Raw genomic sequence first — 56,203 nt, forward strand, 5'->3', positions numbered from 1 at the left:
GCACCTACACGGTCACGCAGACGCAGCCGGCCGCCTATCTGCCTGGCCGCACGACCGCTGGCGCCGGCAGCAACGGCTCCAGCGGCGGCACGGTCAGCGGTGGCCCCGCAGGCAATGTCGTGCAGGCGATCGGCCTGACGCTGAACGGCAGCGTGTCCAACGTCAACTTCGGCGAAGTCCGCGCAGCCAGGATCGACGGCGCCGCCTATATCGACAGCAATGGCGACGCGATTCGCCAGCCTGGCGAGACCTTCGGCCTGCCCAACGTGCGCGTCGCACTGAGCGGGACCGACGACCTGGGTGCCGCGGTCAACCTGACGGCGACCACCAACGCGACCGGTGGCTACAGCTTCACCGACCTGCGCCCGGGCACCTATACCGTGACCGAAACGCGGCCCGCCGAAATTGGCGCGACCGGCACGCAGGTCGGCACGGGTGCCGCGACGGCGGGCACCGGCAGCACCAATGCGACAACCCAGGTCATCAGCGGCATCGGGCTGGTGTCCGAGAGCCATGCGGTGAACTACAACTTCGGCCACCAGGGCGATACGCAGCTGACCGGGTCGGTCTACGTCGACCTGAACAACAACGGCCAGCGCGACGCCGGCGAGCCGGGCATCGGCGGCATCGCCGTTTCGCTCGCCGGCAACACGGCGGCCGGCGTGGCGGTCTGCTCGGTGTATCCCTGCGCGACCGTCACCGACGCCAACGGCAACTACACCTTCGGCAATCTTCCCGCCAGCGACGGCAGCGGCTATGCGGTGCGCGAGCGCGATGCCGCCGGCAATCCCTCGCCGCTGCTGGCCGCCTACGGCGATGGCACCGACCGTGCCGGCCGCGTTGCCGGAGTGGCCGTGGGCAATGCCGGCAATGACGTCATCAATGGCGTGGTCATCCGCCAGAACCAGCTCGGCGCCGGCTACGACTTCGGCGAGATCGCGGCGAGCCTGTCCGGCTCGGTCCACCTGGACGATGACAACGACGGCGTCAGGGATGGCGGCGAGCAAGGCGTGGCGGGCGTCACCGTGCGGCTGAGCGGCAATACCTCGACCGGGGTGGACGTCTGCACCATGGTCAGCTGCACCAGGACCACCGGCGCGGACGGCAATTTCCGCTTCGAGGGCTTGCCAGCCGGCACCTACAACCTGGTGGAGACCCATCCGCCGCAGTACGGCGACGGCAAGGAGGGCGCGGGAACCCCGCCCGGAACGGTCGACAACAACACCTTCGACGACACGCCGGCCGCCAATACGATCGGCAATATCACGCTGACTCCGGGGCAGGCCGGCAGCAACTACACGTTCGGCGAGCGGCTGGGCAGGCTGGGCGGCTCGGTCTTCATCGACCTGAACAACAACGGCGTGCGCGACAGCGGCGAGGGCGGCATCGCCGGCGTGCAGATCCGCCTGAGCGGCACCGATGCGACTGGCGTGGCCGTGGCCCGCACGGCCACCACCGATGCCGACGGCAACTATCTGTTCGCTGGGCTGGCGCGTTCCGGCTCGGCAGGCTACCAACTGGAGGAAGCGCAGCCGGCCTCCTATCTGGACGGCCGTACCACCGCTGGCCGGCTTGGCGGCGCGGCGTGCGGCGCCTGCTGGACCACGGTGCCGAACCAGGTCAAGGACGTCAGCCGGATCGGCAATATCGTGTTCGATCCGCTGCAGGTTGGCACCGACTTCAACTTCGGTGAAATCGGCGGTGCCAGCATCGCCGGCAAGAGCTGGTTCGATGACAACGGCAACCGGGTGCAGGACGAGGGCGAAGGCCCGATCGCCGGCATCGCGGTCACGCTCGCCGGTACCGACGACCTCGGTCAACCGGTCAGCCGCAGCACGGAAACCGCCGCGGACGGCAGCTATCGCTTCGACGGGCTGCGGCCCAGCGATGCCGCTGGCTATACGCTGACCCAGACGCAGCCCGCCAGCTATATCGACGGCGGCAGCGTGGTGGGCAGCCACGGCGGTACGGCGGGTACCAACCAGATTGCCGCAATCCGCCTGGGCAGCGGCGTGTCGGCGACCGGCTACGACTTCCCGGAGCGGGCCGGCGGCCTGGCCGGTTCCGTCTATGTCGATGTCAATGCAAACGGGCGCCGCGACAGTGGCGAGCCGGGCATTGCCGGTGTCACCGTCGCGCTCTCCGGTCCGGTGAACCGGACCGCGGTGACCGACGGGGAAGGCCGCTACCGCTTCAACGACTTGCCGGCGGGTACCTACACCCTTGCCGAGCAGCCCGGCCCGGCTCTGGCCATTTACAAGGATGGTCTGGAGACGGTTGGCAGCGCAGGGGGCACCGCGGGCAACGACATGATCTCCGGCATCGTGCTGAACGCCGGCGTGCCCGCCACCGGCTATGACTTCGGCGAGCTGGCAGGCGACAAGGGCAAGATCACCGGCCAGGTGTGGCTGAACAACCCGGGCGGATCGCGCGAGGTGCGCGACGGCGACGAGCCGCCGCTGGGCGGCTGGCGCGCGGTCCTGTACAAGGCTGGCGTGCCGGTGGACTCGGTCGCGCCTGCCTTTACCGACGCCGCCGGCCGTTACACGATCGACAACGTGCCGGCGGGCGAGGGTTACGAGCTGCGCTTCTACAACCCCGGCGGTGCGCTGTACGGCTATCCGGTACCGAATGCGTCCAATGGCCTGGTGTGCCCGCCGCAGAACGGCGACCCGCGCTGCGGCACGGGCGGACGGCGCGATGTCGCCGCCATCTACGACATCACGGTCGGCTCCGGCGCGACGGTGGTCGAGGAGAACCTGCCGGTGGATCCGACCGGCGTGGTCTACGACTCGGTCAGCCGCAACCCGGTGCGCGGCGCCGTGGTGACGCTGCTCGGCCCGGACGGCTCGCCCGTGCGCCCCGAGTGGGTCGTGGGCGGTGCGCCGAACGTCGAGCAGACCACTGGCGAGGACGGCTTCTACCAGTTCCTGCTGACCTCGCAGGCACCGGCCGGTACCTACAGCCTGCGGGTGGTGCAGCCCGCGGCCTACCTGCCGCCGCCTTCGGGCATGTTGCCCCCGGCTGCCGGCGTGCTGCCGGCCAGTGGCGGCGGGCTGCTGCACGTGGTGCCGGCGCCCGGCGTGCCGCGCGGCAACGACAGCGTGCTGTGGTACAGCGCCTTCGCCTTCGGCGCGGTGCCGGCGCAGATCGCGCATAACCATATCCCGCTCGATCCGGTGCTCGGCGGCGCGCTGCGCGTGGTCAAGACCACGCCGATGCTCAACGTCATGCGCGGCTCGCTGGTGCCGTACACCATCACAGTGACCAACACGCTGAACGCGCCGTTGACGGGCATCGCGGTGCGCGATGTGCTGCCCCCCGGCTTCAAGTACCGCCAGGGCTCCGGCTCGATCAACGGGACGGGATCGGAGCCGCGCGCCAACGGCCGCGAGATGACCTGGCCGGTCCAGACCTTCGCCGCGGGCGAAACCAAGACGTACCGGCTGGTGCTGGTGATCGGCACCGGCGTGAGCGAGGGCGAATACACCAACCAGGCCTATGCGCTGAACGCGGTGGCCAACCTGCAGGCCTCCAACACCGGCTCGGCGACCGTGCGCATCGTGCCGGACTCGGTGTTCGACTGCACCGACATCATCGGCAAGGTGTTCGACGACCGCAATGCCAATGGCTACCAGGACGACGGCGAGCCGGGGCTGCCCAATGCGCGCGTGGTCACGGTGCGCGGCCTGCTGGTGACCAGCGATGCGCAGGGACGCTTCCACGTGCCGTGCGCGGACATCCCGCAGGCGGACCGCGGCTCCAACTTCGTGATGAAGCTCGATGAGCGGACGCTGCCCTCGGGCTATCGCGTGACGACCGAGAACCCGCGCGTGGTGCGGGCCACGCGAGGAAAGATGGTCAAGCTCGATTTCGGCGCGGCGATCCATCGCGTGGTGCGCGTGGAAGTCGATGCCCAGGCGTTCGTCGAGCAGGGGTCGGAACTGCGGCCCGAATGGCAGCGCGAACTCGCGCGGCTGCTGCCGGTGCTCGACGCCGGCGTCTCGGTGGTCCACCTGTCGTACCGCGGCAAATCCGGGGAAACGGGATGGGCGGACAGACGATTGTCCTACCTGACCGATGCCTTGCGGCGACTGTGGGCGGAGTCCTCCAACCGCTACCCCCTGCAAATCGAAACCGAGTACGTCGAGGTCCGATAATGAAAACAATTCGTCGACGTCGCACGGCCGTGCTGGTCGGGGCCCTGTTCGCGGGTACGCAAGGCAATCTGTGGGCGCAGGGCGCCGCGGGAGCACAGGCAACGGCGCCCCAGTCCGGCGCCGCGGCCGGCGGCGCGGTGCTGTCCGCGCGCACATTGCCGCCCTCCGCGCCGCTTGCGCGCGGCCTGAGCGAAACCGGCCGCCGGGATGACGATAGCCGGATGTTCGAGCGCGGCACGCCCGCATCGGCCGAACGGCTGTTGCCGCTCGCGGCCTCCGGGGGCGCATTCCAGGGCTTCACCCCTTCGGAAGTCGTGCGGATCCGCGCCGCCGGGGCGCAGCCGCCGCAGGGCGAGACGCTGCTGCGCGAGCAGGTGTCCGATGCCGGCGGGGCGCTGTTCGAGTCCGGCGAAGCCGAGCTGACGCCGGCCGCGATGCGCTCGCTCGACGCCATCGTGGCGGCATACAAGGGACGGGACGGCATCGCCCTGCGGGTGACCGGCCATACCGACAATCAGCGGCTGTCGCGCCGCACCGCCGCCCGTTTCAGCGACAACCAGGGGCTGTCGGAGGCCCGGGCCCTGGCGGTCGTTCGCTATCTGTCGCAGTCGCTGGCGATTCCGGTGGATCGGCTCGCCGTGTCGGGCCGAGGCGACGCCGAACCGGTCGCCGATAACGGCAGCGAGGCCGGGCGGGCGGCCAACCGCCGGGTCGTCGTCGAAATCTCGGCCACGGTGACCAGGGCGGCGGCCGTGCCGGAGAACGCCGACGCGAGCTGCCGTCCGGACGATGCCGGGAAAGGGCGGGGCACGCTGCCGCCGTTTCGCGTGACCGTCGACGGACAACCGATCGACGGTGCGCCTGCCAGCGAGGCCGACGCGCAGCGTTGCGTGGACGTCGCCCTCGCGGCGACCGACATCCAGATCCGCTACGATCCGATGCAGGTCACGCCTGCGCTGAATACCTGGGTGTCGCCTGAGAATCTCGCGCGCGGCGATGCCGTGCACTTCCGCACCTGGACCAACTACAAGGCATGGATCCGGCGCGCCGAGATTCGCGTCTTCGGCACGCAGCAATCGCTCGACGAGTCGCCCTACGCCGTGGTGCCGGTGACGAATCCGGACGATACGGCGTGGCAGCCGCCCGCCGATGCGCCGGAGGACATGCGCTTCGTGCTGCGGGTCTACGACGAACGCGGACGGTTCGACGAGACCGCCGCCAAGCCGCTGCGCCTGCTGGCGCGGGTGCGCGGGTTTGCCGACGCCGATAGCGCCGAGCGCGAGCGCCTGGCGGGCTACGGCGAAAACAGCCGGCTGGTGCGCAATATCCCGGTCTCGGGCGGCACCGTCACGGTCAATGGCAAGTCCGTACCGGCCGGCTATCGGGTCGAGGCGCTGGGTGAACAGGTGCCGGTGGACCGCAACGGCGCGTTCGTGACGCGGCAGATCGTTGCGGCCGGATCGCAGCAGGTGCGGGTGACGGTCGCCGATCCGGCCGGCGCCGGCACGACCTTCGTGCGCAACCTGGTGGTGGCGGACCAGGACTGGTTCTATGTCGCGCTCGGAGACCTGACGGTCAGCCGCAACTCGACGTCCGGACCGGCCAGCATCGTCGCGGTGGACGCGGACGATACCTACGACAAGCGAACCTCGGTGCAGGGCCGGGGCGCGTTCTACCTGAAGGGAAAGATCAAGGGCGAGTATCTGCTGACCGCCTCGGCCGATACCCGGGAACAGCCGTTCTCCGACCTGTTCTCCAACTTCGCCAGCAAGGACCCGCGCTACCTGCTGCGGCGCATCGACCCGGACCAGTACTACCCCGTCTACGGCGACGATTCGACCATCGTTGACGACGCCCCGACGCGCGGCAAGTTCTTCGTGAAGCTGGAACGGGGCGACTCGCACGTAATGTGGGGGAATTTCCAGACCACCTGGACCGGCACCGAGCTGACCCAGTACTCGCGTGGCCTGTATGGCGCGAACCTGCTGTGGCGCTCGGAGGACAGCACGTCGGTGGGCGAGCGCCGCTCCAGCGCCAATGTGTTCGCGGCGGAGCCCGGCACGCTGCAGTCGCGCGAAGAGTTCCGCGGCACCGGCGGCTCGCTGTTCTATCTGCGCCGGCAGGACGTGACGGTCGGCTCGGAACGGCTGTGGATCGAAGTACGGGACCGCGACTCCGGGCTGGTGCTGGAGCGCACGCCGCTGCAGCCCGGTGGGGACTACGACATCAACTATCTGCAGGGCCGCGTGACGCTGCGCGCGCCGCTGTCTTCGGTGGCGGACGGCTCCGGCATGCTGGTGCGTACCGGCGCGCTGCCAGGCAACCCGGTCTACCTGGTGGCCACCTACGAGTATGTGCCGGGCATGACGGAGATCGACGGGCTTGCCTACGGTCTGCGTGGCTCGCACTGGTTCAACGACTATCTTCAGATCGGCGTGTCGGGTTACCGGCAGGGCGGCGGACAGGGGCGGCAGAGCCTGTTCGGCGTGGATGCCACGCTGCGCTATCGCCCGGGTACCTACCTGAAGATCGAGAATGCGCGCTCGACCGGCACCGGCGCGGGCACGCAGTCGTCGCTGGACGGCGGCTTCGCCTTCGCGGGCTACGCGTCGAACGGCCAGCCGGCGGATGCGCAGCGGGTGGAGGGCGCGATCGATATCGGCGATCTGGTCGAGGACGGCAAGGGCCGCGTCAGTGGCTACTGGCAGAACCGTGGACAGGGCTTCTCGGGACCGGGCCAGATCGGCTTCGGCGGCGAGGCGGTGCGTCAGCAGGGCGCGCGGGTGGACCTGCCGGTGGGCGAGGACACCCGGGTGATCGCCCGTGCCGACAAGCGCGAGGCCTACAGCCAGGACACCTCCTCGGCCGAAGCGAGCGTGCGGCATCAGATCGACGAACAGTGGGCCGCCAGCATCGGCGCGCGTTCGGACGAACGCGGCACCGCCTCGCCGCTGGTGCAGAGCAGCTACCTCGCGCAGCAGGGCCGGCGCACCGATGTGGTGGCGCGGGTCGACTACAAGCCCGAGGCGGAACCGGTGGCACCGCCGCCTGGCGCCGATGGCGGCGCTGCCGCCGCAGCGACGCCGCCCTGGGACGCGTACGGCTACGTGCAGCAGACCGCGCAGCGCACCGGTTCGCGCAGCGACAACGACCGCGCCGGCATGGGCGGGACATGGCAGGTCACGGACCGCTTCCGCGTTGGAGCCGAGGCGTCGCAAGGCGACGGCGGCTTCGGCGGCAAGCTCTCGGGCGACTGGCGCGTCAACGATCGCAGCAATCTCTATCTGCAATATGCGATGGAGACCGAGCAGCCCGACCTTGGCTATCGCGGCCGCTTCGGCTCGCTGACCGGTGGTGGACGTACCCGGATGTCCGACACGGTGTCGCTGTTCACGGAATCGCGCTACGCCTACGGCAGCGGTCCGCAGAGCCTGACGCAGGCCTTCGGCGTCGAATACGCGCCGACCGACCGCTGGACCTACGGCCTGCGGGCGGAAGCGGGGCGTGTGTCGGACCTCTATGCGGGCGACATCAAGCGCTGGACCACGGGGGCGTCGGTAGCGTACAAGGACGACCGGCTCAAGGCCACCTCGATGCTGGAATTCCGCCGCGAGCAGAGCAATCTGTCGGGCGATCGCGACAGCTGGCTGTTCCGCAATACCATGGGCTACCAGGCCACGCAGGCATGGCGACTGCTCGGCAAGTTCAACCTGGCGGCAAGCTCGTCCAGCCGTGGCGTGTTCTTCGATGGCGACTTTACCGAGCTGGTGCTGGGGGCCGCCTATCGTCCGGTGGACAACAACCGCTGGAACGCGCTCTTCAAGTACACGTACTTCTACAACATGCCCTCGCCGGGGCAGTACACGCCGGGCAGCGGCACCTTCAACCCGTCCGTGGCCGACTACTCGCAGAAGAGCCAGGTGGTCTCGGTCGATGCAATCTGGGACGTGATGCCGGTGTTGTCCCTTGGCGCCAAATATGGCCTGCGCTGGGGCAGTCTGAAGCCGACCAAGGCGGAAGGCGAGTGGTTCTCCAGCACCGCGCAATTGGTGGTGCTGCGTACCGACTGGCACGTGGTGCACCAGTGGGACGCGGTGCTGGAGTTCCGCCGGCTGTGGGCACGCGAGGCGCAGGACGCGCGCGCGGGCATGCTGGCCGCGGTCTACCGCCATATCGGCAAGAACACCAAGGTCGGCGTGGGGTTCAACTTCACCGACTACTCGGACGATCTGACCGATATGTCGTACCGCCACCGCGGCTGGTTCCTGAACGTCGTCAGCGCATGGTAGCGGCGTCGCCGTGGCCGCCGTGCCGGTGGGCAGGGGTGCCGGACGGACCCTTGTCCGCCGCAGGTTCGCCGCGGTCCGGCGCATCGTCACCGGTGTACGCGAACGCCACGGTGCCGGCCGGATGCCGGTACCAGCCCGGATCGCGGTAGTCGTCGCGGGCAAGGCCCGGCCGCACCTTGACCGTGGTGAACATGCCGCCCATCTCGATTGGCCCGAACGGCCCCTGCCCCGACATCATCGGCAGGGTGTTCTCGGGCAGCGGCATCCGCATCGAGCCCATGTCGGCCATGCCCGCCTCGCCCATCGCCATGTAGTCTGGAATCAGCGCGTTCATGCGCCTGGCCAGGTCGCGCTGCGGCACGCCGATCATGGTCGGCACGTCGTGACCCATCGCGTTCATGGTGTGGTGCGTCTTGTGGCAGTGGAAGGCCCAGTCGCCGGGGTTGTCCGCGAGGAACTCGATCACCCGCATCTGCCCCACCGCGACATCGGTGGTGACCTCGGGCCAGCGCGCCGATGGCGGTACCCAGCCGCCATCGGTGCCGGTCACCTCGAAGCGGTGCCCGTGCAGATGGATCGGGTGGTTGGTCATGGTCAGGTTGCCGAAGCGGATGCGGACGCGGTCGCCCAGCCGGACCGGCAGGCTGTCGATGCCGGGGAACACGCGGCTGTTCCAGGTCCACAGGTTGAAGTCCGTCATTTCCGCCACCCGCGGCGTGTACGAGCCCGGGTCGATGTCGTAGGCGGACATCAGGAAGACGAAGTCGCGGTCCACTCGCCTGGTATTGGCATTGCGCGGATGCACGACCAGGAAGCCCATCATCCCCATTGCCATCTGCACCATCTCGTCCGCATGCGGGTGATACATGAAGGTGCCGGCGTGGCGCATCTCGAATTCGTAGACGAAGGTCTTGCCGGGCGGGATATGCGGCTGCGTCAGGCCGCCGACACCATCCATGCCGTTGGGCAGGATGACGCCGTGCCAGTGGACGGTCGTGTGTTCGGGCAGCCGGTTGGTGACGAAGATGCGCACCTTGTCCCCCTCCACGCATTCGATGGTCGGGCCTGGGCTCTGTCCGTTGTAGCCCCACAGATGCGCGGTCATGCCGGGGGCAAGCTCGCGTTCCACCGGTTCCGCGACCAGATGAAATTCCTTCCAGCCATCGCGCATGCGCCATGGCAGGCTCCAGCCGTTCAGCGTGACGACCGGGTGATAGGGGCGGCCGGAGGTCGGCGCGCGCGGCGCCATGGTGGCGGCACCGATCTGCTGCGGCGCCTCCGGCAGTTGCGCGGCGCCCGCGCGCGAGACCAGCGCCGAGCCGAGCATGGCCGCGCCGGCGCCTTGCAGGAAATGTCTGCGGGAAACCATGTCAGTGTCCTTGGTGCGAGTGGGGAGCAGCAGCGGGAGCAGCAGCGGGAGCATCGGCCGGAGCCGTCGTCGTGGCATTGGCCGGAACGTCAGCGGGCCCGGATGCGGGGAGCGACGGCTGTGGCGGGGCCGCCTGTTGCGCGGGAAGCGCGCCGCCCAGGGCCGCCTGCAGGTCGGCCTGCGCCTGCCAGTAGTCGCGCAGCGCATCCAGATAGCCGTTGACCGCGCCGATCTGGCCACGCGCTTCCACCAGCAGCTCGAACACGCTGGCCAGCATGCCGTTGTAGCGCAGCAGGGTTTCGTCGAGGATGCGCTTGCGCAGCGGCACCACCTCGTCGCGATAGTGGCGGGCCACGTCGTGACGGATCTGGATGCTGGCATAGCGCTCGCGCACGGACGAGCGCGCGGCGATGGCCTGATCGGCCAGCGCACTGGCAGCCTGCATGTAGATTGCCTCGGCCCGCGCGACCCGGGCGCCGCCCCAGTCGAACAGCGGAATTTCCAGCCCGATCTCGTAGCCGGTCTCGCGTGGCTGCCCGGTCTCGGAGGTGTGCTCGTAGCCCAGTTCCAGCACGCTGACAAAGCGTGTCGCCCGGGTCAGCCCCAGCGACCGTGCCGTGCCGTCCAGGCGCAGGCGCCCGGCCTGCAGGTCCAGACGGCCCGCGATGGCGTGCGGTTCCAGCTGTTCGAACTGCGGCCGCTGTGCCGGCAGGTCCGGCAACCGCTCGGGCAGCTGGTACTGGGCAGCGGCGCCCCACAGTCCCATCAGCCGGGTCAGCCGCTCGCGCGCGGCGATGGCCTGCTCACGGGCGCGTGCGGCCGTGGCCGCCGCGTCGGCGTAGAACGCCTGCTCGCGCGCATGGTCCAGTGCGCTCAGGTTGCCGGCGCGGGCCAGCTCGCGCGAGAACAGCGCGCCGGTCTGCGCGGCGTCGCGGACCTGTTCGGCGTAGCGGGCCGACTGCTGCGCCGCGACGGCGGCGATCCACGCCTTGCGGGTATCGAGTGCGTGACGCAGCATGCGGTCGGCCACCAGCAGCCGCGTCTGGGCGAAGCGGCGCGCTTCGATGGGGCCGGCCAGCGGCAGGGTGATCAGGCGCATCAGTCCGATCGAGACGGTGCGTTCGATCTTCAGATCCTCGCCGGCGGTCGTGCGCGCGAAGGTGAACCCGGGGTTCGGCAGCCGCGTGGCCTGGACGTAGTCCGCCTCGGCGATGCCGAGCGCGGCAAAGTCGGCCTGAAGCGCGGGGCTGTTCAGCAGTGCGACCTGCACCGCGGCGTCGGCGTCCAGCGGTACGGCAAGCAGCTCATCCACACGTTGCGCAACCATGGCGCGGTCTTGCTCGCTTCTGGCCCAGACTGCATCCTTGCCCAGCCGCTCGCGCGCGGCGTCGGCGGTGGGGCCGAAGCCGCCATCCGCCGAGAAACTCGCGCAGCCGGAGAGCAGCAGGGCGGCCAGCAAGGGCGACATCCATTGCAGGGTGCGCGTCATGGCTGGCTCCCGCCCGGCGCAGGATGGTGATGATGATGCTCGTGCGCGCCTGCACTGTCCTGCGACGGAAGCGGCCCCGCGCCTGGGCGCCCCTGCTGCTGCGCTTCACGGGGGGCCGGCTGCGGCGGGGAAGCGTGGTCCTGGTGGGCGCCGGCACCGTGCCCCGCATGCCCGTGCTGGCCCTGGTGTCCTTGGTGCCCCTCGTGCCCGCTCGCTTGCGGCCGCTGCGTCGGCGGCCGGTGGCTTTCGTGCCGATGCGAATCGTGCTGCTCCGTTCCCTGCTGCTGCGCCGCATCCTGCTGTGTCCCGTGTCCGTGATGGTCGTGTCGATTGCCAGTGTGGTCGTGCACGGGAACTGGGGGTGGCGCCTGTACCGGAGCAGGCGCTTCGGCGTGATGATGCGGGTGACCCGGCGACGAGGAGGACGCGACCGCGGCATTGCTGTCTCGCCAGCGCGCGACGGGCGCCTGGGTGAATGGCTGGTAGCCCGCGAACGGGGACGGAATCGCGGCGGCCGGAACGCTGGCGTTGGGGTCGAGTGGATCGGCCGTCTGCCCGCTTGCGGGCGACGTGAGCGGAAGCGCCATCAGGATGACGGCGGAAAGACGCGCGCACGACGGCACTGGCCGGCGCGCGGGCGTGGATTGGCGTGGCATGGCGAACTCGTGAAGGCAGGCCGCGCGCATGGATGCGCACCGGCCCGCGGGAATTGCGGACAGGCGGCAGGCGTCAGGGAGTCGTCACGCCACGGTTGGCGGCGTCATGGCCCTGTCGTTGCCGGAGAGATCGACGCGCATTGGGCGCACGTCGGCTGTCAGCAACGCGCGGAGGGCGGGCGAAGCAGCGAGTCGGGAATGGTGTCGGCGAGGGTGCCGAGCGGGGTTTGCGGCAGCATGTGTCGGAACTGGGACAGCGGCAGCGGCGTCGCCGGCGACAGGGCGGCGCTCACGGCGCACGTATCGCACGCCGCGCAGCCCGAGCCGGCTGCATGGTGATGGGTGGCCGCGGAACCGTCGTCGTGGGTCGGGCCTTGCTCCTTCAACGGCACCGCCTTGCCGCCATGCGCGTCATGGCAGGCGCTGCCGGCCTGATGCGCCAGTGCGGCCTCCGCCTCGCTCTTGATGGCGGCGTGCCGGCTCATCATGGGAGCGAGGGGGGCAGGCATCGTTTCCACCGTGCATACCTTGCCGAGCGCCGCCATGGCCCCGGCCGCTGCCTGGCCAGGCAGCGCCAGGATCAGCAAGCTCAGCAGGATCAGGCGGAAGGTGCGGTTCATTGAAGGGAAATCGGTCGCAAGGCAGTGCCGGCGGCGCAACGGCGTGCGGCAAGCCGGCATTGTAACCGGGGAAAAGGCTGCGCGGCGCTGACGCCAGCATGACAATTCTGCAATGTTGGCGCCAACCGCGCGCAAAAGGCGTCGAAACCGCCGGAAAACCCGCAGAATATCGGCTGTGACGGCGCGCGGCATGCAACGCCGCGCCCACCAACCCAACGTTGCCATGCGCATACTGATCGTCGAAGACGAGCCCAAGGCGGGCGCCTACCTGTTGAAAGGCCTGAGCGAGTCGGGTTTCGTGGTGGACCTGGCCACCAACGGCCCGGACGGGCTGGCACACGCGCGCGCGCAGTCCTGGGACCTGATCGTGCTGGACGTGATGCTGCCGGGCCTGGATGGCTGGCAGGTGTTGCGTGAGCTGCGCCGCGAGTCCGATACGCCCGTGCTGTTCCTGACCGCGCGCGACGAGCTCGCGGACCGCCTCAAGGGCCTGGAGCTGGGCGCGGACGACTACCTGGCCAAGCCGTTCGCCTTCGCCGAGCTGGTTGCCCGCATCCGCACCATCCTGCGGCGCGGACCGATGCGCGAAAGCGAGGTGATCGAGGTGGCGGACCTGCAGATCGATACCGTCCGCCGCCGGGCCACGCGCGCGGGCCAGAAGCTGGAACTGACATCGAAGGAGTTCTCGCTGCTGCAACTGCTGGCGCGCCGTCGCGGCGAGGTGCTGTCGCGCTCGCTGATCGCCTCGCAGGTCTGGGACATGAACTTCGACAGCAATACCAACGTGGTCGACGTGTCGATCCGGCGCTTGCGCGCCAAGGTCGACGACCCGTTCGAGCACAAGCTGATCCACACGCGCCGGGGCATGGGCTACGTGCTGGACGAGGCGGCGCCATGAGCGTCGCGGCGGAGGACACACTGGCAGCGGCGGGGCGGCCCGTCGCGACGCAGGCGGCCGGCCGGGCCGTGCGCTGGTTCCAGCGGCTCCTGCCGGCATCGCTGACGGCGCGGATGGCATTGGCCTTCGGCGGCGTCGCCGCGGCCGTGCTGGTCGCGGTGGGCACCTATCTGGCCTGCGCGCTCGCTGCCCAGCTCGAGGAGCGCGACGAGAACGAACTGGTCAGCGAGGTACTGCTGGTACGCCATCTGCTGGCCGAGGTGTCGTCCGAAGCCGAGGTGCGCGCCGGCATGCACCGCTTCACCGATATCGCGATGGGGCACGAAGGGCTGATCCTGCTGGTGCGCTCCCGCGAGGGCGAGCCGCTCGTCACGCTGAATCCGCGCCAGGAACAGGTGCCGCCGCTGCGCGTGCTGCCGGTCGATACCGCGCCGGAGCGGTCGCTGCTTCAGCAATGGCATCCCCGCAATGGCGTGCCGTCCGCCGGCATCGCGGCGCTGGGGCGGCTGGGCGAGACCGATCGTGCGGTCGAGATCGTCGTGCTGCGCGATGCCGGTTATCGCTCGGTGCTGATGAAGGACTACCAGCTGCACATCCTGTGGGCCACGCTCAGCGGCGCGCTGGCTGCCGCCGCGCTCGGCTATCTGCTGGCCCGCCGCGGCCTGCGCAGCCTGCGGCGGATGGCGGGCGAGGCCTCGGCAATCACCACCAGCCGCCTCGCCACCCGGCTCGATGCCGGCCGCGCGCCCACCGAGCTGCGCGACCTGGCCGGGGCCTTCAACGACATGCTGGCGCGGCTGCAGGACAGCTTCTCGCGCCTGTCGTCGTTCTCGGCGGACCTGGCGCACGACTTCCGCACGCCGATCAGCAACCTGATCGGGCAGACCCAGGTGACGCTGGCGCACGCCCGTACCGTGGAGGAATACGAAGCGCTGCTCGAGTCGAATCTGGAGGAGTATGAGCGGCTCTCGCGGATGATCGAGAACATGCTGTTCCTCGCGCGCGCCGATCATGCGCAGGTGGCGATGCAGCTGCGTACGCTCGATGCGCGGGCCGAGCTGGACAAGGTCGCGGAGTACTTCGATGCGGTGGCGGCCGAGCGCGATGTCGGCATCCGGGTCGAGGGGGCGGCGCTGGTGCGGGCCGATCAGACCCTGCTGCGCCGCGCGGTCACCAACCTGCTGGACAATGCGCTGCGTTATGCGCCGCAGGGCAGCACCGTCACGCTGTCGGCCGAGACCCTCGCAGGGGACGCCGTGCTGCGGGTCACCAACGGCGGCGCGGGCATTCCCGCCGAGGCGCTGCCGCATGTGTTCGGGCGCTTCTACCGGGCCGATCCGGCCCGCAGCAATTCCGCTGCCTCGACGGGGCTGGGACTGGCGATCGTGGACAGCATCATGCGGCTGCACGGCGGCAGCGCGTGCGCCGGCAGCGCGGCGGGGCGGACCGTGCTGGAGCTGCGGTTCCCGTCCCGCAGCCGCAGCGGCGGACCACGCGGGCGCCAGCGGCAGGATCAGCCTTCGTAGCGGCGTCCCTGCTCCAGCAATCCGGGGGTGCCGATCACGCCGTTGAGCTGATCGAAGTCCAGCATGTCGCCGCGCATCGGCGCCGTGGTGCCGTGCTCGTGCAGGCTGTCGTAGTAGCGCTTGACCTGTGCGCCGATGAAGCGCACCACGCCGCCCGGGAAGATCACGATGCGAAAGCCCAGCGCCCCCAGCGCGGCGGCATCGCGCACCGGCGTTTGCCCGCCTTCCACCATATTGGCCAGCAGCGGTACCCGGCGGCCAAAGCGTGCGCAGGCGTGCGTCATCTCGGCCTCGCTGCGCAGCGCCTCGATGAAGAGCGCATCCACCCCGCAATCGAGGTACGCCTGTGCGCGCTCCATCGCCGCCTCGAGCCCCTCGACGGCCACCGCGTCGGTACGCGCGAGGATCAGCGTGTCCGCGCTCGCGCGGGCGTCCAGCGCCGCCTTCAGCTTGCCGCACATCTCCCTGGCAGACACCAGCGTCTTGTCACGCAGATGGCCGCAGCGCTTGGGGAAGGTCTGGTCCTCGAGCTGGATCATGGAGGCGCCGGCCCGTTCCAGGCCCCGCACGGTACGGATCACGTTCAGCGCATTGCCGTAACCGGTATCCGCATCGACGATGATCGGTGTATCGACCCGATCCGCGATGCGGGCGACCGTATCCACCGTTTCGGAAGCGGTGGTCAGGCCCACGTCGGAGCGGCCGAGCTGGGTGTAGGCGACCGCGGCGCCCGACAGGTAGACGGCCTCGAAGCCCGCCTGGGTGGCGAGCAGGGCCGTGAAGGCGTCGTAGACGCCCGGGGCCAGCAGCGGGCGCGCTTCGCGCAGTCGTTCGCGCAGGGAGGCCGTCATGGCAGGTCGCAGAAAGGGAAATGCGGGCATTGTAGACCGCGGCATCGCGAGGGAGAGCTCAAAGCCCGCCCAGCAGCCCTTGTTCATCGAGAATCGCATAGGCGATCTCAGGGTGCCGGTCCATGCATCGTCGAATCGCCGCCGGAATGGCCTGCTTCGTCTTCCGGCAAAGCCCGGGCTGATCCTCGACCTCGATGTCGAATCCCCGCACGGTCCGCACTTCGTTCGGACCGGGCTCGATCCGGACGCGGATGCCAAGCTGGGCGCGCATCCGTTCCTGCATGTGACGCAAGTCGGCAAGACTGGCCGTATTCTCCAGCCGCTCGATCAAGCGCTTCTCTTCCTCCCGCGTCAACCGCAGCACGCGAATATCGGCCTGCGGGTCGGCCAGCAGCGCGTCACGGTCGCACACGCAGGCACCGGGCGGGCATTCCTTGCGGATGGGGAAAGGAAGCTGCATGGGTCGGACGACGGATGGCGTTCGGTGGGGGCCGGCGGGCGGTGGAAACACCGGGAATGGCCGATGGACGGCCGGTGCGGCAGAGCCACGATTATAGCGATGGCCGGCGCGGCGGGTAGTCCGAGCGAAGGCGACAGAGGCGGGGCTTGACCTTGTAGCTACTTCAACCTGTGCAATTCCAACATGGATTGATAGACGTTCGGACTCCCCTCTCATGGCAAGACAACTTCCTGACGATCATCGTGGCGCCACCGCAGCCACGCCCGGGACCGCCCGCACAAGCGACGCTTGCTGCTCTGGCTCTGCCTGCGGCGGTGTGTCGGCGCCGATACCGGAACCGCTTCCCCCCAGCCCGGCGCAAGGGTGCTGCAACGGCACGAGCGGGTGCAGCACCGACTCCGCATCTGCGGCGAAGCCCGCGCGTGCCACCGAGCCGCCCGCGGGCAGCCGCAGCGCCCGCTTTCGCATCGCCGCGATGGACTGCCCGACGGAGGAGGCGCTGATCCGCGGCAAGCTGCAAGGCGCGGCGGGCGTGACGGGACTGCAGTTCGACCTGATGCAGCGCGTGCTGACGATCCACCACACGCTGGACGACACGGCCGGGTTCGTCGCCGCCATTGCCGCCGTCGGCATGCGCGCCGAACCGCTGGACGATTCGGCTGAGGGCGATCCCGCCAGCACGAACTGGCTGCCCCAGCCGAGCGCGCCATGGTGGCCGCTTGCAGCCGGCGGTGCGGCCGCGCTGGCGGCGGAAGTGTGCGAGTGGTCGGGCGTGTTGTCGCCATGGTTGCCGGCTGGGCTGGCATTGATGGCGATCGCCATCGCCGGCCTGGGTACCTACCGCAAGGGCTGGATCGCGCTGCGCAACGGCAACCTGAATATCAACGCCCTGATGAGCATTGCCGTCACGGGCGCGGCGCTGATCGGCCACTGGCCGGAGGCGGCGATGGTAATGGTGCTGTTCGCGCTGGCGGAGCGCATCGAGGCGGCATCGCTGGATCGGGCTCGCCATGCGATCCGGGAGCTGATGTCGATGGCGCCCGAGCAGGCGACCATCCTGCAGGACGACGGCAGCTGGCAACCGCAGGCGGCGGCGAGCGTCACCGTCGGTGCGATTGCCCGGCTGCGGCCTGGCGAGCGGGTCGCCCTCGACGGGGAGGTACTGCGCGGCCAGTCCACGCTGGACCAGGCGCCGATCACCGGCGAGAGCGTGCCCGTCGACAAGCAGCCCGGCGACCTGCTCTTCGCCGGTTCCATCAACCATACCGGCGAGCTCGAATACCGGGTGACGGCGCCCGCCTCCGGTTCCACCCTCGCGCGGATCATCGAGGCGGTCCAGTCCGCACAGGCGAGCCGCGCCCCATCGCAGCGCTTCGTCGATCGCTTCGCCCGGATCTATACGCCGGTGGTGCTCGCCATTGCCGTGCTGGTCGCGCTGCTGCCGCCGCTGCTCACGGGCGGCGCGTGGCTGGACTGGGCATACAAGGCACTCGTGCTGCTCGTGATCGCCTGTCCCTGCGCGCTGGTGATCTCCACGCCGGTCACCATCGTCAGCGCGCTGGCGGCCGCGGCCCGGCACGGCATCCTCATCAAGGGGGGCATCTATCTGGAGCAGGGCAGGACGCTACGCTGGCTGGCGCTGGACAAAACCGGCACTATCACCCGAGGCCGTCCGGAACAGACCGGATTCGCCGTGCTGGATCAGGGGCAGGAGCAGCATGGGCAGCTGCGCAGCATTGCCGCCAGCCTTGCCGAGCGGTCCGACCATCCCGTTTCCGCGGCCATCGCCGCAGCCGCCCGCCGCGACGGCGTCTCACTGCAGCCGGTCGAGGCGTTCGAGGCGATCCACGGACGCGGTACCACTGCCCGGGTCGGCACCGGCACCTGGTGGCTGGGCAACCATCGGCTTGTGCACGACATGGGCCTCTGCTCGGAGCCGCTGGAGCAGCGGCTAGAGGCGCTGGAGCGGCAGGGCCGGACGGTGGTGCTGCTGGCAGGCGGAACGCATGACGAGCCGCCCGTGGTTCGCGCGCTCTTCACGGTCGAGGACACCGTGCGCGAAACCAGCCGGCAGGCAATCGCCGAGCTGCACGCGCTCGGCGTGCGCACCCTCATGCTGTCGGGCGACAACCCCCACACCGCGGAAGCCATCGCGGCGCAGGTCGGCATCGACGAGGCGCGCGGCAATCAGTTGCCGGAAGACAAGGCAACTGCCGTGGCCGAACTCGCTGCCGCGCATCCCGGCAAGGTCGCGATGGTGGGCGACGGCATCAACGACGCACCGGCACTGGCCCGGGCCGACATCGGCTTCGCGATGGGGGCGGCGGGGACGGACACGGCGATCGAGACGGCCGATGTCGCGCTGATGGACGACGATCTGCGCAAGATTCCGGCGTTTGTCCGGCTCTCGCGGCGCACGGGCAGCGTGCTTGCCCAGAATATCGCGCTGGCCCTGGGCATCAAGGCCGTATTCCTGGCGCTGACCGTGGCGGGCATGGGCACCATGTGGATGGCGGTGTTCGCCGACATGGGCGCCAGCCTGCTGGTCGTGTTCAACGGGCTGCGCCTGCTGCGCGGGATGGACCGGGCCTAGCGGTCGCGCCCGGACCTGCGAACTCTCGCGTCACACCAACGGTTGACAGCCGGCGTTTCATGCAACATCATAAGTTGCATGAAACGCGATAGCCGCCTGTCCGGCATCCTGCACGTCCTGCTTCACATGGCCGAGCACGATGGTCCGGTGACCTCCGAGGTGCTGGCCAAGGCCATGGACACCAACCCCGTCGTCATTCGCCGAATCATGTCGGGCCTGCGCCAGCAGGGCTATGTGCGCTCGGAGAAGGGGCATGGCGGCGGCTGGTCGCTGGCCTGCGACCTGGGGAGCGTGACGCTGCTCGACATCTATCGGGCGCTGGGCAGCCCACCCCTGCTGGCCATCGGCAATCGCACCGAATCACCTGGCTGCCTGGTGGAGAAGGCGGTCAACAACGCCCTGGACACCGCGTTTCGCGATGCCCAGGCGCTGCTGCTGGCGCGGCTCGGTGAAGTCACCCTGGCTGCGCTGAGCGCCGAATTCCACCAGGGCATGCTGTCCCGCGACGGAGGCCATCAGGGGCACTTCACACTGGAGAAAAGCCATGCGCCATGACGCTATCGTGATCGGCGGCAGCTTCGCCGGTCTCTCGGCCGCCACCTATATCGCGAGGGCGACACGGTCGGTCGCGGTGATCGATGCCGGCGCGCCGCGCAACCGGTTCGCCGAGGCCTCGCACGGATTCCTCGCGCAGGATGGCAACCGGCCTGCGGCCATCCTGGATGCCGCCCGCGCGCAGGTGGCCGCGTATCCGAAGGTCACCATCGTCGCCGGCCGGGCGATCCAGGCGGCAAGAGCGGGTTCGGGCTTTTCGGTCACCTTGCAGGGCGGCGAAGTGCTCGAGAGCGAGCGGCTGGTGCTTGCCTATGGCGTATCGGACGACCTTCCGGCGATCCCGGGCATCGCCGAGCGGTGGGGCAAGAGCGTGCTGCATTGCCCGTATTGCCATGGCTTCGAGTTTGCCGGCCAGCGGCTGGCGGTGCTGGCCACCATGCCGATGTCAGCGCATCACGCCATGCTGATCGCGCAGTGGGGACCCACGACGCTGCTGCTGAACGAGGCGGTCACGCCTGAACAGCACGAGCTCGAAGAGCTGGAGCGCCGGGGGGTGGCCGTCGAAACGGCGCGCGTGGAGGCGCTGGAAGGGGAGGGCACGACCCTGCGCGGTATCCGGCTGGTGGACGGCCGCACCGTGGCGGCGGACGCGATGTTTCTCGGCCCGAGGGTGCGGATGAACAGCGACATTGCGCAGCAGTTGGGCTGCGCAATGGAGGAGGGGCCCGGCGGCCCGATCGTGCGGACCGACGAGTTGAAGATGACGTCGGTGCAGGGTGTGTTCGCCGCCGGCGATATCGCGCGCGGCATGCACAGCGTCACCTTTGCATGCGCCGATGGCGTGATGGCGGGCGTCGCCCTGCATCGATCCCTGGTGTTCTAGCCCGCAATGCGAACAGCCACGGGCGCCCCTTGTGCGCGCGTGGCTGTCATGCCCGCTGTCGTGCTGGCTGTCGGGTCAGTTTGCGGGTTTGGACGCGCCGCTCTTCTTCTGCGTCTTTGCCTCGCCTGGCTGCTTCGCCGCCTTTTCGGCCGGAGCCAGGTCGGTGCGGGTGCTCTGGTTGGTGCCCTGCGTGTACGGGTCGAACTTGTCGCCCGACTTTGCACCCTGCGAATACGGATCGAACTTCTCCCCGGCACGGGCGCCCTGGGAATACGGATCGAACTGCTGCTTGCCCTGGGTCTGCGCGGATACCGTCATCGAGCCCAACATGGCTGCGATTGCGGTGGCGAATGCGGTCGCTGCGATCTTCTTCATGCGGGTCTCTCCTTACGGATTGGAAGGTGGTCAATCGGAGTGCGGCGGCGCCGTCTCGCCAACCAGTGTCGCCAACCGGGATTTCCCTTGTCAAGCTTCGTCAGCGGCGTCGTGCCGGCGCCACAGACGACAACGGGCCCCCGAAGGGGCCCGTATCGTGACCCGCAGGGCACGCTTTCCTGGCGTTACTCCGTCACCGCGTCCGAGGGGTGCTTCCACGCCTCGCGCACTTCCGACGACGGCGCCAGCGCCAGGTTGATGCCACGCTCGCCGATGGGCTGCTGGAACCAGCGCTTCTGCAGCGCCAGGATATCCGGGCCGCTGTAGACCTTGGCCAGGGTCCGGTCCACCAGTTGTTTCCATGCCGGATCGGCTTTCGACATCATCAGCGCGTTCTGTTCGACCGACAGCGCCGGGCCGACGATGACGAAGTCGGCCGGGTTCTTCGCCCGGGCGCGCAGGCCAGCCAGCAGTACGTCATCCATCACGAAGGCCTGGGCGCGTCCGGTTTCCAGCAGCAGGAAGGACTCGCCATGATCCTTGGCATAGACATCGTTGAAGCCGTGCTGGCTCTTGAGCCGGCGCACATGGCGGTCGCCCGTCGAGCCGGCGCTGGTCACCACTGTCTTGTTGCGCAGGTCCTCGAAGCTGCGGATGCCCGAATCGGCCCGCACCAGCATCCGCACGGTCGACACGTAATGCGAGACGCTGAAGGCCACCTGTTTCTGCCGCTCGAGCGTATTGGTGTTGGGGGCGCAGTCCAGATCGACCAGCCCGTTGTTGACCGCAGGGATGCGATTCTGCGGCGTTAGCGGCATCCAGCGCACCTTGATGTCCTTCAGCCCCAGCGCTTCCTTGGCGGCGTGCGCGGCACGCAGGCACAGGTCGACGGCGTAGCCCGCTGGCTGCGCCCGGTTGTCGGCGAAAGAGAAAGGCAAGGCCGATTCTCGGTAGCCCAGCACGATGGTGCCGGTCTCGCGAATCTTGTCGAGGACGGGTCCGTGCAGCTCCGCGGCCTGCTGCGCATGCGCGGCGGCGGGAGCCAGGGCGATACCGGTGAGCAAACCGACGGCGCCAAGCAGGGCGCGAAGGGAGCGGGCAGAAAGGCGAACAGCAGGCAGCATGAGTGGTGACGGGTCGACAGATTTCGAGGCGCCTAGGGTAATCCCTGACTCTGCCGGCGGGAAGAACATTGTTGTCATAAGCAAATTCCGCCGGATCCGAACCGCGCTCCTTCCTGCTCCTTCCTGCTCCTTCCCGCTTGCACCCGCTCCCTCCCGACTCCCTGCACCGATCCGGACTGCGCCTCGCCGGTCCTGGTGCATCGTCGGCCAAGGATGCACCAGCACCCCGCCGGTTCCCGGCTCCGCGACGGGGAAAACGCCCATACCGCAATGGCATGCGCATTGCATACCATCGAAGTGAAACCTGACCGTTTGGTCAGGATTTTTCGCCGAGGGGTCCCATGTCGCAACACATTGTCCTCACCTCGCATGCACGCAGGGATCGCCCTGCCGAGCCGATCCAGTGGGGAGCGCCGACCGCCGCGGAACGCGGCCCGGTGATCGCGACGCTGACCAACCCGTCGCATCGCAACGTGATAGGAACGCACGGCGGCGCCTACACCCTGTATCGGGCGCTGGCGGTCGCCGCCGGGAAGCTGCAACGGGACCATCGCGCCGACCTGACCGATACCGCGCCCGCGGAAACCATCGGCCCGCAGCCGCAGTGGAGCGAGCCGGACCGCATCGTCTCGCTCGATCCCTGGGGCCATCTGGTGTCGACAGCCTTCGCCGACCGCATTGCCGCGGGCTTCGACATCCGCCCCACCATTGCCGTGACGCGCGCGCATATCAACATGCCGGAATTGAGCGCCGCCATCGCGGCCGGCCGGCTGGTGCCCGACGGCGACATCCTCAATGCACAAGGCGATGTGCGGGTGACCAAGGCCGCCGTCGACCCGGTCTGGTACCTGCCAGGCATCGCCGCGCGCTTCGGCGTGCGCGAGGCCGCGCTGCGCCGCTGCCTGTTCGAGCAGACCGCCGGCATGTTCCCCGAGCTGGTCACGCGCAATGACCTCAAGGTATTCCTGCCCCCCATTGGCGGCATGACGCTGTACTTCTTCGGCGATATCGCCAGGCTTGGCGAGCCGGCAACGCGCGTGGCCTGTCGCGTGCATGACGAATGCAACGGCTCGGACGTCTTCGGCTCCGACATCTGCACCTGCCGGCCCTACCTGGCACATGGCATCGAAGTCTGCATCGAGATGGCGCAGCAGGGCGGCGTCGGCCTGGTGATCTACAACCGCAAGGAAGGCCGGGCCCTGGGCGAGGTCACCAAGTTCCTGGTCTACAACGCCCGCAAGCGGCAGGTGGGAGGCGACCGTGCGGAAACCTATTTCGCCCGCACCGAGTGTGTTGCCGGCGTCCAGGACATGCGCTTCCAGGAGCTGATGCCCGACGTGTTTCACTGGCTGGGCATCCGCCGCATCGATCGCTGGGCGTCGATGAGCAATATGAAACACGGGGCGCTGACCGCCCAGGGCATCGAGGTCGTGGAGCAGGTGCCGATCCCCGACGACCTGATCCCGGCTGACGCGCGCGTCGAAATCGACGCCAAGGTCGCGGCCGGCTATTTCACGCATTTCACGCCGCCCGACGCCGCCGAACTGGCGGTGGCCAAGGGCAGAGGATTGAACGAATGACCGAGCGAAAGACCGGCCTCGCGGCCGGGCAGAATTCCGATGGCACTGACGCCAGGCGCGCAGGCTGGGCCCTGTGGGTCAGCGCCGAGCACCCGGCCTCCGACCTGCTGACGGCCGCCGCCGTGCGCTCGCGCAGCACCGCAGTCACCGAATTCGTCGCGGCGGGAGAATCGCCGTGGTTCAGCTGGCACCCCGAGCGCATCGCCGCGATCGCCGACTATGTGGTCGCCACCATGCGGCAGCGCTACCGCGGCCTGGATGTGCCGTATCACAGCCGCTGGCGGCATTTCGAGAGCGGCGGGGGCGGCGACAAGCTGGACCGCTGGGCCACGCTGTGCGAGCGGGCCGCCCTGGGCGGGGACGATCAACGCGAGGAGCGAGCGCGCATTGGCATCGATCTGACCATTCCGAGCGTGCTCCTCGATGCGGGCGCCGGCGCGGCGTGGCGGTACCGGGACGGCTTCACCGATCTGATGCTGACCCGCTCCGAAGGTCTGGGGGTGGCGAGCTTCGACCTGTTTGCACGCGGCGGCTTTTCGTCGACGCCGGGTGAGCCGCTGCGCGCGGACGCCGAGCGGCTGGCACAGCTCGATCCGTCCACGCTGGCGACCGCCTTCCAGGTGGCGCAGCACAACCCGCTGGTCGGCGTCGAGGGCCGCGCGACGCTGTTGCGGCGGCTCGGGCAGGTGGCGGCCGGCACGCCGGCGGTATTCGGCACGCCGGCCCGCCTGGGAAACCTGTTCGACTACCTGAAGGACCACGCCGAGGACGGGCGCATCGAAGCGTCATTCCTGCTGCGTACGCTGCTGGTGGCCCTCGGTCCCGTATGGCCCGGGCGCATCGAATGGCAGGGCGTGCCGCTGGGTGACTGCTGGCCGCACCCCGCCAGTCCGGACGGATACGTGCCATTCCACAAGCTGACCCAATGGCTGGCGTACTCGCTGCTGGAGCCGCTGGAGGACGGAGGGCTGGAAGTGACCGGTCTGCATGCGCTGACGGGGCTGCCGGAATACCGCAACGGCGGCCTGCTCTACGACTTCGAATTGATGGTGCCGCGCGACCCGCAGTTCGCCAGCCACAGCCACCAGGTGGACGAGCCCGCGATCGTCGAGTGGCGCGCCATGACGGTGGTGGGGCTGGACCGCGTGGCGCAGGCGGTGCGAGAGGCCCTTGGCATGGACGAACGCACGCTGCCGCTGGCGCGTGTACTCGAAGGCGGAACGTGGGCGGCAGGGCGCCGGATCGCGGCCAGCCGGCGCGAAGGCGGCACGCCGCCCTTCGCCATCGACAGCGACGGCACGGTGTTCTGAGCGCGGCGGCGCGCTGCGCCGCCGCTTGCCTGCGTTTCCTTGCAACTGGATCGATTCGAAGCCGATTCCCCTCCCGGTTCTGCCTGTCGAGCGGTGCCGAGAGGTTTCCCCCCGCGATATCATCGTCTGGCAAGGAGCGCGACCATGACCGAACTCAGCGCCGAGCACGGCGCCATTGCATCGCTCCCGGCTCCCGTGCTGGTGGTGGACCATCCGCTGGTGCAGCACAAGGTCACGCTGGCCCGCAATGAGGACACCACCACGGACAACTTTCGCCGCCTGGTCAAGGAAATCAGCCAGCTGCTGACGTACGAGGCCACCCGCGACCTGGCGATGGAGACCGTGTCGATCCGCACGCCAATCGCGCAAATGCAGTCGCCGATGCTGTCGGGCAAGAAGCTGTGCCTCGTGTCGATCCTGCGGGCCGGCAATGGTTTTCTCGACGGCATGCTGGAGCTGCTGCCCGCGGCGCGCGTGGGTCATATCGGCCTGTACCGCGACCCGGACACGCTGGAGCCGATCGAGTACTACTTCAAGATGCCGGACGACGTCCACGAGCGCCTCGTCATCGTGGTCGATCCCATGCTGGCGACGGGAAACTCGGCGGTCGCGGCGCTGAACCGCCTCAAGGAAGCGGGCGTGACCGCCCTCAAGTACGTCTGCCTGATTGCCTCGCGCCCGGGTTTGCGCGCCTTGCAGAACGCGCATCCCGAAGTGTGCATCGTCACCGCGGCGATCGACGAGGAGCTGGACGAGCACGGCTATATCGTGCCCGGTCTCGGCGATGCGGGGGACCGGCTCTATGGCACGCGCTGACGCCGCGGTCCCGCTCGCAGCCGGCCGGGCCCGCGCCGCTGTCGCCACGCAGGGCGCGGCCACCCCGGCCGCGCGGCCCCGCTCGGCGCGGGCAGCGCCGGTTGGCCGTATCCGCCCGCAGAACGAGACGCGCATCCTGCGCGCCGCGGAAGCCGTGTTCGCGCGCGCTGGTTTCAGCGGCGCCACCATGGCGGAAATCGCCTTGCGCGCCGGCATCCCGAAATCGAATCTGCATTACTACTTCGGCACCAAGCACGCGCTGTATCAGGCTGTGCTGGCCCACATCCTTGGCCTGTGGCTGGTGCAGACCGACGTCATCAGCGCGGACCGCGCGCCTGCCGACGCCCTGGAACAATACATCCGCGCCAAGATGCGGCTCTCGGCGCTGTACCCGGATGCCTCGCGCGTCTTCGCCAACGAACTGCTGCACGGGGCGCCGCGGATCGCCGACGTGCTGCGCGAACCGTTGCGCGCGCTGGTCGAACACAAGGCCACCGTGATCCGCGGCTGGATCGCCTCGGGGCAGATGGCGGAGCTCGATCCCAGCCATCTGTTCTTCACCATCTGGGCGGCCACGCAGACCTACGCCGATTTCGAAGCGCAGATCTGCGCGGTCCTCGGTGTCGAGCACCTGTCCGCCAGCGACTTCGATCGCGCGACCGAACAGCTGGTGGCGCTGGTATTGCGCGGCTGCGGCGTGGCGTTGCGCAAGTAGCGCGACGGGCAGGCAGGTACGCCGCGGACCCTGGCGCTCGGCGCCGCCGTTCTTCTCCCCTCGCCCGCCTTGCGGGAGAGGGGCCGGGGCAGAGGGCAACCTCCCCCTGCCAACCAACACTCTCGAACCACGACTCCCAACGCCAGCACCCATGCTCGACCTGATCCTGCGCCACTGCACCCTCCCCGACGGCAGACGCGATATTGACATCGGCATTGCCGACGGCCGCATCGTCGCTGTCGCGCCTGCGTTGCCCGCACAGGCCGGCGAAGACATCGACGCCGCCGGCCAGCTTGTCAGCCCGCCCTTCGTCGACGCCCATTTCCATATGGACTCGGTGCTCTCGCACGGACTGCCGCGTGTCAATCTCTCCGGCACCCTGCTGGAAGGCATCGCGCTATGGGGCGAGCTGAAACCCGAGTTGACGCAGCAGGCGCTGGTCGAGCGGGCGCTCGCCTATTGCGACTGGGCAGTCGGACGCGGACTGCTGGCGATCCGCTCGCACGTGGATGTCTGCGACCCGCGCCTGCTCGCGGTCGAGGCGCTGCTCCACGTGCGCGAGCGCGTGCGCCCCTATCTGGAGCTGCAACTGGTCGCCTTCCCGCAGGATGGCGTGCTGCGCAGCCCCGGCGCCCTCGACAATCTGCGCCGCGCACTCGAGATGGGGGTGGACGTGGTCGGCGGCATTCCCCACTTCGAACGCACCATGGCCGATGGCGCGACATCGGTGCGCCTGCTGTGCGAACTGGCCGCCGAGCGCGGACTGCGCGTGGACATGCATTGCGATGAAACCGACGACCCCATGTCGCGCCACGTCGAAACGCTGGCGGCCGAGACAGTGCGCCTGGGCCTGCAGGGCAGGGTAGCCGGCTCGCATCTGACCTCGATGCACTCGATGGACAACTACTACGTCTCGAAGCTGCTGCCGCTGATGCGCGAGGCCGGGATGGCGGCGATCGCCAATCCGCTGATCAATATCACGCTGCAGGGCCGGCACGACAGCTACCCGAAGCGGCGTGGCATGACCCGCGTGCCCGAACTGCTCGCCGCCGGCATCCCGGTCGCGTTCGGACACGACTGCGTGCTCGACCCCTGGTACGGCCTCGGCTCGGGGGACATGCTGGAAGTCGCTCACATGGGCCTGCATGTGGCGCAGATGACCGGGCAGGACGCCATGCTCGCCTGCTTCCGCGCCATCACCGACACGCCGGCGTCGATCCTCGGCCTGTCGGACTACGGCCTCGAGCCCGGTTGCCGTGCGGACCTGGTCCTGCTGCAGGCAGCCGATCCCGTCGAAGCGTTGCGCCTGCGCGCGACGAGGCTACTGGTATTGCGCGCGGGCAAGGTCATTGCCCGGTCCGCGCCGGCGCTGGCGTCGCTCGACCTGCCGGGGCGCCCGTCCTCGGTCGACTTTCGCAGACGCGCTGCCTTCTGAAAAAAGTTGAAGAAGGGGGTTGACGCGGGTGACGGCTCTCAGCATAATTGCGGTCTTCGCAACGCAGTAACGCCAGCAACAACGGCAAGCGAACAAGCCCAGGTGGCGGAATTGGTAGACGCACTAGGTTCAGGTCCTAGCGGTGGCAACACTGTGGAGGTTCGAGTCCTCTCCTGGGCACCAAAATCCTGAAGAAAAGGCCGTTGGCATTGCCAACGGCCTTTTTTCTTTTCCACCGCCGTTCTTCTCCCTGGCCCCCTCGCGGGAGAGGGACCGGCGCAGAGGGCTATCCGGGCCTGGGCGCCCGAGCGCCACCGTTCTTCTCCCCTCGCCCGCTTGCGGGAGAGGGGGCGGGGGAGAGGGCAAGCGCCAACCACGCCGCCCCCCGCGTCCGGACAAAAACCCCTTGCATTCTCCAACCACTGCGATACAATTGCGCCCTCGCGTGCGGCTGTAGCTCAGTTGGATAGAGTACTTGGCTACGAACCAAGGGGTCGTGGGTTCGAATCCTGCCAGCCGCGCCACCCATGCAAGAAGGGGCTTCCAGTGATGGAAGCCCCTTTTTCTTTGCTCGCTTTCTCCCCTCGTTTTCTCCCCTCGCTGTCCCCCCTCGCTTTCTCTCCTCGTCTTCTTTCCCGCATTGTCCTTGCCGCGTCCTTGCCGACAGCCTTTGCTGCCGGCGAAAGCAACTGCGCACCCCATCCGAAAGAAAAAGAAAAAGTTGCTAGATACTTGAGTATTCAAGTATCGTTCGGCTTGTCGCCACTGCCGCAACAGAAAGCGCCATGCCAAACGTCCATATCATCTTCGGCCCGCCCGGCGCGGGCAAAACCACCTTTGCCGCGGAGCTTGCGGAAGCGGCTGGCGCAGTCCAGTTCGGCATCGATCCATGGATGCAATGCCTGTACGGCGATGACCGGCCATCGCAACTGACGCTCGAATGGGCGCTGGCGCGCACGCGCCGTTGCGAAGCGCAGATCTGGCAGGTGGCGCGCCAGCTTCTGTCGCTCGGTGTCGACGTGGTGCTGGACCTTGGCGCAATGACCGCGCCCGACCGGGCCCGCCTGCGCGATGCCGCCCTGGCGGCGGGAGGGATGCCGGTCTGCTACTTCGTCGACGCCGATTCGGCACTGCGGCGGCAACGCGTGATGGCACGTAACGTGGACAAGCCGCAGCAGCACGCCTTCGAGCTGACGCCAGCGATGTTCGAAGCGATGGAAGCGTATTTCGAGCGCCCCGCGGGGGCCGAGCTGGAGGGATTGGTTCATGTCTGAGCGCAAGAACCGGCAGGGGGCCAGCGAGGCGGGCGCCGTCGACGTCTGTGTGCGCCTGGCGCGGGCGTTCGCCGATATCACCCGCTACGTCGACGCCAGGCTCTCCAATATCCATGGCATCGGCTTCAGCGACTTCATGATGCTGTACCACCTCGAGCGCGCGCCTGGCCAGCGGCTGCGCCGCATGGATCTGGCCGAGCAGATGGGGCTGAGCGCGTCGGCGGTAACGCGGGCCTTGCTGCCGCTCGAGAAGATCGGCATGGTCGCTCGCGAGTCCGATCCGCGCGATGCCCGGGTCGGCTTTGCCACCTTGACCAAGGCCGGCGCACGGGTACTGGCGGAGGCGCGCGCGACGGCCCAGGTGGCGTGCGAGGACGTGCTGGGGCAGGTGCGGATGGATTGGGATGCGCTGGGCCGATTCTCGGCGCAACGGTAGCGGCGCCGGGCGGTAGCCGCCGGGGAGGGAGCGAGGAGGGGGGAAGCGCCGTCCGGCGGTGCCGGACAGCGGCGGGGACAGCGGCGGGGACAGCGGCGAGGCTACCGAAGCGCCCGCCGCGGTCCGCAGTACTGCGCCTTATTGCGCCGTGATCTTGCCCGTCTCGATCACTTCCTTCCAGCGCGCATATTCCTTAGCCTGGAACTTGGCGAACTCTTCCGGGGTATTGGCGACGATCTCCAGGCCGACATCCGTGAACGGCTTGCTGACCGACGGGTCCTTCAGTGCCTTGACGATGCCGTCATGCAGCCTGGCCTTGACGTCGGCCGGCAGGTTCTTCGGAGCCGCGAAGGCCTGCCACGAATACACCTCCACGCCCTTGACGCCGCTCTCGGTCAGGGTCGGCACGTCCGGCAGCACCGGCGAGCGCATGGTACCGGTGACGGCGATCGGCTTGAGCTTGCCCGCGCGAATGTGCTGGATCACGGTGTTCACGTTCTGGAACGACATGTCCACCTGGCTGCCCAGCAGATCCTGGGTCGCGGGGGCGCCGCCCTTGTACGGCACGTGCAGGCCCTTGGTGCCGGTCTTCTGCCAGAACAGCTCGGCGGTCAGGTGGTCCGACGATCCAGCGCCCGAGGTGGCGAAACTGACGGTGCCGGGCTTTGCCTTGAGCATGGCCAGCACGTCCTGCACCGTGTTCACCTTCGGTGCCAGCGCGGGATTCACCACCAGCACATTGGGAGCCTGCACGGCCACGGTCAAATAGGTGAAGTCCTGCAGCGCGTCATAGGAGACACCCTTGATCAGATGCGGCGCGATGACCAGCGGTCCGAGCGACGTCACCAGCAAGGTATAGCCGTCCGCCGGGGCCCGGGCGACCTGGGCGGCGCCGATGGTGCCCGTGGCGCCAGCCTTGTTCTCCACCACGAACGTCTGCTTGAACTGGTTGCCCATGTGGTTCGACACCTGGCGCGCGACCGTGTCGGTGGCGCCGCCGGCGGGGAAGGGCACGATAACGTTGACCGGCTTGTCGGGCCAGGCGAACGCCGCCGAGCTTGCCATCACGAGGCCGATACCAACCAGTTTGCTGATGACCTTGCGGTTCATTGAAGTCTCCTGCTTGTTTGAATGGATAGCGAGTGCGGCTATCGTTTGATGCGAGGCCGCGCGCTCGCGCGACAGTCTCGGCCGGCCGCGTGATGCCGCGGAACGACCCGCGGCCGGCATGGGAAGCCGACGTCAGCGCACCATGCAGGGGCGCTTGCTGTCGAACGTCCAGTTGGGAACCAGGTACTGCATCGCGATGGCATCGTCGCGGGCGCCCAGGCCATGCTGCAGATAGAGCTGATGCGCACGCTCCACCGCATCCATGTCCAGTTCCACGCCAAGGCCCGGCGTATCCGGCAGCTGGATCTCGCCGTTCTCGATGCGCAGCGGATTGCGCGACAGCGCCTGACCGTCCTGCCAGATCCAGTGGGTATCGAGCGCGGTGACGCGACCGGGCGCGGCGGCGCCCACATGGGTGAACATCGCCAGCGAGATATCGAAGTGGTTGTTCGAGTGCGAGCCCCAGGTCAGGCCGAAGGCCTGGCAGATCTGCGCTACCCGCACCGAGCCCTGCATGGTCCAGAAGTGCGGGTCGGCCAGCGGAATGTCCACCGATTGCAGCGACAGCGCATGTGCCATCTGGCGCCAGTCGGTGGCAATCATGTTGGTCGCCGTCGGCAGCCCCGTGGCGCGACGGAATTCGGCCATGACCTCGCGGCCGGAATAGCCGCCTTCGGCCCCGCAAGGATCCTCCGCATAGGCGACCAGGCCCTGCATCTCCCGGCCGAGGCGAATCGCGTCCTTGAGCAGCCACCCGCCATTCGGATCGAGCGTGACGCGTGCCTCCGGGAAGCGCTCGTGCAGCGCACGGATCGCCTCCACTTCCTCGTCGCCGCTGAGCACACCGCCCTTGAGCTTGAAGTCCTGGAAGCCATAGCGCTTCTGCGCAGCTTCGGCCAGGCGCACGATCGCTTCCGGCGTCATCGCCTCTTCGTGGCGCAGGCGCAGCCAGTCGTCCTCGGCATCGGGGGCGCTGTCGTACGGCAGATCGGTGCGATTGCGGTCGCCGACATAGAACAGGTACCCCAGCATCGGCACGGCGTTGCGCTGGATGCCTTCGCCGAGCAGCGCGGCGACCGGCACGCCCAGATTCTGGCCCAGCAGGTCCAGCAGCGCCGATTCGGCCGCCGTCACCGCATGGATCGCCACGCGCAGATCGAACGTCTGCAGTCCCCGGCCGCCGCTGTCGCGGTTCTCGAAGGCGCTGCGCATCCGGTTCAGGATGGTGTTGTACTGGCCCAGAGGCTGTCCGACGATCAGGTCACGCGCATCTTCCAGCGTCTGGCGAATCTTCTCTCCACCGGGCACTTCGCCTACGCCCACCCGGCCGCTGTTATCGGTAAGGATCAGCAGGTTGCGAGTGAAGAAGGGGGCGTGGGCGCCACTGAGGTTCAGCAGCATGGAGTCGCGGCCGGCAACCGGAACCACGCGCATTTCACTTACCGTCGGCAATCCTGTCATTTGTACGTCTTCCTGGAACTGATGAGGCTGTCAGGCTATGAGTGTTATCGATAACAAGCGCCTCGAAAAAAAATCTGCCGGCCCTGCCCGCCACGCCGTTGCAATGCCTGACAGCACCGCAACGCTTGCTGGTCACTCCGACGCAGCGTCGGCGCCCGGAAATGATATCGATAACATCGATGTCGCTCACATCTTGATACGGGGCGGCGCAAATGTCGACCTAGGACTTTCCCCGAGGCGCTGCGGGGGTCAGGCGCTGCTGCGCTGCACCAGGTGAAAACCGATGTCGACCACCGGTTCGGCAATGGGGACGCCCTCGGCCCGGGCCACGATCAGCTCGGCCGCAAGCTCGCCGATGCGCGTGCCGTCGATGCGCACCGTGGTCAGCGGAGGAGGGGCGTCCTTGGCGAACTCCTGGTCGCCCAGCCCGACCACCGCAAGCTTGCCCGGCACCGCGATGCCGCGATGCTGCGCCTCGATCAATGCGCCCAGCGCCAGCGTATCCGAGCTGCAGAACACCGCAGTGACATCCGGCGCGCGCGTCAGCACGTCCACCAGTCCCCGGCGCCCCGAACCGATCGTGCTCGGCGCATCGCAGTAGTAAATCGTTACCGGGGGCAGTCCCAGCGCTTCGGCGCGCTGGCGGAACCCGGCGATCCGGCTGCGTGCCCGGGTATCGTCCGCGCTGACGATGGCCACCTTGCGATGGCCGGCATCGTGGAAGTACTGCACCACCGTTTCACCGATGGAGAAGTGCGAGAAACCGACCAGCATGTCGATCGGGGAGCTCGAATAGTCCCAGGTCTCGACCACCGGAATCCGCGACGCCTGCAATGACTTGCGGCCCTCCGGCGACGCCGTCATGCCGATCATCACGATGCCGTCCGGACGCCGCTGGATCACGGCCTTCAGCAGCGACGCCTCCTGTCCGGCGTCGTAGCCGGTTCGGCCGATCATCAACTGATAGCCATGGCGGTTCAGCGAGCGGTCCAGCGATTCGATCATCTCCTGGAATACCGGACCCACCAGCGTGGGCAGCAGCGCGGCGACCAGCCGGGCACGCGACAGGCGCAGGCCGCTCGCCATGGCGTTGGGCACATAGCTGAGGCGGTCCACCGCATCCTGGACGCGCTTGAGCGTCTCCGGGCTGAGCTTTTCCGGCGTGTTCAACGCGCGCGACACGGTCATGGCGGAAACGCCGGCTAGGCGCGCCACGTCCTGGACAGTGAAAGGCTTCCCCGAGTTGCTCACGACTTACCCTGTGCGATCGAAGCTGGGAAGGTAGCACACTGCCTTCGATCCCTGCATGCCGGCCATCGCCACCGTCAACTCGGCGCGCCCGGGCCGGCGGGCGAGCGCGGTCCGGTCTGGGCCGCCGACCACAACGGCAGCCGGATGCCAGCGATGGTGCCGTGCGCGGTATCCTCGCGGTTCGCCAGGAACGCCTCGCCGCCGTGCTTCTGCACCAGCGCCCGCACGATGGCCAGCCCCAGCCCATTGCCCTCGCTGGCGTTGCCGTCGGCGCGGAAGAACCGGTCGAACACGCGCGGCAGCGCTGCGGGATCGACGCCGGGGCCGGTGTCGCGCACGTCAATGCAAGCGGTCCGGCCGCTGGCGTAGACGCGCACGTCGATCACCGCGCCATGCCCGGCATACTTGATCGCGTTGTCGACCAGATTGCTGAGCGCGGTACGCAGGTCGGCGGCGTTCGCTTCCACCTGCAGCGGCTCCAGCCGATCGACGCCCAGATCGATGCCCTGTGCTGCCGCGCAGGGAAGATGCGCTTCGATGACATCCGCCACCACCTCGGCAATCGGCACTGGCCGCTGCTGGTTGCCGTCCAGCGGCGCGTCCGCACGGGCCAGCCGCAGCAGTTGCGCCACCAGCCGCGCGGTGCGGGCAATATCCTGACGCAGCGCCTGGAACTCACGCAGGCTCTGCGGCTCGGCGAGCGTGCGGCCGAGATTGTCCGCCTGGATCTGCAGCGCGGTCAGCGGGCTGCGCAGCTCATGCGCGGCATCGGCGATGAACATCTTCTCCGCCTGCACCGACTGCGACAGCCGCTCGATCATGGCGTTGATCGAGGTCACCAGCGGCAGGATCTCGCGCGGCACCTTGTCGGTGGGCAGGGTATCGAGCCGGGCGAGATCGAGCTGCGCGGCCCGCTCGCCGAGCTCGCCCACGCGCCGGAACATGCGCCGTACCGTCACGACGATGGCCAGCCACGCCAGAGGAATCATCACGAGCGCAGGCGCCGCGCTGGCGATTGCCGCATCCATGGCGATGCGCTTGCGCGACGTGTCGCGCTGGGAGACGTGGATCGCCCAGTCCGGTCCGGTCACGGCATAGACGCGCCAGCGTTCCTCGTCCACCAGCTGCGTGGAGAACCCATCGGGCGTCTCCCTCGGCAGGCGTACCGGTTGCTCGGCGCCGGGCCGCAACTGCTCGTCATCGTGCAGCCACACCTGGACCACGACACCGTCCGGCGCGTTGCGGTAGATGTACGGCGTGACCGGGGCCACTGGCAACTCCTCGCTGACCCGGCTGGCGACTTCCTGCAGGCGCCGGTCCAGCAGCTGGTGCACCTGCGATACCGCGAGAACGAAGCCCGACGCGGTATGCGCGAGCGCCACCACCGCGATGACGGCACTGAGCGCGACGCTGAGCTTGACGATCAGCGACGGATTCCGACCCCACGCGCCATGACGCGCGGAAAGGGTAGTCGGGCGAGACGTGCTTGTCATGGTGGCCTCCGTGCTGGCCGGTGTGCGGGTCCGAAGGTGCCCGCGTCAGTCTGGCGGGCTCCCTGCCGCGATACCGGTTGCCGCGGGCCCAGGGTCGGGGCCGGCTGCCAGCACGGTCCAACCCAGGCCGCGCACGTTGCGGATCGCGGCGGCTCCGAACTTCTTGCGCACGGAGTAGATCAGCACGTCCACGGCATTGCTTTCCACTTCCTGGCCCCAGCCGTAGATCTTTTCTTCCAGCTGCCCGCGCGACAGGATCGTTCCCGGACGCTCCAGCAGCGCCAGCATCAGCGCGAACTCACGGGCGGACAACGTCTCGGTATGGCCGGCCACCGTCAGCGTACGGGTATCGAGATTCAGGCGCACATGGTCGTTGCCAAGCGTCGACGTCGCGTAGCCGGCCTTGCGCCGCAGCACGGCACGGATGCGCGCCAGCAGCTCCGGCACCTCGAACGGCTTCGGTACATAGTCGTCGGCGCCGGCATCGAGTCCGTGCACCCGGCTATCGAGGTCATCGTGCGCGGTCAGGATCAGCAGGGGCGTCTGGTTGCCGCGGGCACGCAGCCTCTGCAGCACCTGGGCCCCGTCCATCCGTGGCAGCGACAGGTCGAGCAGGATCACCGTGTACGCACTCTCGGCAGCGGCGCGGTCGCCCGCGACGCCGTCGCGCACCCAATCCACGCTGCATTGCAGGTTCTCCTTGAGCGCGCGCATCAGGCTCGTACCGATTTGAAGGTCGTCTTCGATCAGCAGGATGCGCATGGCCAGCTCGTGCAATCTCGTTGTGCGGCGGATTTCCCCCGCGGTCAGAAGAAGCGGGCCGGGCGTCGCTACTGCGCCGCTACCGCTTCCAGTTGGCTTATACCGCCGCCGACGAGAACGGGGAAGTAATGCTTACCCCCGCATCGGGAGCCGCAGCACTGGCACCCGCGTGAAGTTCGACGCGCAGTGCGCGAAAGGGCACCGCCGCAGCCGATATGGCGGCACGCCGTCGTGTCCACTATCGAAAGGTAGTTGCCTTTTTCCGATAGGTCGCCTCGCTCCCGGTATCAGACTTCGTCCTGTTCGGGCGCTGCCCGGCGATTCCCTCCATGTTTGATCCGCCCTCGGGCGGATCTTTTTTTTGTGTTTCGGGGATGAGACGGTCGGTCAGGAAGCCGCCGCACGGCGTGCCAAAAGGTGCGGCGCGAGCGGCACAGAAGTACGCAAACTGGTGGGCCGGGGCAAAGAAGTTATAAAAAAATTCCGAAGACTTTCTCGTAAAGATAAGAGTGATCCCTCAAATCCTCAAAGTTCAGCCGAGAAGTGTTTTGATATGCCTCGGCCGTTCAGCGCCGGTCCTCAGACGCGAGTTGCTCGCGGCATGACAAAGGACTCGGACAGACCCTCAAGGGGACTGGCCCGCGAAGGCGATGCGCTTCGCGGGCAGTGCGCGACGGCATGACTTTCAGGTCATCACCGGATCGGTGATCCATCCGGCCGATGGAATGATGCAGCCAATGAGCACGAGTGTTCGAGGGAAAGATGGGGGCAGTCAAGCTAATGGTCTTCAGCCGTTCGGGAAGGGTCGAATGCAACGGCGACACACACGAGATCCCGGCGTTCAGCCTGGTCTTCACCGGCGGAAACGCCGCCGCGGTTCCAGCCCGCGACGGCATCGATACCTATGTCTTCCATTCGGGGGACTTCCAGGACATCTACAAGGAGTTGCATGAGCTGGCGGGCCGCTATCGGCGCGGCACGCAGTTCTGGCGAGAGCCGGTGAAGCGGATCTCGGTCCCCGAGGAGACCATCCATGTGATCCGGCACCTCGGCGCCGCCGAGCCGCGCGCGATGCTGCGCTTTGCCTATGTCTATTGCATGGGTACCGAGCCGGAGTATTTCTCGCGGTTGTTGCATCAGCTCATCGACAGCAGCCGCGACTTCTTCGAGTTCATCGAGGAGAACAGCATGAGCGCGTGGCCGGTGACCCAGTACGCCAAGGCCCTTGGCATCCCGGTGCGCAAGCTCAACGTGATGTTCTACGAGAAGTTCGGCGTGTCGGCCAAGAACTGGCTGCTGGAGCGACGGCTCCAGCGTGCGCGGGAACTGCTGCTGCTGACGTCGATGAAGGTGACCGACATCGCGCAGGAGTGCGGATTCAACAGCCACGCGCACTTCAGCGTCAGCTTCCGCCGGCGCTACGAGGCCAGCCCCCGGCTGCTGCGGCAACATCATCAGGGCATCAACGATGCCGACAACGAGGAATAGGCGTCATGGATTGGAACGGGGCCATCGAGGCCATCAACAATGAAGTCGGCAAGACTTCGCGCGCCGCACTCGAGGCGCTGCAGAAGGCCGCTGCTTCGGGCGAGTCGGTCGACTTTCTCGCCGCCCAGGCGGCATCGGCGAACTACACCAACGTGATGTCGCTGCAGAGTGCCGTGCTGAAGATGCTGCACGACCTGTCGACCGGCATCATCGCGAAGATCTCATGAACGAACTGCCCCGCGAGACGCGCCGCCTGCTGGTCGAACTGGCCTTCGTTGCTGGCAATCAGCGGCTGCTCGGCGAGATGCCCGCCTTCATCCGTGCCATTCCCCTGCTGGTCGCCGACCTGCGCGATCGCGAGATCTGTCTTGCGTACCTGTACATGCGCAGCGGCGACCTGACCCAGGCCATGGCGTGCCTTGGCACGCGCGACGATCCCGCAGCCGTCCTGATGACAGCGCTGATATCGGCATTCGGCACCCCATCTTCCTGCGCCCGCGTCGTCAATGCGGGCAAGCCAACCCGTCACTAGAGGTTTCGCATGAATATCGATCCCACGTTCCTCCTCGATTCCCTGCCGCGCATGGGTCCGGCGACGGCCAGCCGGCAGGAGGTCGAAGCCTTCTCCGCCGCGATGTCGGCGGCGGCGCGCAAGCCCGAGCAGACCGTCGTCGAGACGATCGGCAAGCTGGAGAGCGGCGCGGACCGCGGCATTGCCCAGGTGTTGCAGGGTGGCCCGCTGGACGCCGAAGCCGTCTCCATGCTGCAACGCAAGCTGCTGGAGCAGCGCACCGAGACCGACCTCATCGCAAAGGTGGCTGGCGTGTTCTCCCAGGCCCTGACAAAGCTGACATCGCTCCAATGACATCCCTGAAGTCCACCGGCCTGGCCGCGCTGGCCGCGCTCCTGCTCGCGGGTTGCAAGATCACCCTCTACTCCAACGTCGGCGAGGCCGAGGCCAACCAGATGCTCGCACTGCTGATGCTGCGCGATATCCCGGCGGAGAAAGTCGTGGAGAAGGGCGGCGTGGTCACGCTGCGCGTGGAGAAGGGCGAGTTCATCAACGCCGTCGAAGTGCTGCGGCAGAACGGCTTTCCGCAGAACAAGCGCCTGGGCATGGGCGACCTGTTCCCCTCCAACCAGCTCGTCACCTCCCCTGCGCAGGAGCGCGCGAAGATGCAGCTGCTCAAGGAGCAGCAGCTGGAGGCGATGATCGCGGCGATGGATGGCGTGATCGAGGCAAGAGTGTCGATCGCGCAGAAGGTCGACGACAACGGCAAGCCGACCGGTGCACCCTCGGCGGCGGTATTCATCAAGTACTCGCCCCAGTTCAACCTGGGCAATCAGGAAGTGCAGATCCGCAGCCTGGTTCGCGACGGCATTCCGGACATCACCTCCGACCAGATCAGCGTGGTCATGCAGGCCGCCGATTACCGCTACCGGGCCGCGGCGCAGGAAGTGCCGGCCGCGGGCTGGACCAGATGGATCCAGGAGCGGCCGGCCGAGGCCGCCGGGCTGTCCGCGGCCGCAGTGGTGGGCCTGGCCATGCTCGCATGGCTGGGGACCGCGACCATGCGCCGCCGGAGGACGGGCCATGCGTGACGCACCTGTTTCCAGCGAGGCGGTCCGCCCCGACAGCCTGGCCATCTGCCCGGCCGTGCAACGGTTGCACCGGCTCGCCTGGCGCCCAGGCGAGACCATGCATGCCGCATGGTGGTCCTACCTGGGCCTGGACAACTGGCAAGACGACTATCGCCGGCACGCCGGATGCCGCCGGGCGCTCGACGCGCTGATCGTACAGCGCCGGGGCTACCCGGACGGGCCGTTGCCAGCCGTGCTGACGGCGCAGCAGCGGCAGATGATGGCGCTGGAGCCGAGGCTGCCATCCCTGCTGCTCGCGCTCGGCGCGGTTGCGGCACGCCTGCCCGATTTGCTGCTGCTCGGCGAGTATCGCCGCCCACTGGCGGCCGAACTGGGCGGCGAAGGATGCGAGCAGCTGGCAGCGCTGGTGGGCGATGGCGGTAGGGCGCAACGGTTGCCCGCTCCCTCCGAGGTTCCCGGCTGGCTGCGCAGCATCGGCATGCGTTGGCTCGATGAGACGCTGCGCGGCAGCGTGGTCTGGAGCGCGCTGGCTGTCTGCCTGCCCCCGCCCGATGCCGGCCCCGCGGCCAGCGTGTGGCCGCTTCCGGACCGCCCTGCCTTGCCAATGCTGATGCGCCTGGATCGACTGCTATGAATCCGTTCGACATCGATGTGGTCAGTGTGCACGGGGAGCTGCCGACGGGCGGCGTCATCCCGGGTCAGCGGCTCGATGAGTATCTTGGCGCGACGGCGGTCCTGCAACGCCACCGCTCGCGGGCGGCGGCAATCCTGCTGGCGGCGCGCCGCGTCAGGGCGTCGGCCCGAGAACAGGCACGGCACATCCTGCAGCAGGCGTGGTGCGAAGCGCAGCGCCGGGCCGACGACGCGGCACGTGCAGCCCATGACGCCACCTGTGCCGAGGTGGTGGGCTGGCTGGTGCAAGAGCGCGAACTGGAAGCGCGCGTGGCGGCGCAGCTCGAAGCGCGCTGCAGGAACTGGGTCGCCGATGCGGTGATGCAGTTCACCGGGGAGATGGATCGGACTGCCTTGCTGATCGGCCGCATCGAGCGGCAGCTGGCTCCGCTGGCGCGGCATGGCGCGCTACGCCTGCATGTGTGTCCGGAGGAGATGGAGGCGATCTCCCGCAGGCTCGTCGCCCGGGATGGCATCGAACTGCAGGCCGACCCCGGCATGCAGCCCGGACAGGCTCGCATCGATAGCCCGTTCGTGCAATTGCGCATCGATCTGGCCCGCCATCTGGCGATGTTGCTCGAGCGCATTCGAGATCGGGGTCTCGACGAGGGCGAGGCGTGCGGCACCACGGACGGGGCTGCTGCGGACGCGGTCATGCCGGACGCCGAGGGTTGGGACGGCCCGCGGCCTTTCGACGAGGCCGGCGAGGCGCCGGGCGGCGATGACGACGCGAATACCGGCTCCGACGATTGGGGCGACGGGTGCGACCCCGAGCGTCCCGATTGCGAGGAGACGGCATGACCCAGAAGATCGCCGCCCCGAGACCGGTTGCGCCCCCAGCCGCTCCCAGCACCATACGGCCCGGCACCCCGGTACTGCCGGCGCCCGGAACCCGTCCTCCCACGACCGGCCCGCGACAGGTCAGCCCGGCCCGCTCCGCCACGGAGATGGCGGCGCGCGCGCTCAACGCGTCCCGACGGCAGCAGGAGGCCAGTGCGGCGAGCGGCATTCACTCGGCGAAGCTGCACGCGCTGCTGCGGGGCGATCGGCGCAACGACGCGCTGCTGGCACGCGCATTCGTCGGACGGCTGGCGAAAGCGCAACTGGCGGCAAAGGATCCAGGCTTCGAGCAGTTGCTGCTGCAGTTCGGCGACACCGAGGATGTGGACGACCTGCTGGCGGCGCTGGACAAGGCCGAGCTGCATCCGGCGGCGATGGCGCTCGTGCTCGCCGCCATGGCACAGCAACACCGGCCGGGCCGCAGGCGTAGCCGGTTGGAGGCCGCGCTGGATCAATGGCTGGAGGGGGAGGAGGACTGGCGGTTGGAGATGCTCGGCTGGCTGGAGTTCGGCAACGGCTTGCGCGGCGAACTGCGCGCGCAACTCAAGACGCTCTACCAGAATTGCAGCGCCATCGAGCAGGGCCTCGCGTCCTTCTTCGCCGGGCTCCTCGGCATCGGCGAACGGCGCCGCAAGATCAAGGTGCTGATTCGAGCGCTGGGCGCCGAGCTCGGCGGAAGCGAGGACGAACGCGCCGAGGGGACCCACCTGGCCGCGGTGGTGCGCGATCTGAAGCGCCTGCTGATCTTTCTTGGGTTCGAGGAGCAGTGCGGGCGCATTGCGCACGGGCTTGGGCCGCCGGAGGTGGACGGCGACCTGGTGCTGCGCTTCCTGCTCGAGTTGATCGACCAGAGCTGGCTCTACGCCGATTGGCTGGAGCAGGGCGTCGATGGACTCGAACTGGGGCAGGAGCGCGGTTACCGCCTGATGCGAGAGCTGGCGAAGCTCTGCAAGCTGCTGCCGGAGCCGTGCTACCGGGACGAGGATCACCGGCAGCAGGTGTTGACCGTGCTCCAGGCCTACAACGATCGCGCCGAGAACCCGGAGCCGGCTGCCCCGGAGGGGGAGAGTGGCCACTGATCGCAGATCGGGCCCATACCGGATGCCCGCGAGGCACGGGCCGCTTCACCATCGGTGCATCGGAAGCCAGGGGAAAGCCATGGAGATTGGAACGCTGAGAAATCTGGAGAAGCTGTTTCGGCTGATGGACGTCAAGCCGGTGACCATCGAGCCCCGGGTCGAAATCCAGGACGGCCCTGCCAGCGTGTTCGTCGAGGTCGCCGAACAACGCGTGGTGGTTTCCACCATGCTGGGCGTCGATCCCTTCGCCGCCGATGCCGCACTGCGTTGCCTGCTCTCCCGCTGGACGCCGGCCTGCATGTCCGGCGTACCGCTGCGGGTGTTCCGCGTTGATGACAACCTGGTCGTAACGGGCGCGATGCCCCCGGGAAGCGGCGCCGAGCTGTGGTACCGCACGGTACGCGCGCAACGCAGCTTGCTGGAAGCGTGCAGCAAGGAGGAATGATGAAACTGGGACGTGCCTTGCTTGCGCTGCCCCTGCTGTTTTGGGCGGCCCTGGTGGTCATGGTCGTTGCGCTGCTGTTGTGCTGCATCGCGCTGCTGTCGCCGCTGCTTCGATCGATAGCGGCAATGCCGCGCATCGCGCGCCGCCCGACAGGCCGGCGCGCCGCCGGCGCGCACCGGCAAGGAGCAGCAGAATGAAGCGCCTTGCGACCTGGCTCAACGGCGTCGGCGGCCGCCAGGACGTCGTGCTGGCCATCATTTTGATGGTGGCCGTGTTCATGATGATCCTGCCGCTGCCGACCATACTGGTCGACCTGCTGATCGCCATCAATCTCGCGCTGTCGCTGCTGCTGTTGATGACAGCGATCTATGTACGGGATCCGCTGGATCTGTCGGCGCTGCCGTCGCTGCTGCTGATCACCACGCTGTTCCGGCTCGCGTTGACGGTGAGTACGAGCCGGCTGATCCTGCTGCAGCACGACGCGGGCGAGATCGTCACGGCGTTCGGCAACTTCGTCGTCGGCGGCAATCTGGCGGTCGGCATCATCGTGTTCTCCATCATCACGGTGGTGCAGTTCATCGTGATCACCAAGGGTGCGGAGCGGGTCGCCGAAGTCGGCGCGCGGTTCTCGCTGGACGCGATGCCCGGCAAGCAGATGAGCATCGATGGCGACCTGCGCTCCGGAACCATCGATGCCAACGAGGCGAAGCGTCAGCGGCAACTGGTACAGAAGGAAAGCCAGCTGTACGGCGCCATGGACGGCTCCATGAAGTTCGTCAAGGGCGATGCGATTGCCGGGATCATCGTGATCCTGGTCAATATCATCGGCGGCATCGCCGTCGGCACCATGCAGCACGACATGGGCGTGGGCAAGGCGCTGGAGGTCTATTCGGTACTGTCGATCGGCGACGGCCTGATCGCGCAGATTCCGGCGCTGATCATCTCGATCGCGGCAGGCATCGTGGTCACCCGCGTGCCGGGCGAGAAGCGCGAGAACCTGGCGCAGGATCTGGCCAACCAGTTCTCCCGGCAACCCAATGCGCTGCTGATCGCCTCCGGCGTGATGGTGCTGTTCGCTCTGGTCCCCGGTTTCCCCGCGGTGATTTTCCTGCCGCTGGGCCTGATGGTGGGCCTGGTTGGCCTGCAGGCGAAGCGCCGCGCCAAGGCTGGAACGGCCGCCACCGGGAGTGAGGAGGCCGGCCAGGAAGAGGCGGCGCAGATGGCGCCCGGCGCCGAACCGCTGGTGCTGCGCGTGTCTGGCGACATGGCGGCCTTGCCCGACCTGCACTCGGCCCTGGAGAGCCTGCGCTGGGACATCTTCGAGCGCCTGGGTATTCCCCTGCAGCCGATTCCCGTTCGCAAGGACGGTGCGCTGCCGGCCGGCACGGTGAACGTCATGCTCTACAGCGAGCCGGTGCTGCGCGCCACCATGCCCGAGAACCACCTGCTGTTGCCCCGCCAGGGCCCCCGCATGCCGCTCGCGGCGCAAGTCGAAACCTTGCCCTTCGGCGGTCTGACCCTGCAGTGGATTCCGGCGCAGCATGAATTGCCGCTCGCCCAGACCGGTTTGCGTCTGCTGCGCGACGGTGCCGCGGTCGCCTATATGACCCGTGTGGCGGTGGACCGGTTCGCGGACGAGTTCGTCGGCGTGCAGGAGACGCGCTTCCTGATGGACGCGATGGAGGCTCGCTATGGCGAGCTGGTGAAGGAGCTGCAGCGCCAGCTTCCCATCAGCAAGATCTCCGAGGTGCTGCAACGGCTGGTGGCGGAGGGCATTTCCATCCGCGACCTGCGGACCATCTTCGAGGCACTGATCGAGTGGTCGCCGAAGGAGAAGGAGACCGTGATGCTGACCGAGTATGTCCGCGTGTCGCTGCGGCGCCAGATTGTCGGCCGCCATGCCAGCGGCGGTGCGCAAGCCGACGTCTGGCTGGTGGGGGACGGCATCGAGAACATGATTCGCGACTCGGTGCGCCAGACCGCCGCGGGTGCGTACTCCACGCTGCAGGCGGACCAGATCGAGCGCATCGTGAGCCGGATCAAGGCCGCCATCGCGGGGCGCGAGGACATCGACGGGGCGATCGTCACCGCCATCGACGTGCGCCGCTTCCTGCGCAAGTTCCTCGAGCGCGAGCTGTTCCGGTTGCCGGTGTTGTCGTTCCAGGAGCTTGGCGACGATGTGCAGCTGCACGTGCTGGGCAATATCGACCTGATCGGAGAGTACGACGATGCGTATGCCTGACGTTGCCGGTGTCGCGGCACTCGCGGGACGCCGAATTGGCCGGCTGCCCTCCGATGACGGGACCGAACGCTTCGGTCGGGTGATCGAGATCGGCCCGACCCTGCTCAAGGCGAGCCTGCCGGATGCGGGGCTTGCCGAGCTGTGCGTGATCGGCGACGGCCTGGAGGCAGAGGTCGTCGGGTTGCAACGGGAGGTGGCCCTTCTGTCGCCGTTCTCGGAGCCGGTAGGCATGCAATGCGGCGCGCTGGTGCGGCCGTTGGGAACCGCGCACCGAATTGCCGTCGGGCCCCACCTCGTCGGCTCGATCGTCGATGGACTCGGCCGTCGCCTGGAGGGTCCCGAGGCACCGCCCGACTGCGAGACCCGGCTGCTGGAGGCGGCGGTCCCCGATCCGCTGACGCGCTCGCTGATCGTGGAACCGCTGCCCCTGGGCGTGCGCGCCATCGACGGCATGCTGACATGCGGGCGCGGGCAGCGTGTCGGCATCTTCGCGGCCGCCGGCGGCGGCAAGAGCACGCTGCTGGGAATGATCTGCGATGGCAGCCTGGCCGATGTCGTCGTGCTCGGGCTGGTCGGGGAGCGGGGCAGGGAGGTGCGCGAGTTCCTGGACCAGACCCTGAGCAGCGAAGCCCGGCAACGGTCGGTGGTGGTGGTGTCCACGTCGGACCGCCCTGCGCTGGAGCGCCTGAAGGCGGTCTACACCGCTACGACCATCGCCGAGTACTTCCGGGACCAGGGTTTGAACGTGCTGTTGATGGTCGATTCGCTCACCCGGTTCGCCAGGGCGGGCCGCGAGATTGGCCTCGCTGCTGGCGAGCGGCCCGCTGCCGGCAGCTTCCCGCCCAGCGTTTTCGCGCGCTTGCCCAGGTTGCTCGAGAGGGCGGGCTGCGCCGCGCGCGGCAGCATCACCGGCATCTATACCGTGCTGGTCGAAGGCGACGACATGACCGAGCCCATCGCTGACGAGGTGCGCTCGATCCTGGACGGCCATATCGTGCTGTCCCGCGCGCTCGCCGAGAAGAACCACTATCCAGCCATCGACGTGCCGGCCAGCACGAGCCGCGTCATGCACCAGGTTGCCGACCAGCGCCACCTGCAGCTGGCGGGCCAGGCACGCCGGCTGCTGGCGCAGTACCGGGAGATCGAGCTGCTTGTCCGCGTTGGCGAGTACCAGCGCGGCAACGATGCCGAGGCAGATGACGCGCTGGATCGCCGCGCGGGCCTGGAGGCGTTCCTGCGCCAGGGGACGGGCGAGCGATCCCGCTACGAGGAAACGCTGGCGCGGCTGGAACAGGTGGTGGAGGGCTGATGGCCAAGGGCAGCAGGGACATCACTGTGCAGGTACTGGACCAGTTGCTGGCGATCAAGCGATGCCGGGAGACCGCCTTGCGGCACCGGATACGGCGGCTGGAGCGCGAGCTCGACGAGCGGCGCGGCGATCGGACGCGGCAGCAGGGCGCGCAAGTGGAGCTGCGCCGGCAGTGGCGTGCGGAGAACCAGCGCGAGCACGCGGTCGAGCGGGGGACCGTTCATCGCCTGCGCCGCCGTTATGCGGAATTGTACGAGCGCGAACAGCAGCTATCGGCCGACCTGATCCGGCTGGAAGAGCAGATCGCGGAGCACGAGCGGGACGCGGCGGATGAGCGCACCGCGTTGAAACGGATCCAGCGCGGGCAGGAAAAGCTCGATGCGGTGTTGAGGGAACGGAAATGACGGTAGCAGCGGTAGCGAAGGCGCCACGGCCCGGTCACGGCGGTCGAGAGGAACGCAAGGCGGCAGATGCCAGACAGGCCGGCGAGTTCGACGCGGCGCTGCGGCGGCGCAAGCGACCCCGCAGCGATGACGACGAGGCAGCGGCGGCCCCAGCAGGAAATGTGGAGGGGGCAATGCGAAATCTGGCGATGTGGCAGGGGTTGGCGGTGCGCGCAGCGGCGACGCCTGGCATGCAGCGCGGCGCCATGGCGACGAGCCCCGCAGGCACAGGACGCGGTGCGGAGGCCGTCGGCGGCGCCGCGGGCGAGGCGCCCCTTGCTGATGCCGGGAACGTCCAGAGTCGCCGCGAGGGCGAGGCGATGCACTTGCGCTTCACCCAGGGCCCATGGGCGGGGACGGAATTGCAGGCGGCGCTGCACGCGGGGCAGGTGGTCGTCACGATTCGCGCCGCCAGTGCGCGGCAGCAGCGCGCGCTGCAGCAGGTCCGCGATGCGCTTGTCGAGGAAGTCGCCCGGGAGACCGGGCAGGCCATCAGATTGGAGATTGTCAATGCTGCTCGATGAATGGAGCGAGGAGGAACTCGATCTGGCGCGAGCCATCGGCGCCGGCGGTTCCAGCGCGAGTGCGCGGCGCAGCGAGGACGCCGGGCAAGGCCGGCGCGAGGTCGAGGCGCGGCCGCAGCGCCGGGAGTCCGGCGTGTTCGGCGACGACTGGCTCGACGAGGCCTTCGACCGCCAGCTGCCGGCGGACCCCTCGGCATGGCGACAGCTGCCCGAGGGCCACGGCATTGACGAGGGCAGCAGGGAGGACCCGTCGCAAGACGAGATGGACATCGATGACCTGGACGGCTCGCCGCTCGTGCCCGGAGGAGAGGGCGACGGCGATCAGGATCCGGACGAGGATGGCGACTGCCGTTGCGAGATCTCGCTGGACTTGAAGCCGGCCGGCGGAGACGGCCTGGTGCTGTCCGTGCTGGTGGGCGAGCAGCGAGCCCGGGCATGGGTCGACGCGCATGCCTGGTGCGAATGGATCGCACCCAGGCTGACGGTGCAGCGGCCGCAGCAGATTCCGCCAGACCTGCTGCCCCTGCTCGGCCAGTGGACATTGCTGCCATTGCAGCGCCACGCCGAGCAGGCCGCGGTGCCAGCGCCGGCCTTCGTCGACGCGGAGGCAGGGAGTATCCCGCGCACTACCGCACCGACGCTGACGCTGCGCCGTGCGGATGCCGTCATGGAGCTGCGCTTGCTGGACTGGCCGGCTTCCTGGGTGGCTGCACTGGCGGGGAAGCTGGACGTCCCGCTCGCCCCGCTCGAATTGCCGCCCTTGCCGGTTGCGCTGGCGGCCGGATGGGTGCGGCTGACGCGCCGCCAGCTGCGGGAGCTGCGCCCGGGTGACGGCGTGGTGCTGGAGCGAGGAGTACGCGTGGAACTTGGCCACGCCTGGCTGGTGGCGGGGCGCACGGTTGCACGACTGCGCGTTGCCGATGGCACCTGGTGCGTGGAGGACAGATTGGACGAGGAGACGACGATGGATGGGCCCGGCATGGTGGAACTGGAAGGCGAGGGGTTGACCGATGACAGCATCGTGCTGACCGCGGTAGCGGAAGTGGCCCGGTTGCCGCTGTCGCTCGATACGCTGCGCGGGCTGCATCGAGGCCAGGTGCTCGAACTCGCGCATGCCAGCCACGGGCGCGTGACCCTGACGGTGTCCGGCCATGCGGTGGCGCATGGCGCCCTGCTGCGCGTGGGCGACAAGCTCGTGATGCGCATCGAGTGATGCGAACCGCCATGTCCTGGGTCCGGGCCGCGGGCGGCAGCCTGGTCTTCCGCCCGCCCACGTCGCCACGGGACCGTGCGCACGCATGACCTACCGTTTTCAGGCGTTTGCCGGATGCCGGCATCGCTGCCGGCTACCGAGAATGATTGGCATCAACGGGATATGACCATGTCGATTGCCAATCAACCCCTGCAGCTCATCCTGCTGCTGCTCGCACTGTCGCTGTTGCCGCTGTTCGTGGTGATGGGCACTGCGTTCCTGAAGATATCGATCGTGCTGTCGACACTGCGCAACGCGCTCGGTATCCAGCAGATCCCGCCCAACATGGCGATCTACGGGCTGTCGCTGGTCCTGACGCTGTTCATCATGGCGCCCGTGGGACTGGCCATCAGCGACAACCTGAAGGCGAACCCGGTGAAGCTGGAATCCGAGAACGTCTTCGAACAGGTCGAGACCAGCGTGCTGGATCCCTATCGGCAGTTCATCCAGGGCAAGACCAGCGCGCAGCAGGTCCGCTTTTTCATGGACATCGGCGAGAAGATGTGGCCCGAGCCCTATCGCAGCCGCATCCCGGCCGATTCGCTGGTGGTGCTGATACCCGCCTTCACGGTCAGCGAGCTGATCGAGGCCTTCAAGATCGGCCTGCTTCTCTACCTGCCCTTCGTCGCCATCGACCTGATCGTCTCCAACGTGCTGCTGGCGATGGGGATGATGATGGTGTCGCCGGTCACCATTTCCTTGCCGATCAAGCTGCTGGTCTTCGTCCTCGTGGGCGGCTGGGAAAAGCTGCTCGGTCAACTGATCCAGTCCTACCTATGAGCAACGAGATCATTGCGCAGCTCGCGTCCAATCTGCTGTGGCTGGTGCTGATCCTGTCCCTGCCGGTGGTGGTGGTTGCTTCCCTGGTGGGCGTACTGGTGAGCCTGGTGCAGGCGCTCACGCAGGTCCAGGATCAGACCATTCAGTTCCTGATCAAGCTGATCGCCGTCTGCATCACCCTGGTCGCAACCTATCACTGGATGGGCGCTACCTTGCTCGGCTACACGAACCTGACGTTCGGCCAGATCTCCTCGATGGGGAAATAGTGGAAGGCTGGCACCACTTCGTTCCACTGCTCGGGCTCGTGATGCTGCGCCCCTTCGGCATGCTGGTGCTGATGCCGATGTTCTCGGCGCGCTCGCTCGGCGGCGTGCTGATCCGCAATGCGGTGGTGCTGGTGATGGCCCTGCCGGCACTGCCGATGCATCTCGATCACGGCGCCGCGCTGGAAGCCCTGAGCGTCACCGGATGGGTCATGCTGGTGCTGCAGGAGATGACGATCGGCCTGCTGATGGGATTCTGCGCCAGCGTGCCGTTCTGGGCGATCGATGTGGCCAGCACCATCATCGACACCGTGCGCGGCTCGTCGATGGCTTCGGTACTGAATCCGCTGCTGGAAGAGCAGTCGTCGGTGTTCGGCGTGGTGTTCACGCAAGTCATTGCGGTGCTGTTCCTGGCGACCGGCGGCTTCAACGCGATGCTGACGGCGCTGTACGAATCGTACCGCAGCGTGCCGATGCTGGAGGGGTGGCAGCTGGGAAGCGCGCTGCCGTCCTTTATCGCGCATCAGTGGCAGCTGATGCTGCAACTGGCAATCGGCTTCGCCTTGCCCTCCATCGTCGTCATGGTGCTGGTGGATGCGGCGCTTGGCCTGGTCAATCGCTCCGCGCAGCAACTGAACGTCTTCTTCATCGCCATGCCGATCAAGAGCGCGCTGGCGCTGTTCGTTCTCGCGGTCGGCATGCCGTTCGCGCTCGGCGCGTTCTCGGACCGATTCGCCGCTTACCCCGCGATCGCCCACGACCTGCTGAGGCTGCTGCGATGAGCGAGAAGACAGAGAAGCCCACTCCCAAGAAGGTTCGCGATGCGCGCGAGCAGGGGCAGATCGCCAAGAGCATGGAAGTGGCGACCGGCGTCCAGCTCGCCATGCTGCTGGGGTACTTCTGGTGGCGCGCCGAGGACATGATCGACGCCTTCCAGATCATGATCGAGGTCAGCATTGCCAGCCTGACGCTGCCGTTGCGGGTGGCGATGGATCAGATCATGGACGCCACCATCGGACTGGCGCTGAATCTGCTGGCGCCGATGGCGCTGATGCTGCTGCTGGGGACGGTCACCGCGATCGTCACGCATATCGGCCCGCTGTTCGCGCCGAAGTTCATCCAGCCGAAGGGCGAGCGCATCAGTCCGCTGAAGAATGCGAAGCAGCTCTTCTCGATGCGCTCGCTGTTCGAGTTCGGCAAGTCCCTGCTGAAGGTGTCGATCCTGGCGATCACCTTCTATCTGCTGCTCAAGCAGCATCTGAACGCTTTCCAGTTCCTGCCGCTTTGCGGCATCGAGTGCGGACTGCGGGTGACCGGCGTGGTGATCGGCATCCTGTGGGGGATCCTGGTGCTGTTCTATGTGCTCTTTGCCATTGCCGACCTCGCTTATCAGAAGCGGTCCTTGACCAAGCAGCTGATGATGAGCCGGGACGAGATCATCAAGGAGTACAAGAACACGGAGGGCGACCCGCATGTCCGCCACAAGCGCAAGGAGCTCCATCGGGAGCTGCAGAGCGGAAGCATGAACGCCAATGTCCGCCGGTCCACGGCGGTGGTGCGCAATCCGACCCATGTCGCGGTATGCCTCTATTTCGTGGCGGGCGAAACACCGCTGCCCCAGGTCATCGAGAAAGGAACGGACGCCAGGGCCAGGCAGTTGATCGCCATCGCCGAGGAGGCGGGCGTGCCAATCGTGGAGGCGGTGTACCTCGCGCGGCGCCTCAATGCAACCACGGAGATTGGCGACTTCATTCCGGCCGAGCTGTTCGAGCCGGTCGCGGAAGTGTTGCACCTGGTCAGCGAGATCGGTGCCGACAGGTCGGCTGACGACGAGGAGGACATCGCCGACGAGGAGGACGGCGAGGAGGAGGCCGAGGAAGCGGCCGGGGAGGCAGGGGACGAACGCACGGAGGAGGAGCAGAACCCCGATCCCGAGGCGCCCCCGCCGGGAGACAGGAGCAGCGACCCGGATGCCGGGGTGGGACGAAGCCGGGCAGGCCCGGCGTGAACTTGACGGAGAGCGTCTGCGTGAAAAGAACGGTTATCGCAACGATATCGATGCTGGTGTCATCGACGGGATTCGGCACGGAAGCGACGGAGGACGGCGCGCATTACTCGGGCCGGCAGGTCGGCGTCTACTACTCCGGGAGCGCGCGCCCGGCCGTCATCAAGGCGACGCCGGCCGGCTCCAGCAGGTCCGACGCGGCCGGGAACGGAGCGCAGGGCCCGGACGGCCACCGTGCGAACGGCGAGGATGCCGCCATCTGGGGTGCCGCCAGCAGGGCCGAGCGCGAAGCGCAAGCCCTTGCGGCACGCGAAGGGGGCGAGGAGGGGAGCGCCGGTGCAGGACCGCATGCCCGTTCCCCCGCCGCCGAGGAAGCATCCGACCGCGCGCGGCACGACCAGGCCGAGCGGCTCGCCGTCAGCACGCTGGCGATGCATGCGGCCCGGGTGATGGGCGCGCAGACCAGCCGGCTGGTAGGCCTCGATAGCCTGGAGCCGACGGTCGAGATGCCGCAGGCGCGTCCCCCGCGGGCAGCAGCGCGCGATGCGGCCGGACGGCACGGAGAAGGCGAGGCGTCCGGGGGAGGCGGGGGGCGTCCCCGGCATGCCGAGCTGATGCCTGCCGCAGCGTCGATCGGCCCGGCGCTCGCGTCCGCCTATGACGAGCTGATCGAGGAGGTCGCCGCCCGGCATCGGGTCGCGCCGCATCTGGTTCGGGCGGTGATCAAGGTCGAGTCCAATTTCCAGCCCCAGGCGCGCTCGCCCAAGGGCGCGATGGGACTGATGCAGGTGATGCCGACCACCGGCAAGCGTTTCGGCGCGGCGGACCTGCGCGACCCGCGCGAGAACGTCAATGCCGGTACCCGCTATCTACGCTGGCTGCTGGACCGCTTCGACGACGACCTGGCGCTGACGCTGGCCGCCTACAACGCGGGCGAGGGTGCGGTCGAGCGCCACGGCCGCCGCATTCCCCCGTATGCGGAAACGCAGGGCTACGTGACCAAGGTGCTGGGCCATCTCGGCATGGCCTCGTCCGGTCGCGCCGCGGAGCCGGCGACCGTGACCAACGCCGCTGGAGCCATGGCCGCGCCAGCGCCGACGAAGCGGGCTGCCGAGCGACAGCTTGCGTCGGGGCCGCCTGCTGCTTCGCGCGAGGCGGTGCGTGCCCTGCACACCGTATCGGGCTGGATCGGCGCCATGCTGACCTCGGGCTCGCGGCGCCCGGCGGCGGACGGGGTAGGTGAGGCTGACGGGCAACGGCCGCTGCCGGTAGCGGACCGGGATACCGACGGCTTCGAGCGACCCGATGGTGGCAGGGGGGCGGCCTGGCCCGGCGAACGGGAACGATCCGATGGCCGCCTGGGGTCGGGCGGGTCCGCTCGTCCAGTGTGATGACCGAGTCGATGTACGGCATCTGGAGCGCGGGTGGGCACCGTCTTTCAGGTCCTCGCCCGATTCCGGCAAGCCCGTCGCCCGCCGAGGATAACGCCATGACCATGCCGCCGCGCACACGCTCCAGGGGCCCCGGCTCATGGCTGCGCAAGCTGCTCGAATGCCCCAGTGTCGCGCTGATCGACGCGGGGCGGGGAGTGGCAAGCATCGAAGTGGCGGGCGTGCGCGCGAAGGCGACCCAGCTGGAAGGCGGCCTCTGCGTTGGCGTCGTGCTGGATATCGCCGAGGCGCCCGAGCCGGACTGGCTCAACGAGGTAACGCTGTCGCTCGCGGCAACGCCTGGCGCGCGGGACGACGGCTTGCAATGCGATGCAGGCGGTTGGCTGCTGTGGCATCGGTACGCGCACGGCATCGACGCCAGAACGCTGGAGGAGGGCCTGATCCTGCAGCTTGGCATGGCACGCCGCCTTGCGGAAAGCGCGGCATCCGATGCAGGCGGCCCAGGTCAGGTAATTGGAAAACTGATATGAAAGACTTGCAGCGCGGCCTGTTGACGATAGCGACCGCGATCCTGATGTTGCCGGTGGCGGGGGTGGCGACAGCGGCCGGCGTGCCATTCGGCGCCAGCGCCAGCGAATTCTCCGTGTCCTCCAGAGGCATGAAGCTTGGCGCCCTGTTGCGCGATCTTGGCGCGAGCTTCGGCGTGCCGGTCATCGTCAGCCCGGAAGTCAACGACACCTTCGTCGGCACGCTGGCAGGCAGGCAGCCGGACAAGCTGCTGGACCAGCTGGCGCAGCTCTACAACCTGGCGTGGTATTTCGATGGGCGGGTGCTGTACGTCTACAAGGCGAGCCAGGTATCGAACGAGGTGCTGACGACCTCGTATCTTGACGCACACGAGCTGTCGCAGGCGTTGCGGGACGCCGGGGTGTTCCGGGGCGGCTCGTGTGCGGTGCGGCCGGTCAACAATTTCAACGCGATCGAGGTGTTCGGCGTGCCGATCTGCGTCCAGCGCGTCACGAAGCTGGCCAAGGACCTGGACGACAAGACGCTGAACCAGACGCAGAACCAGGAGGTGGTGCAGGTATTCCCGCTGCGCTATGCGTCGGCGGTGGACGGCAACTACACCTATCGCGACCAGCAGGTGGTGATCCCCGGCGTGGTGACCGAGCTGCGCGAGATGGTGCGCAATCGTGCCGTCGCGCCGCAGACCGGCAGCGGGCAGGTCGCGCCGCCCGCGACGAGCCAGCCCACCTTCTCCGCCGATGCCCGCAACAACGCGGTGATCGTGCGCGATCGCAAGGCCAACATGCCGCTGTACGCCGAGCTGGTCAAGCAGCTGGACCAGCGCCCACGGCAGATCGAGATCTCGGTGGCGATCATCGATGTCGACGCGGGCGACATGCGCGAGCTCGGCCTCGACTTCGGCGGCAGCATCGGCGTGGGCAAGGCGCGCATTGGCTTCAACAACGGCGGCAACGTCAATGCGGACGGCACCTTCTCGACCGTGCTGAGCAACACCGCCGACTTCTTTGTCCGCATCAACGCGCTGGAGCAGAACTCGAGGGCGAAGGTGTTGTCGCGCCCCTCGGTGGTCACGCTGAACAACGTGCAGGCGGTGCTCGACCGCAACATCACCTTCTACACCAAGCTGCAGGGCAACAAGGTGGCCGAGCTGGCTTCCGTGTCGGCCGGCTCCCTGCTGCGGGTGACGCCCCGCCTGATCGACCTGCACGGCCAGCAGGAAGTCATGCTGACCCTCGATATCCAGGACGGACGGCAGGAAGCGCCGGCCAACAACATCGAGCAGCTGCCGCAGGTCCGCAACTCCGGCATCGCCACCCAGGCAATTCTCAAGCCCGGCCAGAGCCTGCTGCTCGGCGGCTTCGTCGAGGAAAAGGAGCGCAGCGGCGAACGCCGCGTTCCCTTCCTGAGCAGCCTTCCGCTGGTAGGCGGGCTGTTCCGCAACAACACCCGCGAAAACCTCAGCGTCGTGCGGTTGTTCCTGATCAAGGCCGAACCGCATGCCATCCAGTGACGCGGATATGAAACACCGTTATCAGATCAAGATTCTCAACGGGCCCCTCGCCGGGCGCCGTCTGAAACTGCCCGAAGGCGACTTCGTCATCGGCGGCGACGATCCCGACTTGTCGGCCACGCTCGAAGGCGGCGCCACGGCTACGCTCACCACGGCGGCGGACGGGGTACGCCTGCGCACCGCGGCGCCCTGCTGGGTCGACGGCAAGCCAGAACCCCTCGGGGAGGCGCCTCTGCCGTTTGGCCAGGTGCTCGATATTGGCGGGCTCGCCGTGATGGTGGGCGAAGGCGACCGGCCGATGCCCGATGCGACCGTGCCCCGCCGGGTGCGGGCCGAGGGTACACCACGCTCGGCTTCGCTGCGCTACGGCGCGCTGGTGTTGCTCGCCGCCGGGAGCGTTGGCGCGGGCATCTGGATCTATGGCGCCGTGCAGCCGCCAGTGGAGGCGGTCGCGGCAGCTGACTGGCTTGACGACTGGAAGCGGCGGGCGCGCGCGGAAGGGGTCCAGGTGAATGCGCAGCGTGACGGCATGCTGGAGCTGTCCGGGAGCTGCCGCGACTCCGGCTCGCGCCGCGTCCTGCTCGAATCGCTGCGCGAGCACGCCGTGCCGTATCGCGACAACACCCAGTGCCAGGACGAACTCGTGCGCAACGTGCAGGCCGTCCTGACCATGAACGGATTTGCGCAGGCGAAGGTGCGCTCCGGCGACACCATTGGCACGGTGGCCATTCAGGGAACCATTCACGCCGACGCACGCTGGCGGCGGGCGGTTGCCATGCTGTCGGAGTTGCGGGGCCTGCAGGGGTGGACGGTGGAGGACCCGATCGGCGCCAGCGTGCGCGCGCTGATCGACCGGTTGCGCGATGCCGGCCTGATCGGGCGCCTCAGCGTCGCACGCGAGAAGGGCTTGATCCTGATTACGGGCGTGCTGGACGAGGGCGGCAGACGGCTGCTGTCCTCGGTCACCGCCGCATTCGCCCAGGCCAATCCGGAAGCGCCGCGCACCATCTTCCAGAACATCCCGACCCGTGCCTTTCAGGCCGGCATCTTCCCGTCGCCGATCGTCAGCTTCGGTGGCAGCGGGGAGATGACCTTTCTCGACCTCGCCAATGGTACCCGGCTGAAAGCCGGAAGCCGGCTGCCGGGCGGGCACGTGATCGTGCATCTGGATCGCAACGGCATCGACCTCGAGCGCGAGGGCGAACTGATGCATCTGCCTCTGGAGCTGTGATGGACGCAATCCAATACCCGACGAGCATCGAAGCACAGCTTGCGCGCGACACGGACGGCACGGTGCGCAAGCGCTTGAAGACGCAATTGCAGCGCGCGCTCCGGCAGATCGAGGCGGAGCTCGCACGCCCGCAACCGACCGATGTCTTCGCCGAGCTCACGGCGCTGCGCGATGCCTGCGTGGCCGGCAAGGCCACCATCGACAAGGCCTGGCGCCGCGCGCGCAAGGCCGCGGACTGCCGGGCTGATTGATATCGCGCCGCTAGGCGATATCGGCGCCAATTTATTTAGACGAGCGGATTTTTCAATAGATTCAAGATGGGTGCCGCCATAGAGTGTGGTTCAAGGAATGAACGACAAGAAGGAAATCCAAATGGAAGACATCGAGCAGGCGTGGAAGGAGGCATGGGACAACCTCGGCAGGCTGCGCGTGACGATCCAGAAGGAAATGGCCGACTGGGAGCGCATCCAGCAACAGGTCGACGAGCTGTACGCGCGCGCCGCGCGCGACCCGAACGCGGCGGAGAAAGTGATGGCGCTGGAAGCCTACCTGGCCTCGCATCGCAGCGAGGAACAGGCGCTGCATGCGCTGCTGCAGCGGCTGGATGCGGTGATCAAGGAATTGAACCTGCGTTCCCAGCAGGATCGGCGGGAGATGGAGCGGCTGCGCGGGGGCGCGGGGGGGCGGCAGGGGCAGGCGGAGGACGCGTCCGATGCCGCCAGGCCGTCGGTCCCACGGCGCCAGGCGAAGCCGCGACGGTTTGCCTGAGCGTCGGCATCGAGACAGAGGCATCAGGTGAGAGGCGGGGAGCATTGACCCCTTTCGTAAGGAGCACCCCAATGGCACCGGCTGGATGTGCCGAGGGGTGATTGTTGAACGGTCCGATCTGCGGGGAGCGCAGCGGAAGCGATAGAGAGATGGAGTGGATATGCCAGGTAGCGCATTCGGAGCAATGGTCATCGAGGATGGATCGGGGATGAGCTGGCCGCCGCCGAGCGGCACCAAGGACCCAGCGGCGGTGCAGATGTCCGCGGCCAGAACGGCCACCCCCGAGCGCAAGACGCGGGAACAACTGGGGGCGATGGGCACTGACGCGGCGATCGTGTTG

At 68.1% G+C, this 56,203-nt stretch carries 52 protein-coding genes and 2 tRNA genes (2 of these 54 running past the window's edge); 42 read left to right on the top strand and 12 right to left on the bottom strand.

The window, feature by feature from the left end:
- Both K6V06_RS12610 and K6V06_RS12615 read left to right on the top strand, forming a co-directional pair.
- On the top strand, window positions 1-4,160 hold the 3' portion of the coding sequence (locus K6V06_RS12610) for an SdrD B-like domain-containing protein (protein ID WP_222243875.1). The gene continues 3,820 nt to the left of window position 1, outside the view; only the last 4,160 of its 7,980 coding nucleotides appear in the window; its start codon lies beyond the left edge, outside the window; the stop codon is at window positions 4,158-4,160.
- On the top strand, window positions 4,160-8,449 hold the full coding sequence (locus tag K6V06_RS12615; RefSeq protein ID WP_222243877.1) for an OmpA family protein: 4,290 nt from the start codon (window positions 4,160-4,162) through the stop codon (window positions 8,447-8,449). The genes K6V06_RS12610 and K6V06_RS12615 overlap by 1 nt, the downstream gene beginning before the upstream one ends.
- Here K6V06_RS12615 and K6V06_RS12620 read toward each other — a convergent pair.
- From K6V06_RS12620 to K6V06_RS12630, 3 genes are all read right to left on the bottom strand, one after another.
- Window positions 8,436-9,818 (bottom strand): multicopper oxidase family protein, encoded by a 1,383-nt coding sequence (locus K6V06_RS12620; protein WP_222243879.1) that lies wholly within the window; start codon window positions 9,816-9,818, stop codon window positions 8,436-8,438. The two genes, K6V06_RS12615 and K6V06_RS12620, sit on opposite strands and share 14 nt — an antisense overlap.
- Window position 9,819: 1 nt before the next feature.
- Window positions 9,820-11,307 carry a TolC family protein gene (locus K6V06_RS12625; protein ID WP_222243881.1) on the bottom strand — a complete coding sequence of 496 codons (1,488 nt, stop codon included), beginning with the start codon at window positions 11,305-11,307 and terminating at the stop codon, window positions 9,820-9,822.
- An 814-nt stretch (window positions 11,308-12,121) separates the two neighbouring features.
- A complete protein-coding gene (locus K6V06_RS12630; protein ID WP_222243883.1) occupies window positions 12,122-12,583 on the bottom strand; it encodes a hypothetical protein in 462 nt (153 codons plus the stop codon).
- Window positions 12,584-12,806: 223 nt separating this feature from the next.
- Here K6V06_RS12630 and K6V06_RS12635 point away from each other — a divergent pair, with 223 nt between their 5' ends.
- Both K6V06_RS12635 and K6V06_RS12640 read left to right on the top strand, forming a co-directional pair.
- Entirely contained in the window at window positions 12,807-13,481 is a 675-nt protein-coding gene (locus tag K6V06_RS12635) for a heavy metal response regulator transcription factor (protein WP_222243884.1), read from the top strand.
- A 113-nt stretch (window positions 13,482-13,594) separates the two neighbouring features.
- The gene (locus K6V06_RS12640; RefSeq protein ID WP_255581825.1) at window positions 13,595-15,007 is read left to right on the top strand and encodes a heavy metal sensor histidine kinase; all 1,413 of its coding nucleotides are present in this window, start codon (window positions 13,595-13,597) and stop codon (window positions 15,005-15,007) included.
- Here K6V06_RS12640 and K6V06_RS12645 read toward each other — a convergent pair.
- Both K6V06_RS12645 and K6V06_RS12650 read right to left on the bottom strand, forming a co-directional pair.
- The gene (locus K6V06_RS12645; protein ID WP_222243886.1) at window positions 14,995-15,858 is read right to left on the bottom strand and encodes an oxaloacetate decarboxylase; all 864 of its coding nucleotides are present in this window, start codon (window positions 15,856-15,858) and stop codon (window positions 14,995-14,997) included. The genes K6V06_RS12640 and K6V06_RS12645 overlap by 13 nt on opposite strands.
- A gap of 58 nt (window positions 15,859-15,916) precedes the next feature.
- Window positions 15,917-16,318: a hypothetical protein gene (locus K6V06_RS12650; RefSeq protein WP_222243887.1), complete on the bottom strand. Its 402-nt coding sequence runs from the start codon at window positions 16,316-16,318 to the stop codon at window positions 15,917-15,919.
- Window positions 16,319-16,532: 214 nt separating this feature from the next.
- On the opposite strand from K6V06_RS12650, the gene K6V06_RS12655 reads away from it, so the two are divergent.
- From K6V06_RS12655 to K6V06_RS12665, 3 genes are all read left to right on the top strand, one after another.
- Window positions 16,533-18,911, top strand: coding sequence for a heavy metal translocating P-type ATPase (locus tag K6V06_RS12655; RefSeq protein ID WP_222243888.1), 2,379 nt, complete (start codon window positions 16,533-16,535; stop codon window positions 18,909-18,911).
- Window positions 18,912-18,989: 78 nt separating this feature from the next.
- The gene (locus tag K6V06_RS12660) at window positions 18,990-19,466 is read left to right on the top strand and encodes an Rrf2 family transcriptional regulator (RefSeq protein WP_222243889.1); all 477 of its coding nucleotides are present in this window, start codon (window positions 18,990-18,992) and stop codon (window positions 19,464-19,466) included.
- Window positions 19,456-20,349: an NAD(P)/FAD-dependent oxidoreductase gene (locus K6V06_RS12665; RefSeq protein ID WP_222243890.1), complete on the top strand. Its 894-nt coding sequence runs from the start codon at window positions 19,456-19,458 to the stop codon at window positions 20,347-20,349. The genes K6V06_RS12660 and K6V06_RS12665 overlap by 11 nt, the downstream gene beginning before the upstream one ends.
- A 75-nt stretch (window positions 20,350-20,424) precedes the next feature.
- Here the strand turns inward: K6V06_RS12665 and K6V06_RS12670 are convergent, their stop codons facing one another.
- Together K6V06_RS12670 and K6V06_RS12675 are read right to left on the bottom strand one after the other, a co-directional pair.
- Window positions 20,425-20,724, bottom strand: coding sequence for an amino acid ABC transporter permease (locus K6V06_RS12670; RefSeq protein WP_222243892.1), 300 nt, complete (start codon window positions 20,722-20,724; stop codon window positions 20,425-20,427).
- Between the two features lie 185 nt (window positions 20,725-20,909).
- Complete coding sequence (locus K6V06_RS12675) at window positions 20,910-21,848, bottom strand: amino acid ABC transporter substrate-binding protein (RefSeq protein ID WP_222243894.1); 939 nt, start codon at window positions 21,846-21,848, stop codon at window positions 20,910-20,912.
- Window positions 21,849-22,189: 341 nt separating this feature from the next.
- Here K6V06_RS12675 and K6V06_RS12680 point away from each other — a divergent pair, with 341 nt between their 5' ends.
- The 9 genes from K6V06_RS12680 to K6V06_RS12720 all read left to right on the top strand — a co-directional run bounded on the left by K6V06_RS12680 (window position 22,190) and on the right by K6V06_RS12720 (window position 29,414).
- Window positions 22,190-23,428 (top strand): GTP cyclohydrolase II, encoded by a 1,239-nt coding sequence (locus tag K6V06_RS12680; protein WP_222243896.1) that lies wholly within the window; start codon window positions 22,190-22,192, stop codon window positions 23,426-23,428.
- Entirely contained in the window at window positions 23,425-24,738 is a 1,314-nt protein-coding gene (locus tag K6V06_RS12685) for a URC4/urg3 family protein (protein WP_222243898.1), read from the top strand. Before K6V06_RS12680 ends, K6V06_RS12685 begins: the two co-directional genes overlap by 4 nt.
- A 144-nt stretch (window positions 24,739-24,882) precedes the next feature.
- Window positions 24,883-25,554: a uracil phosphoribosyltransferase gene (gene upp, locus K6V06_RS12690; RefSeq protein ID WP_222243899.1), complete on the top strand. Its 672-nt coding sequence runs from the start codon at window positions 24,883-24,885 to the stop codon at window positions 25,552-25,554.
- Window positions 25,541-26,269 carry a TetR/AcrR family transcriptional regulator gene (locus K6V06_RS12695; RefSeq protein ID WP_222243900.1) on the top strand — a complete coding sequence of 243 codons (729 nt, stop codon included), beginning with the start codon at window positions 25,541-25,543 and terminating at the stop codon, window positions 26,267-26,269. The genes upp and K6V06_RS12695 overlap by 14 nt, the downstream gene beginning before the upstream one ends.
- 151 nt (window positions 26,270-26,420) lie before the next feature.
- A complete protein-coding gene (locus K6V06_RS12700) occupies window positions 26,421-27,704 on the top strand; it encodes an amidohydrolase family protein (RefSeq protein ID WP_222243901.1) in 1,284 nt (427 codons plus the stop codon).
- Between the two features lie 96 nt (window positions 27,705-27,800).
- Window positions 27,801-27,887: transfer RNA gene (locus K6V06_RS12705), tRNA-Leu, on the top strand.
- 264 nt (window positions 27,888-28,151) lie between these two features.
- Window positions 28,152-28,228 (top strand) — tRNA-Arg (locus K6V06_RS12710).
- Window positions 28,229-28,489: 261 nt separating this feature from the next.
- Complete coding sequence (locus tag K6V06_RS12715) at window positions 28,490-28,978, top strand: ATP-binding protein (protein WP_222243902.1); 489 nt, start codon at window positions 28,490-28,492, stop codon at window positions 28,976-28,978.
- A complete protein-coding gene (locus K6V06_RS12720; protein WP_222243903.1) occupies window positions 28,971-29,414 on the top strand; it encodes a MarR family winged helix-turn-helix transcriptional regulator in 444 nt (147 codons plus the stop codon). The genes K6V06_RS12715 and K6V06_RS12720 overlap by 8 nt, the downstream gene beginning before the upstream one ends.
- A 138-nt stretch (window positions 29,415-29,552) precedes the next feature.
- Here the strand turns inward: K6V06_RS12720 and K6V06_RS12725 are convergent, their stop codons facing one another.
- The 5 genes from K6V06_RS12725 to K6V06_RS12745 form a co-directional block, all read right to left on the bottom strand.
- Window positions 29,553-30,524 (bottom strand): tripartite tricarboxylate transporter substrate binding protein, encoded by a 972-nt coding sequence (locus K6V06_RS12725; protein ID WP_222243904.1) that lies wholly within the window; start codon window positions 30,522-30,524, stop codon window positions 29,553-29,555.
- Between the two features lie 132 nt (window positions 30,525-30,656).
- Window positions 30,657-31,985 (bottom strand): glucarate dehydratase, encoded by a 1,329-nt coding sequence (gene gudD / locus K6V06_RS12730; RefSeq protein ID WP_222243905.1) that lies wholly within the window; start codon window positions 31,983-31,985, stop codon window positions 30,657-30,659.
- A 249-nt stretch (window positions 31,986-32,234) separates the two neighbouring features.
- Entirely contained in the window at window positions 32,235-33,236 is a 1,002-nt protein-coding gene (locus K6V06_RS12735; RefSeq protein ID WP_370637460.1) for a LacI family DNA-binding transcriptional regulator, read from the bottom strand.
- Between the two features lie 74 nt (window positions 33,237-33,310).
- On the bottom strand, window positions 33,311-34,729 hold the full coding sequence (locus K6V06_RS12740; protein ID WP_222243908.1) for a HAMP domain-containing sensor histidine kinase: 1,419 nt from the start codon (window positions 34,727-34,729) through the stop codon (window positions 33,311-33,313).
- A 45-nt stretch (window positions 34,730-34,774) separates the two neighbouring features.
- On the bottom strand, window positions 34,775-35,491 hold the full coding sequence (locus tag K6V06_RS12745; protein ID WP_222243910.1) for a response regulator transcription factor: 717 nt from the start codon (window positions 35,489-35,491) through the stop codon (window positions 34,775-34,777).
- 780 nt (window positions 35,492-36,271) lie between these two features.
- On the opposite strand from K6V06_RS12745, the gene K6V06_RS12750 reads away from it, so the two are divergent.
- The 26 genes from K6V06_RS12750 to K6V06_RS12875 all read left to right on the top strand — a co-directional run.
- Window positions 36,272-36,979: a helix-turn-helix transcriptional regulator gene (locus K6V06_RS12750; RefSeq protein ID WP_222243912.1), complete on the top strand. Its 708-nt coding sequence runs from the start codon at window positions 36,272-36,274 to the stop codon at window positions 36,977-36,979.
- Window positions 36,980-36,984: 5 nt separating this feature from the next.
- Complete coding sequence (locus tag K6V06_RS12755; RefSeq protein WP_222243914.1) at window positions 36,985-37,206, top strand: EscF/YscF/HrpA family type III secretion system needle major subunit; 222 nt, start codon at window positions 36,985-36,987, stop codon at window positions 37,204-37,206.
- Window positions 37,203-37,511, top strand: coding sequence for a DUF1039 domain-containing protein (locus K6V06_RS12760; RefSeq protein WP_222243916.1), 309 nt, complete (start codon window positions 37,203-37,205; stop codon window positions 37,509-37,511). The genes K6V06_RS12755 and K6V06_RS12760 overlap by 4 nt, the downstream gene beginning before the upstream one ends.
- A gap of 9 nt (window positions 37,512-37,520) precedes the next feature.
- On the top strand, window positions 37,521-37,844 hold the full coding sequence (sctI, locus tag K6V06_RS12765) for a type III secretion system inner rod subunit SctI (RefSeq protein WP_222243918.1): 324 nt from the start codon (window positions 37,521-37,523) through the stop codon (window positions 37,842-37,844).
- On the top strand, window positions 37,841-38,581 hold the full coding sequence (gene sctJ / locus K6V06_RS12770) for a type III secretion system inner membrane ring lipoprotein SctJ (RefSeq protein ID WP_222243920.1): 741 nt from the start codon (window positions 37,841-37,843) through the stop codon (window positions 38,579-38,581). The genes sctI and sctJ overlap by 4 nt, the downstream gene beginning before the upstream one ends.
- Window positions 38,574-39,215: a type III secretion system domain-containing protein gene (locus tag K6V06_RS12775; RefSeq protein ID WP_222243922.1), complete on the top strand. Its 642-nt coding sequence runs from the start codon at window positions 38,574-38,576 to the stop codon at window positions 39,213-39,215. The genes sctJ and K6V06_RS12775 overlap by 8 nt, the downstream gene beginning before the upstream one ends.
- Complete coding sequence (locus K6V06_RS12780) at window positions 39,212-40,054, top strand: hypothetical protein (protein ID WP_222243924.1); 843 nt, start codon at window positions 39,212-39,214, stop codon at window positions 40,052-40,054. Before K6V06_RS12775 ends, K6V06_RS12780 begins: the two co-directional genes overlap by 4 nt.
- A complete protein-coding gene (locus tag K6V06_RS12785; RefSeq protein ID WP_222243926.1) occupies window positions 40,051-41,172 on the top strand; it encodes a TyeA family type III secretion system gatekeeper subunit in 1,122 nt (373 codons plus the stop codon). Before K6V06_RS12780 ends, K6V06_RS12785 begins: the two co-directional genes overlap by 4 nt.
- A gap of 79 nt (window positions 41,173-41,251) precedes the next feature.
- Entirely contained in the window at window positions 41,252-41,617 is a 366-nt protein-coding gene (locus K6V06_RS12790; protein WP_222243928.1) for a hypothetical protein, read from the top strand.
- A gap of 17 nt (window positions 41,618-41,634) precedes the next feature.
- Window positions 41,635-41,814, top strand: coding sequence for a hypothetical protein (locus tag K6V06_RS12795; protein ID WP_222243930.1), 180 nt, complete (start codon window positions 41,635-41,637; stop codon window positions 41,812-41,814).
- Window positions 41,811-43,859 (top strand): EscV/YscV/HrcV family type III secretion system export apparatus protein, encoded by a 2,049-nt coding sequence (locus K6V06_RS12800; RefSeq protein ID WP_222243931.1) that lies wholly within the window; start codon window positions 41,811-41,813, stop codon window positions 43,857-43,859. The genes K6V06_RS12795 and K6V06_RS12800 overlap by 4 nt, the downstream gene beginning before the upstream one ends.
- Window positions 43,852-45,168, top strand: a complete 1,317-nt coding sequence (gene sctN, locus K6V06_RS12805; RefSeq protein ID WP_370637465.1) for a type III secretion system ATPase SctN — start codon at window positions 43,852-43,854, stop codon at window positions 45,166-45,168. The genes K6V06_RS12800 and sctN overlap by 8 nt, the downstream gene beginning before the upstream one ends.
- Window positions 45,168-45,572: a hypothetical protein gene (locus K6V06_RS12810; protein WP_222243933.1), complete on the top strand. Its 405-nt coding sequence runs from the start codon at window positions 45,168-45,170 to the stop codon at window positions 45,570-45,572. The genes sctN and K6V06_RS12810 overlap by 1 nt, the downstream gene beginning before the upstream one ends.
- A complete protein-coding gene (locus K6V06_RS12815; RefSeq protein ID WP_222243934.1) occupies window positions 45,569-46,135 on the top strand; it encodes a hypothetical protein in 567 nt (188 codons plus the stop codon). Before K6V06_RS12810 ends, K6V06_RS12815 begins: the two co-directional genes overlap by 4 nt.
- Window positions 46,122-47,348: a type III secretion system cytoplasmic ring protein SctQ gene (sctQ, locus tag K6V06_RS12820; RefSeq protein WP_222243935.1), complete on the top strand. Its 1,227-nt coding sequence runs from the start codon at window positions 46,122-46,124 to the stop codon at window positions 47,346-47,348. Before K6V06_RS12815 ends, sctQ begins: the two co-directional genes overlap by 14 nt.
- 168 nt (window positions 47,349-47,516) lie before the next feature.
- On the top strand, window positions 47,517-48,167 hold the full coding sequence (gene sctR / locus K6V06_RS12825; RefSeq protein WP_222243936.1) for a type III secretion system export apparatus subunit SctR: 651 nt from the start codon (window positions 47,517-47,519) through the stop codon (window positions 48,165-48,167).
- Window positions 48,164-48,433, top strand: coding sequence for a type III secretion system export apparatus subunit SctS (gene sctS, locus K6V06_RS12830; RefSeq protein ID WP_222243937.1), 270 nt, complete (start codon window positions 48,164-48,166; stop codon window positions 48,431-48,433). The genes sctR and sctS overlap by 4 nt, the downstream gene beginning before the upstream one ends.
- Window positions 48,433-49,212 (top strand): type III secretion system export apparatus subunit SctT, encoded by a 780-nt coding sequence (sctT, locus tag K6V06_RS12835; RefSeq protein ID WP_222243939.1) that lies wholly within the window; start codon window positions 48,433-48,435, stop codon window positions 49,210-49,212. The genes sctS and sctT overlap by 1 nt, the downstream gene beginning before the upstream one ends.
- Entirely contained in the window at window positions 49,209-50,438 is a 1,230-nt protein-coding gene (locus K6V06_RS12840) for an EscU/YscU/HrcU family type III secretion system export apparatus switch protein (RefSeq protein WP_222243941.1), read from the top strand. Before sctT ends, K6V06_RS12840 begins: the two co-directional genes overlap by 4 nt.
- 50 nt (window positions 50,439-50,488) lie before the next feature.
- Complete coding sequence (locus K6V06_RS20875) at window positions 50,489-51,826, top strand: lytic transglycosylase domain-containing protein (protein WP_370637461.1); 1,338 nt, start codon at window positions 50,489-50,491, stop codon at window positions 51,824-51,826.
- Window positions 51,826-52,356, top strand: coding sequence for a hypothetical protein (locus K6V06_RS12850; protein ID WP_222243943.1), 531 nt, complete (start codon window positions 51,826-51,828; stop codon window positions 52,354-52,356). The genes K6V06_RS20875 and K6V06_RS12850 overlap by 1 nt, the downstream gene beginning before the upstream one ends.
- Window positions 52,353-53,864: an EscC/YscC/HrcC family type III secretion system outer membrane ring protein gene (locus K6V06_RS12855; protein ID WP_222243945.1), complete on the top strand. Its 1,512-nt coding sequence runs from the start codon at window positions 52,353-52,355 to the stop codon at window positions 53,862-53,864. The genes K6V06_RS12850 and K6V06_RS12855 overlap by 4 nt, the downstream gene beginning before the upstream one ends.
- A gap of 7 nt (window positions 53,865-53,871) precedes the next feature.
- A complete protein-coding gene (gene sctD / locus K6V06_RS12860) occupies window positions 53,872-55,095 on the top strand; it encodes a type III secretion system inner membrane ring subunit SctD (protein WP_222243947.1) in 1,224 nt (407 codons plus the stop codon).
- Window positions 55,095-55,346 carry an EscE/YscE/SsaE family type III secretion system needle protein co-chaperone gene (locus K6V06_RS12865; protein WP_222243949.1) on the top strand — a complete coding sequence of 84 codons (252 nt, stop codon included), beginning with the start codon at window positions 55,095-55,097 and terminating at the stop codon, window positions 55,344-55,346. Before sctD ends, K6V06_RS12865 begins: the two co-directional genes overlap by 1 nt.
- Before the next feature lie 121 nt (window positions 55,347-55,467).
- Window positions 55,468-55,863, top strand: a complete 396-nt coding sequence (locus tag K6V06_RS12870; protein ID WP_222243952.1) for a hypothetical protein — start codon at window positions 55,468-55,470, stop codon at window positions 55,861-55,863.
- Between the two features lie 160 nt (window positions 55,864-56,023).
- Window positions 56,024-56,203, top strand: the 5' portion of a protein-coding gene (locus K6V06_RS12875) for a hypothetical protein (protein ID WP_222243954.1). It continues 471 nt past the right edge of the window; only the first 180 of its 651 coding nucleotides appear in the window; its start codon is at window positions 56,024-56,026; the stop codon falls past the right edge of the window.

Source organism: Cupriavidus sp. AU9028 (assembly GCF_019795295.1).
GTDB lineage: Bacteria > Pseudomonadota > Gammaproteobacteria > Burkholderiales > Burkholderiaceae > Cupriavidus.

Excerpts from the sequence above, each read along its gene's own strand:
- K6V06_RS12790 (WP_222243928.1), top strand. The coding sequence starts at position 41,252 with ATGGAGATTGGAACGCTGAGAAATCTGGAGAAGCTGTTTCGGCTGATG.
- K6V06_RS12715 (WP_222243902.1), top strand. The coding sequence starts at position 28,490 with ATGCCAAACGTCCATATCATCTTCGGCCCGCCCGGCGCGGGCAAAACC.
- K6V06_RS12670 (WP_222243892.1), bottom strand. The coding sequence starts at position 20,724 with ATGAAGAAGATCGCAGCGACCGCATTCGCCACCGCAATCGCAGCCATG.
- K6V06_RS12755 (WP_222243914.1), top strand. The coding sequence starts at position 36,985 with ATGGATTGGAACGGGGCCATCGAGGCCATCAACAATGAAGTCGGCAAG.
- K6V06_RS12775 (WP_222243922.1), top strand. The coding sequence starts at position 38,574 with ATGCGTGACGCACCTGTTTCCAGCGAGGCGGTCCGCCCCGACAGCCTG.
- K6V06_RS12655 (WP_222243888.1), top strand. The coding sequence starts at position 16,533 with ATGGCAAGACAACTTCCTGACGATCATCGTGGCGCCACCGCAGCCACG.
- K6V06_RS12810 (WP_222243933.1), top strand. The coding sequence starts at position 45,168 with ATGGCCAAGGGCAGCAGGGACATCACTGTGCAGGTACTGGACCAGTTG.
- K6V06_RS12660 (WP_222243889.1), top strand. The coding sequence starts at position 18,990 with ATGAAACGCGATAGCCGCCTGTCCGGCATCCTGCACGTCCTGCTTCAC.
- upp (WP_222243899.1), top strand. The coding sequence starts at position 24,883 with ATGACCGAACTCAGCGCCGAGCACGGCGCCATTGCATCGCTCCCGGCT.
- K6V06_RS12680 (WP_222243896.1), top strand. The coding sequence starts at position 22,190 with ATGTCGCAACACATTGTCCTCACCTCGCATGCACGCAGGGATCGCCCT.
- K6V06_RS12700 (WP_222243901.1), top strand. The coding sequence starts at position 26,421 with ATGCTCGACCTGATCCTGCGCCACTGCACCCTCCCCGACGGCAGACGC.
- K6V06_RS12675 (WP_222243894.1), bottom strand. The coding sequence starts at position 21,848 with ATGCTGCCTGCTGTTCGCCTTTCTGCCCGCTCCCTTCGCGCCCTGCTT.
- K6V06_RS12865 (WP_222243949.1), top strand. The coding sequence starts at position 55,095 with ATGGACGCAATCCAATACCCGACGAGCATCGAAGCACAGCTTGCGCGC.
- K6V06_RS12870 (WP_222243952.1), top strand. The coding sequence starts at position 55,468 with ATGGAAGACATCGAGCAGGCGTGGAAGGAGGCATGGGACAACCTCGGC.
- K6V06_RS12695 (WP_222243900.1), top strand. The coding sequence starts at position 25,541 with ATGGCACGCGCTGACGCCGCGGTCCCGCTCGCAGCCGGCCGGGCCCGC.
- K6V06_RS12615 (WP_222243877.1), top strand. The coding sequence starts at position 4,160 with ATGAAAACAATTCGTCGACGTCGCACGGCCGTGCTGGTCGGGGCCCTG.
- sctJ (WP_222243920.1), top strand. The coding sequence starts at position 37,841 with ATGACATCCCTGAAGTCCACCGGCCTGGCCGCGCTGGCCGCGCTCCTG.
- K6V06_RS12650 (WP_222243887.1), bottom strand. The coding sequence starts at position 16,318 with ATGCAGCTTCCTTTCCCCATCCGCAAGGAATGCCCGCCCGGTGCCTGC.
- K6V06_RS12725 (WP_222243904.1), bottom strand. The coding sequence starts at position 30,524 with ATGAACCGCAAGGTCATCAGCAAACTGGTTGGTATCGGCCTCGTGATG.
- K6V06_RS12720 (WP_222243903.1), top strand. The coding sequence starts at position 28,971 with ATGTCTGAGCGCAAGAACCGGCAGGGGGCCAGCGAGGCGGGCGCCGTC.
- gudD (WP_222243905.1), bottom strand. The coding sequence starts at position 31,985 with ATGACAGGATTGCCGACGGTAAGTGAAATGCGCGTGGTTCCGGTTGCC.
- K6V06_RS12815 (WP_222243934.1), top strand. The coding sequence starts at position 45,569 with ATGACGGTAGCAGCGGTAGCGAAGGCGCCACGGCCCGGTCACGGCGGT.
- K6V06_RS12665 (WP_222243890.1), top strand. The coding sequence starts at position 19,456 with ATGCGCCATGACGCTATCGTGATCGGCGGCAGCTTCGCCGGTCTCTCG.
- K6V06_RS12640 (WP_255581825.1), top strand. The coding sequence starts at position 13,595 with ATGGCATTGGCCTTCGGCGGCGTCGCCGCGGCCGTGCTGGTCGCGGTG.
- K6V06_RS12625 (WP_222243881.1), bottom strand. The coding sequence starts at position 11,307 with ATGACGCGCACCCTGCAATGGATGTCGCCCTTGCTGGCCGCCCTGCTG.
- K6V06_RS12785 (WP_222243926.1), top strand. The coding sequence starts at position 40,051 with ATGACCCAGAAGATCGCCGCCCCGAGACCGGTTGCGCCCCCAGCCGCT.
- K6V06_RS12745 (WP_222243910.1), bottom strand. The coding sequence starts at position 35,491 with ATGCGCATCCTGCTGATCGAAGACGACCTTCAAATCGGTACGAGCCTG.
- K6V06_RS12685 (WP_222243898.1), top strand. The coding sequence starts at position 23,425 with ATGACCGAGCGAAAGACCGGCCTCGCGGCCGGGCAGAATTCCGATGGC.
- K6V06_RS20875 (WP_370637461.1), top strand. The coding sequence starts at position 50,489 with ATGCTGGTGTCATCGACGGGATTCGGCACGGAAGCGACGGAGGACGGC.
- K6V06_RS12740 (WP_222243908.1), bottom strand. The coding sequence starts at position 34,729 with ATGACAAGCACGTCTCGCCCGACTACCCTTTCCGCGCGTCATGGCGCG.
- K6V06_RS12635 (WP_222243884.1), top strand. The coding sequence starts at position 12,807 with ATGCGCATACTGATCGTCGAAGACGAGCCCAAGGCGGGCGCCTACCTG.
- K6V06_RS12850 (WP_222243943.1), top strand. The coding sequence starts at position 51,826 with ATGACCGAGTCGATGTACGGCATCTGGAGCGCGGGTGGGCACCGTCTT.
- K6V06_RS12630 (WP_222243883.1), bottom strand. The coding sequence starts at position 12,583 with ATGAACCGCACCTTCCGCCTGATCCTGCTGAGCTTGCTGATCCTGGCG.
- K6V06_RS12800 (WP_222243931.1), top strand. The coding sequence starts at position 41,811 with ATGAAGCGCCTTGCGACCTGGCTCAACGGCGTCGGCGGCCGCCAGGAC.
- sctN (WP_370637465.1), top strand. The coding sequence starts at position 43,852 with ATGCCTGACGTTGCCGGTGTCGCGGCACTCGCGGGACGCCGAATTGGC.
- K6V06_RS12645 (WP_222243886.1), bottom strand. The coding sequence starts at position 15,858 with ATGACGGCCTCCCTGCGCGAACGACTGCGCGAAGCGCGCCCGCTGCTG.
- K6V06_RS12840 (WP_222243941.1), top strand. The coding sequence starts at position 49,209 with ATGAGCGAGAAGACAGAGAAGCCCACTCCCAAGAAGGTTCGCGATGCG.
- sctI (WP_222243918.1), top strand. The coding sequence starts at position 37,521 with ATGAATATCGATCCCACGTTCCTCCTCGATTCCCTGCCGCGCATGGGT.
- sctQ (WP_222243935.1), top strand. The coding sequence starts at position 46,122 with ATGCTGCTCGATGAATGGAGCGAGGAGGAACTCGATCTGGCGCGAGCC.
- K6V06_RS12750 (WP_222243912.1), top strand. The coding sequence starts at position 36,272 with ATGGTCTTCAGCCGTTCGGGAAGGGTCGAATGCAACGGCGACACACAC.
- K6V06_RS12780 (WP_222243924.1), top strand. The coding sequence starts at position 39,212 with ATGAATCCGTTCGACATCGATGTGGTCAGTGTGCACGGGGAGCTGCCG.
- sctS (WP_222243937.1), top strand. The coding sequence starts at position 48,164 with ATGAGCAACGAGATCATTGCGCAGCTCGCGTCCAATCTGCTGTGGCTG.
- sctR (WP_222243936.1), top strand. The coding sequence starts at position 47,517 with ATGTCGATTGCCAATCAACCCCTGCAGCTCATCCTGCTGCTGCTCGCA.
- K6V06_RS12620 (WP_222243879.1), bottom strand. The coding sequence starts at position 9,818 with ATGGTTTCCCGCAGACATTTCCTGCAAGGCGCCGGCGCGGCCATGCTC.
- K6V06_RS12760 (WP_222243916.1), top strand. The coding sequence starts at position 37,203 with ATGAACGAACTGCCCCGCGAGACGCGCCGCCTGCTGGTCGAACTGGCC.
- K6V06_RS12855 (WP_222243945.1), top strand. The coding sequence starts at position 52,353 with ATGAAAGACTTGCAGCGCGGCCTGTTGACGATAGCGACCGCGATCCTG.
- sctD (WP_222243947.1), top strand. The coding sequence starts at position 53,872 with ATGAAACACCGTTATCAGATCAAGATTCTCAACGGGCCCCTCGCCGGG.